General features: G+C 67.4%; 51 protein-coding genes and 4 tRNA genes. 9 read left to right on the top strand and 46 right to left on the bottom strand.

Features of this window, described 5'->3' with window-relative positions:
- Positions 1-770 precede the first annotated feature (770 nt).
- From OR600_RS09935 to OR600_RS00265, 3 genes are all read left to right on the top strand, one after another.
- The gene (locus OR600_RS09935; protein WP_135977911.1) at positions 771-974 is read left to right on the top strand and encodes a helix-turn-helix domain-containing protein; all 204 of its coding nucleotides are present in this window, start codon (positions 771-773) and stop codon (positions 972-974) included.
- A gap of 208 nt (positions 975-1,182) precedes the next feature.
- Entirely contained in the window at positions 1,183-1,800 is a 618-nt protein-coding gene (gene purN, locus OR600_RS00270; RefSeq protein WP_265590419.1) for a phosphoribosylglycinamide formyltransferase, read from the top strand.
- A 134-nt stretch (positions 1,801-1,934) separates the two neighbouring features.
- A complete protein-coding gene (locus OR600_RS00265) occupies positions 1,935-2,291 on the top strand; it encodes a hypothetical protein (protein WP_135977909.1) in 357 nt (118 codons plus the stop codon).
- A 174-nt stretch (positions 2,292-2,465) separates the two neighbouring features.
- On the opposite strand, the gene OR600_RS00260 is transcribed toward OR600_RS00265, so the two are convergent.
- From OR600_RS00260 to purE, 12 genes are all read right to left on the bottom strand, one after another.
- Positions 2,466-2,873 (bottom strand): hypothetical protein, encoded by a 408-nt coding sequence (locus OR600_RS00260; RefSeq protein ID WP_135977908.1) that lies wholly within the window; start codon positions 2,871-2,873, stop codon positions 2,466-2,468.
- Positions 2,874-2,909: 36 nt separating this feature from the next.
- Complete coding sequence (locus OR600_RS00255; protein ID WP_168354018.1) at positions 2,910-4,076, bottom strand: sensor histidine kinase; 1,167 nt, start codon at positions 4,074-4,076, stop codon at positions 2,910-2,912.
- Positions 4,077-4,090: 14 nt separating this feature from the next.
- Positions 4,091-4,786, bottom strand: coding sequence for a response regulator transcription factor (locus tag OR600_RS00250; RefSeq protein ID WP_265590418.1), 696 nt, complete (start codon positions 4,784-4,786; stop codon positions 4,091-4,093).
- Between the two features lie 65 nt (positions 4,787-4,851).
- Complete coding sequence (locus OR600_RS00245) at positions 4,852-5,205, bottom strand: hypothetical protein (RefSeq protein WP_135977905.1); 354 nt, start codon at positions 5,203-5,205, stop codon at positions 4,852-4,854.
- 42 nt (positions 5,206-5,247) lie between these two features.
- Positions 5,248-5,946, bottom strand: a complete 699-nt coding sequence (locus tag OR600_RS00240; RefSeq protein ID WP_135977904.1) for an ATP-binding cassette domain-containing protein — start codon at positions 5,944-5,946, stop codon at positions 5,248-5,250.
- A 9-nt stretch (positions 5,947-5,955) separates the two neighbouring features.
- Positions 5,956-7,050 carry a hypothetical protein gene (locus OR600_RS00235; protein WP_135977903.1) on the bottom strand — a complete coding sequence of 365 codons (1,095 nt, stop codon included), beginning with the start codon at positions 7,048-7,050 and terminating at the stop codon, positions 5,956-5,958.
- 169 nt (positions 7,051-7,219) lie between these two features.
- Positions 7,220-8,284: a phosphoribosylformylglycinamidine cyclo-ligase gene (gene purM / locus OR600_RS00230; RefSeq protein ID WP_265590417.1), complete on the bottom strand. Its 1,065-nt coding sequence runs from the start codon at positions 8,282-8,284 to the stop codon at positions 7,220-7,222.
- Positions 8,285-8,584: 300 nt separating this feature from the next.
- On the bottom strand, positions 8,585-9,616 hold the full coding sequence (locus OR600_RS00225; protein ID WP_135977901.1) for a putative endonuclease domain-containing protein: 1,032 nt from the start codon (positions 9,614-9,616) through the stop codon (positions 8,585-8,587).
- A gap of 449 nt (positions 9,617-10,065) precedes the next feature.
- A complete protein-coding gene (gene purF, locus OR600_RS00220) occupies positions 10,066-11,652 on the bottom strand; it encodes an amidophosphoribosyltransferase (protein ID WP_265590416.1) in 1,587 nt (528 codons plus the stop codon).
- A 39-nt stretch (positions 11,653-11,691) separates the two neighbouring features.
- Positions 11,692-12,501, bottom strand: a complete 810-nt coding sequence (locus OR600_RS00215) for a class B sortase (protein WP_135977899.1) — start codon at positions 12,499-12,501, stop codon at positions 11,692-11,694.
- A 10-nt stretch (positions 12,502-12,511) separates the two neighbouring features.
- Entirely contained in the window at positions 12,512-12,961 is a 450-nt protein-coding gene (locus tag OR600_RS00210) for a GatB/YqeY domain-containing protein (RefSeq protein ID WP_135977898.1), read from the bottom strand.
- Between the two features lie 41 nt (positions 12,962-13,002).
- The gene (purE, locus tag OR600_RS00205) at positions 13,003-13,434 is read right to left on the bottom strand and encodes a 5-(carboxyamino)imidazole ribonucleotide mutase (protein ID WP_135978061.1); all 432 of its coding nucleotides are present in this window, start codon (positions 13,432-13,434) and stop codon (positions 13,003-13,005) included.
- A gap of 173 nt (positions 13,435-13,607) precedes the next feature.
- Here purE and OR600_RS00200 point away from each other — a divergent pair, with 173 nt between their 5' ends.
- Positions 13,608-14,492 (top strand): bifunctional hydroxymethylpyrimidine kinase/phosphomethylpyrimidine kinase, encoded by an 885-nt coding sequence (locus tag OR600_RS00200; protein WP_204406885.1) that lies wholly within the window; start codon positions 13,608-13,610, stop codon positions 14,490-14,492.
- A gap of 116 nt (positions 14,493-14,608) precedes the next feature.
- On the opposite strand, the gene OR600_RS00195 is transcribed toward OR600_RS00200, so the two are convergent.
- The 3 genes from OR600_RS00195 to OR600_RS00185 all read right to left on the bottom strand — a co-directional run bounded on the left by OR600_RS00195 (position 14,609) and on the right by OR600_RS00185 (position 18,176).
- Positions 14,609-15,469 (bottom strand): hypothetical protein, encoded by an 861-nt coding sequence (locus OR600_RS00195; protein ID WP_135977896.1) that lies wholly within the window; start codon positions 15,467-15,469, stop codon positions 14,609-14,611.
- Positions 15,470-15,606: 137 nt separating this feature from the next.
- On the bottom strand, positions 15,607-16,284 hold the full coding sequence (locus tag OR600_RS00190) for a glycerol-3-phosphate acyltransferase (protein ID WP_204406884.1): 678 nt from the start codon (positions 16,282-16,284) through the stop codon (positions 15,607-15,609).
- A gap of 122 nt (positions 16,285-16,406) precedes the next feature.
- Positions 16,407-18,176 carry an ABC transporter ATP-binding protein gene (locus tag OR600_RS00185; protein WP_265590415.1) on the bottom strand — a complete coding sequence of 590 codons (1,770 nt, stop codon included), beginning with the start codon at positions 18,174-18,176 and terminating at the stop codon, positions 16,407-16,409.
- A gap of 432 nt (positions 18,177-18,608) precedes the next feature.
- On the opposite strand from OR600_RS00185, the gene OR600_RS00180 reads away from it, so the two are divergent.
- Positions 18,609-18,731, top strand: coding sequence for a hypothetical protein (locus tag OR600_RS00180; protein WP_255533386.1), 123 nt, complete (start codon positions 18,609-18,611; stop codon positions 18,729-18,731).
- Positions 18,732-18,877: 146 nt separating this feature from the next.
- Here OR600_RS00180 and OR600_RS00175 read toward each other — a convergent pair whose 3' ends face one another.
- From OR600_RS00175 to OR600_RS00160, 4 genes are all read right to left on the bottom strand, one after another.
- The gene (locus OR600_RS00175; RefSeq protein WP_204408247.1) at positions 18,878-19,549 is read right to left on the bottom strand and encodes an NUDIX domain-containing protein; all 672 of its coding nucleotides are present in this window, start codon (positions 19,547-19,549) and stop codon (positions 18,878-18,880) included.
- Between the two features lie 3 nt (positions 19,550-19,552).
- Positions 19,553-20,836, bottom strand: a complete 1,284-nt coding sequence (gene purD, locus OR600_RS00170) for a phosphoribosylamine--glycine ligase (RefSeq protein WP_135977895.1) — start codon at positions 20,834-20,836, stop codon at positions 19,553-19,555.
- Positions 20,837-20,926: 90 nt separating this feature from the next.
- Positions 20,927-21,865 (bottom strand): DegV family protein, encoded by a 939-nt coding sequence (locus OR600_RS00165; RefSeq protein WP_135977894.1) that lies wholly within the window; start codon positions 21,863-21,865, stop codon positions 20,927-20,929.
- Between the two features lie 39 nt (positions 21,866-21,904).
- Positions 21,905-23,191, bottom strand: coding sequence for an adenylosuccinate synthase (locus tag OR600_RS00160; protein WP_135977893.1), 1,287 nt, complete (start codon positions 23,189-23,191; stop codon positions 21,905-21,907).
- Between the two features lie 386 nt (positions 23,192-23,577).
- Between OR600_RS00160 and OR600_RS00155 the strand changes: the two genes are divergently transcribed.
- Positions 23,578-23,955 (top strand): hypothetical protein, encoded by a 378-nt coding sequence (locus OR600_RS00155; protein WP_135977892.1) that lies wholly within the window; start codon positions 23,578-23,580, stop codon positions 23,953-23,955.
- 1 nt (position 23,956) lies between these two features.
- Here the strand turns inward: OR600_RS00155 and OR600_RS00150 are convergent, their stop codons facing one another.
- From OR600_RS00150 to OR600_RS00110, 9 genes are all read right to left on the bottom strand, one after another.
- A complete protein-coding gene (locus OR600_RS00150) occupies positions 23,957-25,315 on the bottom strand; it encodes a LuxR C-terminal-related transcriptional regulator (RefSeq protein ID WP_265590414.1) in 1,359 nt (452 codons plus the stop codon).
- Between the two features lie 120 nt (positions 25,316-25,435).
- Positions 25,436-26,815: a replicative DNA helicase gene (dnaB, locus tag OR600_RS00145; protein ID WP_251173347.1), complete on the bottom strand. Its 1,380-nt coding sequence runs from the start codon at positions 26,813-26,815 to the stop codon at positions 25,436-25,438.
- A gap of 445 nt (positions 26,816-27,260) precedes the next feature.
- On the bottom strand, positions 27,261-27,797 hold the full coding sequence (gene rplI, locus OR600_RS00140) for a 50S ribosomal protein L9 (protein WP_251173346.1): 537 nt from the start codon (positions 27,795-27,797) through the stop codon (positions 27,261-27,263).
- Positions 27,798-27,845: 48 nt separating this feature from the next.
- The gene (locus tag OR600_RS00135; protein WP_135977888.1) at positions 27,846-28,865 is read right to left on the bottom strand and encodes a YybS family protein; all 1,020 of its coding nucleotides are present in this window, start codon (positions 28,863-28,865) and stop codon (positions 27,846-27,848) included.
- Positions 28,866-28,883: 18 nt separating this feature from the next.
- Positions 28,884-29,147, bottom strand: coding sequence for a 30S ribosomal protein S18 (gene rpsR, locus OR600_RS00130; RefSeq protein ID WP_135977887.1), 264 nt, complete (start codon positions 29,145-29,147; stop codon positions 28,884-28,886).
- 45 nt (positions 29,148-29,192) lie between these two features.
- A complete protein-coding gene (locus tag OR600_RS00125) occupies positions 29,193-29,753 on the bottom strand; it encodes a single-stranded DNA-binding protein (RefSeq protein ID WP_135977886.1) in 561 nt (186 codons plus the stop codon).
- A gap of 51 nt (positions 29,754-29,804) precedes the next feature.
- On the bottom strand, positions 29,805-30,101 hold the full coding sequence (gene rpsF, locus OR600_RS00120; protein WP_135977885.1) for a 30S ribosomal protein S6: 297 nt from the start codon (positions 30,099-30,101) through the stop codon (positions 29,805-29,807).
- Positions 30,102-30,385: 284 nt separating this feature from the next.
- The gene (locus OR600_RS00115; RefSeq protein WP_251173343.1) at positions 30,386-31,663 is read right to left on the bottom strand and encodes a DUF4013 domain-containing protein; all 1,278 of its coding nucleotides are present in this window, start codon (positions 31,661-31,663) and stop codon (positions 30,386-30,388) included.
- Between the two features lie 60 nt (positions 31,664-31,723).
- On the bottom strand, positions 31,724-32,749 hold the full coding sequence (locus OR600_RS00110; RefSeq protein WP_251173342.1) for a trimeric intracellular cation channel family protein: 1,026 nt from the start codon (positions 32,747-32,749) through the stop codon (positions 31,724-31,726).
- A gap of 88 nt (positions 32,750-32,837) precedes the next feature.
- Here OR600_RS00110 and OR600_RS00105 point away from each other — a divergent pair.
- Together OR600_RS00105 and OR600_RS00100 are read left to right on the top strand one after the other, a co-directional pair.
- Positions 32,838-32,928, top strand: a tRNA-Ser gene (locus OR600_RS00105).
- A gap of 45 nt (positions 32,929-32,973) precedes the next feature.
- Positions 32,974-33,064: transfer RNA gene (locus tag OR600_RS00100), tRNA-Ser, on the top strand.
- Between the two features lie 184 nt (positions 33,065-33,248).
- Here OR600_RS00100 and OR600_RS00095 read toward each other — a convergent pair.
- Positions 33,249-33,464 (bottom strand): hypothetical protein, encoded by a 216-nt coding sequence (locus tag OR600_RS00095; protein ID WP_265590413.1) that lies wholly within the window; start codon positions 33,462-33,464, stop codon positions 33,249-33,251.
- 207 nt (positions 33,465-33,671) lie between these two features.
- Between OR600_RS00095 and OR600_RS00090 the strand changes: the two genes are divergently transcribed.
- The gene (locus tag OR600_RS00090) at positions 33,672-38,468 is read left to right on the top strand and encodes a DEAD/DEAH box helicase (protein WP_265590412.1); all 4,797 of its coding nucleotides are present in this window, start codon (positions 33,672-33,674) and stop codon (positions 38,466-38,468) included.
- A gap of 112 nt (positions 38,469-38,580) precedes the next feature.
- On the opposite strand, the gene typA is transcribed toward OR600_RS00090, so the two are convergent.
- The 17 genes from typA to OR600_RS00005 all read right to left on the bottom strand — a co-directional run bounded on the left by typA (position 38,581) and on the right by OR600_RS00005 (position 57,571).
- Positions 38,581-40,419 carry a translational GTPase TypA gene (typA, locus tag OR600_RS00085; protein ID WP_135978057.1) on the bottom strand — a complete coding sequence of 613 codons (1,839 nt, stop codon included), beginning with the start codon at positions 40,417-40,419 and terminating at the stop codon, positions 38,581-38,583.
- Between the two features lie 13 nt (positions 40,420-40,432).
- Positions 40,433-40,858, bottom strand: a complete 426-nt coding sequence (locus OR600_RS00080; RefSeq protein ID WP_135977882.1) for a hypothetical protein — start codon at positions 40,856-40,858, stop codon at positions 40,433-40,435.
- Positions 40,859-41,112: 254 nt separating this feature from the next.
- Positions 41,113-41,886, bottom strand: a complete 774-nt coding sequence (locus tag OR600_RS00075) for an amino acid ABC transporter ATP-binding protein (protein WP_204406740.1) — start codon at positions 41,884-41,886, stop codon at positions 41,113-41,115.
- Positions 41,886-43,340, bottom strand: a complete 1,455-nt coding sequence (locus tag OR600_RS00070) for an ABC transporter substrate-binding protein/permease (protein WP_265590411.1) — start codon at positions 43,338-43,340, stop codon at positions 41,886-41,888. The genes OR600_RS00075 and OR600_RS00070 overlap by 1 nt, the downstream gene beginning before the upstream one ends.
- A gap of 165 nt (positions 43,341-43,505) precedes the next feature.
- Positions 43,506-44,162: an ABC transporter ATP-binding protein gene (locus OR600_RS00065; RefSeq protein ID WP_135977879.1), complete on the bottom strand. Its 657-nt coding sequence runs from the start codon at positions 44,160-44,162 to the stop codon at positions 43,506-43,508.
- Positions 44,162-46,312, bottom strand: coding sequence for a bacteriocin-associated integral membrane family protein (locus OR600_RS00060; protein WP_204406743.1), 2,151 nt, complete (start codon positions 46,310-46,312; stop codon positions 44,162-44,164). The genes OR600_RS00065 and OR600_RS00060 overlap by 1 nt, the downstream gene beginning before the upstream one ends.
- Positions 46,313-46,378: 66 nt before the next feature.
- Positions 46,379-46,756 (bottom strand): hypothetical protein, encoded by a 378-nt coding sequence (locus OR600_RS00055; protein ID WP_265590410.1) that lies wholly within the window; start codon positions 46,754-46,756, stop codon positions 46,379-46,381.
- Between the two features lie 228 nt (positions 46,757-46,984).
- Positions 46,985-47,060: transfer RNA gene (locus OR600_RS00050), tRNA-Ala, on the bottom strand.
- Between the two features lie 62 nt (positions 47,061-47,122).
- Positions 47,123-47,199: transfer RNA gene (locus OR600_RS00045), tRNA-Ile, on the bottom strand.
- Between the two features lie 74 nt (positions 47,200-47,273).
- Positions 47,274-47,798: a bifunctional nuclease family protein gene (locus OR600_RS00040; protein WP_204406745.1), complete on the bottom strand. Its 525-nt coding sequence runs from the start codon at positions 47,796-47,798 to the stop codon at positions 47,274-47,276.
- 264 nt (positions 47,799-48,062) lie between these two features.
- Positions 48,063-50,885, bottom strand: coding sequence for a DNA gyrase subunit A (gyrA, locus tag OR600_RS00035; protein ID WP_373871637.1), 2,823 nt, complete (start codon positions 50,883-50,885; stop codon positions 48,063-48,065).
- Between the two features lie 17 nt (positions 50,886-50,902).
- Positions 50,903-52,846: a DNA topoisomerase (ATP-hydrolyzing) subunit B gene (gyrB, locus tag OR600_RS00030; protein WP_135977876.1), complete on the bottom strand. Its 1,944-nt coding sequence runs from the start codon at positions 52,844-52,846 to the stop codon at positions 50,903-50,905.
- Between the two features lie 174 nt (positions 52,847-53,020).
- Positions 53,021-53,581: a hypothetical protein gene (locus OR600_RS00025; protein WP_135977875.1), complete on the bottom strand. Its 561-nt coding sequence runs from the start codon at positions 53,579-53,581 to the stop codon at positions 53,021-53,023.
- Complete coding sequence (recF, locus tag OR600_RS00020) at positions 53,574-54,668, bottom strand: DNA replication/repair protein RecF (protein WP_135977874.1); 1,095 nt, start codon at positions 54,666-54,668, stop codon at positions 53,574-53,576. The genes OR600_RS00025 and recF overlap by 8 nt, the downstream gene beginning before the upstream one ends.
- Positions 54,669-54,671: 3 nt before the next feature.
- Positions 54,672-55,775, bottom strand: coding sequence for a DNA polymerase III subunit beta (dnaN, locus tag OR600_RS00015; RefSeq protein ID WP_135977873.1), 1,104 nt, complete (start codon positions 55,773-55,775; stop codon positions 54,672-54,674).
- A gap of 39 nt (positions 55,776-55,814) precedes the next feature.
- Positions 55,815-56,000 (bottom strand): hypothetical protein, encoded by a 186-nt coding sequence (locus OR600_RS00010; protein ID WP_135977872.1) that lies wholly within the window; start codon positions 55,998-56,000, stop codon positions 55,815-55,817.
- Complete coding sequence (locus OR600_RS00005) at positions 55,997-57,571, bottom strand: chromosomal replication initiator protein DnaA (RefSeq protein WP_265590409.1); 1,575 nt, start codon at positions 57,569-57,571, stop codon at positions 55,997-55,999. The genes OR600_RS00010 and OR600_RS00005 overlap by 4 nt, the downstream gene beginning before the upstream one ends.
- Between the last annotated feature and the right edge of the window lie 100 nt (positions 57,572-57,671).

The following is a 57,671-nucleotide window of genomic DNA, read 5'->3' as shown; positions in this document are numbered from 1 at the left end:
AGCCATGGCGTGGAGCGTCAAGCGGAGCCGCGCCTTCGTGGCCGCGGGCTGGTTCTTCTCGGCCTACTTCGTGGAGCTCGGCGTCATATTCCTCGACGAGCACCTGCACCAGAACGTGGTCTTCCCCACCGAGGCCTACTACGCCGTGACCTACCCGGTGGCCCGCGTGGCCATCGCCTGCATGCTCTGGGGCTCGCTCTGGGCCTGGGTGCTCACGGCCGTGGACGCCTACTCCAGGAAGCGCCTGCTCTGGCCCGTGACGCTGTTCGCGGCGGCACAGGTGGCCTGCCTGGCGCTCCTTCCCTACGGTGCCCTGCGTCAGTTCCTCTTCTACACCTGCCGTCAGGTGTTCTGCGCCGCCATGGGCCTCTTTGCCTGGCGGGCCTGGCGGGCGGCCCCCACCGACGAGCAGCGCGCCTGGATGGGCCGGCACCGCCGGCTGCTCCTGTTCTTCATGGTGGGTGTTGCGCTCACCGTGGCCGAGGACTCCCTCGTCATCCTCGTCATGGAGCCCGCCAAGTCGGGGGGGCTGCCCCTCTACCTCTCCGAGCGCAACTTCTGCGAGAACGTGCTCATGGTGGTGCTGGCCGCGGCCCTGGACCGCATCGCCTGGAGGGAGATCTCGTTCCGCCTGACGGCCACGCCCGCGGCACCTCCCACCCCCCGCACCGGCGGTGCCCACGGCACCTGCGACCGCCGCACCGGTGGCCGAGACGGTCGCCGCGGCGCCGACGGCCGGCGACGCCTTCTCCGACCACGTGGACGAGCTCATGCCGCGCTTTGCCTCGGCCCACGGTCTCACGACCCGGGAGCGCGAGGTGCTGGGGCTCGTGTTGGAGGGACGCACCAACCAGCAGATGGCCGACGCCCTCGTGGTCTCCGTGGGCACCGTGAAGACCCACGTGCACAACATCGTGCGCAAGTGCGACGCTGAGAACCGCGCGGACCTCAAGGAGCTCTTCTGGAGCGAGTGAGGCGACGCCCCCAGCCACGCGTGACAGCGGTGCCTGGCCCATCTGTCACTTCGCCTATTGCGAAGGTTATGATTGCCGGACGGCCCGGGCCCCGGGACCGAGCGGCCCCTCGTGCCAGGAATGCCCGCGGCCGCGCACCCGGCCTCGCCCGCCACGGCGGTCCCTCTATACTGGCAGGGCAGAGGCAAACGAGACCCAGGGAGCGCCCATGACCATCAAGCTCGCCATCCTCATCAGCGGCAGTGGCACCAACCTCCAGGCCATCATCGACGCCGTAGAGGAGGGCAGTCTCGACGCCAGTATCGAGCTCGTGCTGTCCAGCCGCCCCGAGGCCTACGGCCTCAAACGCGCGGCCGAGGCGGGCATCCCCGTCATGGCCCTCTCCAAGGAGGTCTACGCCGACCCCCAGGTGGCCGACGAGGTCATCGCCTCCGAACTCAAGGCCCGTGACGTGGACTACGTGGTGCTGGCCGGCTACATGCGCAAGATCGGCCCGGCGGTGCTCGCGTGCTTCCCCAACTCGGTCATCAACCTGCACCCGGCGCTCCTGCCGAGCTTCCCGGGCGCCCACGCCATCGAGGAGGCCTACGACTACGGCGTCAAGGTCACCGGCGTGACCGTGCACGTGGCCAACGCCGAGTACGACCGCGGGCCCATCATCGCCCAACGGCCCGTGGCCGTGGAGGAGGGCTGGTCCGTCGATGACCTCGAGGCCGCCATCCACGACGTGGAGCACGAGCTCTACCCCGAGGTGCTCCGCTGGCTTGCGGCCGACCGTGTGAAGATGGACGCCCTGGGACGGGTGCACGTGGTGGCGGCCGAGTAAGGCTCAAGGCACCCGATCACCGGCCACGATCAGATACCCGCCTCTTCCCTGTCTCCATGTTTTCGATGGGTGGATGAGTTGCGTGTATCTCAACTACGCATCAAGTGCCTACACCGACCTACAAGGGGCTTTCTTTGATTAGGCTCCGCACAGCGCTCGAACTCCTCCTTGTCTGCTCTCTTTGCGGCCTTTCGGTCTGTGCGTGCGGTTCTGCGAGCGACGGTATATCAATAACTGATACAACCAACCAGCCAGGGGGCACCGTGTCCGACGAAACGGGCGAGGAGCACACCGGGGTTATCACCAGCTACTCGAACGGCTTTGGCACCTTGAGAACCGACGCAGGGGAAACCTTCGACCTGGATTTTCGCTATGCAATCCCCCTTGAGGACGACGGAAGCCTAAGGGTGGGAGAGCGTATCACCGTCTTTCTCATACCCGGTGACAGCAGCGTTGAAGGTTGGGTACTGGCGTCACATTACCCCGGATAGGGCGCAGTGAAGGACCCGCCACGACCCGGAGACGCGACGACCCGTCATCTGGTGGCAGGCGAGTAGGGTGGGCCATCTTTTCTAGCTCTAACGGCTTTTTTCGCCCGTTTTTTGGCGTTAGAAGTTGTGAGCCGGTTCTAACGACACTATTTTGGCGTTAGAAATCGGCTGTCCTTACCCCGCGCGCAGCAGCCGGATGCCACGGCCGAGCAGGGCACCTACTGCCAGGTAGACCAGCCAGACGGGGCGCCCGAGCGCGAGGGCCCAGTAGACGCCGCCCATCTCGGCCCACAGGCGGAAGGCGCAGCAGACAGTGAACAAGGCGACAGCCGCCGCGACGGTCACGGCCCCGAGGCGCCCATGCCTCCCCTCGGAAACGGTGACGAGCGCGCCTGCCACCATGCCGAGGCCCACCCACAGGAGATCCCCCAGGAACAGGAGCGCGCCGCGCCAGAGGAGGTCCGCCGAGGCCGCCGTCAGGTGCGCCTCGACCCCCGTGGCGTAGCACGCCATGCCCACGACGCCGACCGCGACGACGCACAGGCCGGGGATGACGGAACGGACGGGGCTCGCAGCTCCCATGGGGCACCTCCCGCTTCTATGGAGTATGCAACCAATCTAGCATTTAGTAAAAGGAATGGATAGGTTCGCTACGGTTCGGTCGCCTTCGACCCCGAGCGAGACCTCTCCCCCCAGAGCCGTCGCATAAGCAGCCACCACAGGAAGGCCGAGACCGCAAGACCCTCCCTCGCCACGATAGAAACGGTCGAAGGCCCGTGCCGCGGATTCGGGAGAAAGGGTCTCGCCGTCGTTCGCCACCATAACCCGAAGAGTGCTTTCTTCCGCTACCGCTGAGACCCAGACATGTGCAGATGCATGTCGTACGGCATTGGTCACGAGGTTCGTGACCATGGCCGCCAACATGCGCTCGTCGGTCTCCCCCCTGATCGTCCCGGGGTCGTCGAGGGAAACGAAGACGCCCTCCCCATCGGCGACCATATCGAGGTCCTCCAATACGTCGCACACGAGCTCCCGGGCGTCCACCGTCTCCATCACCGGCCTCAACGCGCCGGCATCGGCCCTCGAAAGGGCGAGGATGTCCTCCACCTGCCGTCTCATCGAGTCGGTGGCCCTCTCCATCACCGGAAGGCCGTCGGAGGGATCCACCACCCCAGTCGCCATTGCCTCCCGATAGCCGTCTATCACGGCTATCGGGGTCTTCAGCTCATGGGACGTGTTGGCAAAGAACTCACTGAGGCGCCGTTCATGGTCCCTGCTCGACCTCGTCAAACGATACCCGAGCACAGCGATACACCCTGCGGCCACGAACGACAGGCCGAACAGGGCGACAGCCGTATGACCGATGACCGAGAGCTGGGGCGTCACGTCCACAACCAAGGCACTGGACACCCTGTGATCAACAGCCTGTGGGTTGGGCGTCCCCTCAACGACGTAGAAGAGGGTCCTACCGTCGTTCTCGAACCGCTGTACCCCGTCACCCGGGACGATACCGGCATCTTTGATATGGGAGGTCAGCGTCGGATAGTATCCGTAGGTCTCCGTATCCCCCATTCCGGGCACCGCAAGGTCGACCCGTATGACCGGCGGCAGACCGGGGTCGGTGGATGCCGGACCCACGACCACCGCCATCAGCGCCTCCCCAGCCTGAGCCTCGACGGAGCCGCGCTCCAACGCCATATACACGACCGGGAAGGCCAAGACGCATACGAGTGCGCCAACGACGAACAACATCAGACCACGTGTCGGCCGGCGACCGATGCTCATGGGTCCCATGACGGTCACCGACCGTCCGAGAACTCGTAACCGACGCCCCGCACCGTCCGGTTGTAGGCGGTGGCCCCTGCGGCAAGCAGCTTTTTTCGCAACCGTCGGTTGGCCTCGTCGACGGCCCGCGTCTGGGTAATCCGGCCCTCCTCGAAGCCCCAGACCGCCTCCAAGAGACGGTCCCTCGACAGCGCCTCACCGGGATGCTCAAGGAAGAAGCTCAAAAGTCGCCGCTCTTGGGCAGTCAGCCCAAGCGGCTTCCCCTCCACCACGAACTGGTTTCGGGCCGGGTCGAACCCCACATTCCCAAGGGACACCGGTTGTCCGGTATCGGATTCCGGGCGGTCGTAGTCGACGCGTCGAAGCAAGGCCTTGATCCTTGCCATGAGGAGATGGGGCTTGAAGGGCTTGGCCACGTAGTCGTCGGCGCCGAGAGCCAACCCGCGACAATAATCCCCGTCATCACCGCGGGCGGTCAGGATGATCACGGGGACACTGGACCGCGCACGCACCTGACGCAGCACCTCGAAACCGTCCAGCCCCGGAAGCATGAGGTCGAGCACCACGAGATCGGGGTCGATAGCCATCAGGCCCGCGAGGAAATCCTCTCCAGTGGGGAAAAGCCGGGCGTCGAACCCGTCGTTGACGAGAAACGCACCGACAAGGTCAAGAAGCTCCGGATTGTCGTCGACTACGCAGACCGTGGACATGGCTCCCCTCGCGCCGGAAGGCCCCGGCCGCTGAACGGCCGGGGCCAAGGTCAATCAGTGTTGATTCAGTTTACAAGGAAGTATTTGTACTGGTAAACCCGATATGTACCGCGATGGCCCGAGATGCACTCCCCCACACCGGACTCGGCCCGTAGGAAGTGAGGGCCGGTTCGATCGTAGCGGACACGATAACTGATCGTCTTGTACGTCGGCTTGCAATAGCTCTTGTCATGGGACGGAGTCGTATTGCAGCTCCACATCTTGAAGGTGTCCACCACCGTATCGACAATGGCCTGCGGCTCGGCGACACCACCGGGGTCGGAGGTCTTTGCCAGAGCACCAGCGGGGGCACCCCCCATAATCAGAGCGAACATCAGCATCCCGAGAACACCCATAACCGTGAACCGACTGCGCTTCATTCTTTGCTTCCTTTCTCTGCACTCTTGATATGAAAAACGACGCTACCCAGTCCTCACCTCCCCGTATACGCGCCGGTACAGCTCCTCCGCACCCGCAGGTGTCTCCACCCGACCGTCGATGCGGATAGTTCCTTCATCGATATAGGCCAGCCTGTCAGCCAACCTGCCGAGCTGTGGGAGGAGATGGGACGAGACCAAGGCACCGGCCCCTCTCTCCACCAGCTCCCTCACGATCTCCTCGTTCCGCCTCACAGCCGATGGGTCGAGGCCGTTAAAAGGCTCGTCAAACAGGAGATAGCGCGGGCCTGCGGCGAACGCCACGGCCAAGAGAGCTTGCTGCGCCATCCCCCTCGAAAGGCGGCGTACCGGGACGTCCGCATATCCGCCCATTCCGCACCGCTCGATCCAGCCACCCACATCGACGGGCGCTCCCCAGATACGACCCACAATCTGAAGATGTTGGCGCGGGGACAGACCAGGGTACAGGGGGCTCCTATCACCTGAGACATAGAAGACGTGCCGCCCGAGCGATTTGGGGTCTTTCACCCTGTCCTCGCCCAGCGTCACCGTCGAGGCCGACCCGAGGGCCCACGCCCCTGCCAGAAAGCGCAGCAGCGTGGTCTTCCCCATGCCATTGGGCGCGACAAGCCCCAATACCTCGCCAGGGCGCACCGTGCACGACGTGTCCCTGAAGATCGGACGCCCTTTGCGGGAGATGGACAGGCCTTCCACGCTATACATGGTGACCTCCTAAATACGGTTCGTTCGCCGTAGGGCGTTTCCGACAAGCGCGAGGACCGACAGACCGGCCGCCCATCCGAACAAGACGGTCAATGCCAAGGGGAAGGCCTGCGGCGTCTCCGAGAGGGGGCCGCCGTTGAAGTAGGCGCACACACCGGCAGTCTGGGCCACATAGACATGGGACCACGGTGCCCACGGAACGCCGTCATGCCCGACGACCATAGGGAGCAGGGCGAAGACCGCCACAGCGACCACGGGGAGACGCACATCGTCCACCAAGGAGAAGGCTGCTTCCACGAGCATCCCGACGAACAGGGACAGTGCGAGGAGCACCGCAGACGCCCGGAGAAGGACATCGGCGCACCCCAATGTCTCAAGCCGGTCACCTTGCACGAACACCGCAGGATAGGCAGGGTCGCCCCATCCGTTTCGTACAGCGATGACGAGGGCGGCAAGGAGAAAGGCCGCCATGACCATGGCCCACGCGAGCAGCCCGGCGAACAACCCGGACCCGAGCGATCCGATGACCTGACAGGGGCCAAGGGCCAAGAGCCTCCCGTTGGTCCGGGAGAGAACGCCGGCAAGGGCGACCAGGCATGGGGCACCCACCCAAAGGAGCCACGGCACCTGCTCGTAGACGAACGCCAGGTATGGAAGAGCCGGAAGCTCGCCCACCGTGGTGTAGACCACCGGCTCCACCAGCCCAGCGACCCTTACGACGTTGAGGGAGTTCGCCCTCATAAAGAGCTCGTCATCCTCCCACACGCCACGCTCGACAAGGGCCAACGAGACGTTCTCGTAGTCCGCCGCCGCCTGGAAGAACGCCTTGTCATCGGTTGCCTCCCGGGCGCGACCGAGGGCCTCGAGAGCCCGTTCCTCAAGCGCCACGAGCTCGCCGTCCACACCGTCTTCCCTCCACTGTTGGAGGCGACGCGACGTCTCCATGTAGTTCTCCGCACCGTATCGCTCGAGAATGTCGGCACCACCGGTCGACGCCTCGGGATAGAGAGAGGGAAGGAGGAGAAAGAGCGCCACCAGCGCGGGAAGGACATATATCCACGGCGTCCTCATCGTCACCGTGGCGACCGTGCGAACCTGACCCATGGCCACTCCCTCCTGTCACTTAACTTAAAAGTGAGATTAAGGGAGGTTCCACGGTCGTCGATACGCAAGCAGGCCTCGGTTGTGCCTCAGAAATGCCACAGAAAAGCGGGGCCAGGTCGCATGCCCAGACCCCGCCTCTCGTTGATCGGCCGATCTCTTGAGGTGCCTCCTACGCCGTGTAGCGCACCTTGCCCTCGCCGGGCACCACGGTGCCCACGGCGAACGTCGGGAAGCCCTGCTCGGCGAAGGCCGCGGAGACCTGCTCGGCGTCCTCGGGCGCGCAGACCACGGCCATGCCCACGCCCATGTTGAAGGTCTTGAAGGCCTCGTCGGGCGTGAGGCCGGCGGCGCGGCTCACGTAGCCGATCACCGGCGGCACGTCCCAGGCCACCGAGCCGTCGGCGCCGCGCTCCACCAGGGCGTCGAGATCGGCCGGCATGGCACGGTCGAGGTTCTCGGTGATGCCGCCGCCCGTGATGTGGGCCAGGGCGTGCACGTGGGCGCCCGCCGCGAGGGCCCGCACCACGGCGCCGGAGTAGATGGCGGTGGGCGCCAGCAGAGCGTCCGCCAGCGACTCGCCTCCCAGCTCGGCGCGGGGCTCCAGCAGCCCGGCGTCGTCCATGCGGTCGGTCACGGCCGCGCGCACGAGGGAGTAGCCGTTGGAGTGGATGCCGCTCGAGGCCAGGCCGAGGATGACGTCGCCCTCGCGCACGTTGTCCTTGCCCAGCATTTTGGGCGCGTCCACCACGCCCACGCAGAAGCCGGCGAGGTCGTAGTCGTCCGCGGCCATGACGCCGGGGTGCTCGGCCATCTCGCCGCCGATGAGGGCGCAGCCGGCCTTGCGGCACCCCGCGGCGATGCCGCCCACCACCTGGGCCATCTCCTCGGCGCGGAGCTTGCCCACCGCCACGTAGTCCAGGAAGAACAGCGGCTCGGCGCCGGTGACCACCACGTCGTCGGCGCACATGGCCACGAGGTCCTCGCCCACGGTGTCGTTGCGGCCCAGACGCTGGGCCAGGGCCAGCTTGGTACCCACGCCGTCGGTGCCGCTCACGAGCACCGGGTGCTCCATGGCCTTGAACGGCGCCGCGTCGAACAGGCAGCCGAAGCCGCCCAACCCCTCCATGACGCCAGGGCGGTCCGTGGAGGCCGCGGCCCCCTTGATGGCGTCCACGGCGCGGGCGCCCTCGTCCACATCCACGCCGGCGTCGGCATAGCTCATGTGCTCGCTCATGTCTCTCCCGTCTCTCTCTGCTCCCCCAACCTTATCCCATTGGGGGACTCCTCCCCGCGAGACGGCAGGCCGTCCCATCGAGGACGGCACCACCCGCAAAAGCTTCTGCGGGCGATTTTGAGGCCCGCCGCCACCCGCAGAAGCTTCTACGGGTGGAAAAGTACCCGCAAGAGCTTCTACGGGTGGTCTGGGGCGCCGTTCCCACCCGCAGAACGTTCTACGGGTGATCCGGAGGCCTGCCGCCGCCCGCAGAAGCTTTTGCGGGCGGCACCCCCGACGGGCCGCCCCGCACCTATCCCCTCACCAGAACCTGTGGGGCCCCATGATCCGGTCATGGAGCCCACGTCGCGCCTGCGAGAGGGAATGGTCCCAAGAGAACGGGCAACCCAGGTGGCCGGCGAGGCTCTCGACGGCAAGGCCCAGTGAGACCGGGTCCGCCACCGTGAGGTTGTCCCAGGGAACGATGGAGATCCCCAGGGCGTCGGCCACGGCGCGGCGCCGGCGGTCCTTGGCGACGGCCCGCCCCTCGCTGTGGTGCATAGCACTGTCGTACTCCACCGCCCATCCCGCCTCGGGCCAGCAGAGGTCGAGGAACATCGTCCGCTGGCCCCCTATGAGCCTGCCGAGCTCCTGGGGGATGTCGACGCGGTGGTTGAGCCGGGGAAGCGGGAGACCGTAGCCGCCGAGGGGCCCCGGTGCGGAGAGCCCCACACTCAGTGCCGTCTCCATGGGCGACCGCGACCCCTCCGCCGTGATGGCAAGGGCGCGGCGCAACGTGGAGGCGCCCTGACACCGGGCAGGCAGGTTCTCGGAGAAGCCCTCCAAGACCGCCTTCCCCACAAGGGGCTCGCGTCTGCCCGGGCACTCACCCAGGTCAGGTCTCGGCACATAGGTCGAGCACAGCGTGGTCGCCACCATCGCCAAGGCGGTCACATCCAGCTCCCGGGCGCGCATGAGCAGGTAGAGGTCGGGCGGCACCACGTACAGCGGCTCTTCCGCCTCGGCGAAGGGGCCCTCCATGCGGAGCAGGGAGAACGGCCCGATGCCCTTGGGAGAAAGATGGGGACGGCAGGCGCCCGACCCATGGCGGCGTCGGTCGTCGGTGACGAGGAGGTCCGGTACGACCCGACGGTCCCGGGGCGTCTCGGCCAGCCAGTGGGCGAGGTCGAGGAGCTCCTGGAAGGCCGGCAGCCGGCAGAGCCCCTCCGCCTGTCGGGCGCCGCACGCGGCGTCACGCAGGATAGGGGCCGCCTCTTCCTTCGGGATCACGGTGAACGGGGCTCGAGAGGCGTATACGATCCAAGCACCCAGGTCGCACAGCACGGTACTCATGGGACCCACGGTACAGGACGGCCCTGACCGGGTTCCGACCGGTTTCCGACCGCATCCTGACGGTGACGGTCAGGGCGACGCCGCGGGCCATGGACGGATGGCGAGACGGGCCGACGCCCGCAGAACGATCTACGGGTCATCCGGGGGCTCATCGGCACCCGCAGAAGCATCTGTGGGTGGAAAAGTACCCGCAAGGCGTTCTATGGGTGGTTTGGGGGCCCACTGCCACCCACAAAACGTTCTGTGGGTGGTCCAGGGCGGCATCGGCACCCGCAGAACGATCTACGGGTGATCGGTGGGCTCATCGGCACCCGCAGAAGCTTCTCCGGGTGGAAAAGTACCCACGGAAGCTTCTCCGGGTGGTCTGGTAGTCCACTGCCACCCGCAGGACGTTCTCCGGGTGGTTCGAGCCCCACTGCCACCCGCAGAAGCCCCACGGGAGGTCCTCCTCAGCCCTCCTGCTCGCCGCGGCCGGAGGCACCCACGACCTCGTGGCCCCAGGCGTTCTCGGACTCCTCGCGGCACACCTCTAAGACGTCGGCCACCTCCTGCACCGACATGAGGGCCGTCGGCGACGGGTCGGCGAGGTTGGTGGGCTCGTAGCCTTCGAGGAAGCTGCCCCGGGAGAAGACCTCCGGGATGGCCACGGGGTAGTCGCCGGTGAAGCAGGCGCAGCAGTGGCCGGGCGCCGGCGGCACGGAGGCGAGCAGCCCCTCCACCGACAGGAACGCCAGGGAGTCGGCCCCGATGAACTCGCGGATCTCGTCCACCGACTTGTTGGCGCTGATGAGCTGGTCCTGGGTGTCGGTGTCGATGCCGTAGAAGCAGGGCCAGCGCACCTCCGGCGAGTTGATGCGCACGTGCACCTCGGCCGCACCGGCGTCGCGCAGCATGCGGACGATCTGAGCCATGGTGGTGCCGCGCACGATGGAGTCGTCAACGAGCACGAGACGCTTGCCGGCCACGACGTCCTTGAGGGCGTTGAGCTTGAGGCGCACGCCCATCTCACGGAGCTCCTGGGTGGGCTGGATGAAGGTGCGCGCCACGTAACGGTTCTTGATGAGGCCCTCGCCGAACGGCAGGCCGCTGGCCCGGGCGAAGCCCTCCGCGGGCGGCAGGCCGGAGTCGGGCACGCCGATCACGAGGTCTGCATCGGCCGGCGCCTCCCGGGCCAGGCGCTCGCCCATGCGGCGACGGGCCGAGTAGACCGTGCCGCCTCCCATGACGGAGTCGGGGCGGGCGAAGTAGACCTGCTCGAAGATGCAGGGGGACGGCACCGCGGAGCGGTACTCCTGCTGGCTCTCGAGACCGTCGTCGCTGATCTTGATGATCTCGCCCGGCTCGACGTCGCGCACGTAGGAGGCCCCAACGATGTCCAGAGCGCAGGTCTCGCTGGCCACGACCCAACCCTTGCCACCGGGCAGCTCGCCGAGCACGAGGGGGCGGATGCCGTCGGGGTCTCGGAAGGCGTAGATGGCGTCCTCGCGCACAAGGGCCATGGCGTAGGCACCCTCGAGCATGGCCATGGTGCTGGCGATGCCCTCGCGGATGCGGTGGGTCTCCTGGGTGAAGTAGCCGATGAGCTTGGCCGCCACCTCGGAGTCGGTGTGGGTGCGGAACGGGATGCCCATGTTGATGAGCTCCCGACGCATGGCGTCGGTGTTCACCAGGGTGCCGTTGTGCGCCAGGGCGATGATGGTGTCGTTGATGGTGGAGAGGTGCGGCTGCGCGCCCTCCCAGCCGCCACCGCCGCTCGTGCCGTAGCGCACGTGGCCGCAGGCGACCTTGCCGGGCATGGCCTTGAGGTCGGCGTCGGTGAAGACCTGGTCCACCAGGCCCTCGTCCTTGCGCACGAGCACCGTGGAGCCGTTGCCCACGGCGATGCCGGCGGACTCCTGCCCGCGGTGCTGGAGGGCCTTGAGGCCGAAGTACGTCATGCGGGCCACGTCGAGGCCCGGGGCCCAGACGCCGAAGACCCCACACTCCTCGTGCAGGGTATCGCCGTCTGCGGCCGGCACGGTGTTGACAGGATGCATCTCTCTCCTCGTCCGGAGGTCCCCCGACCCCGGCCTCCCCTAGGCCGCGGGTGTCCGGGACGCCTCGTCCACGGTCTGCTGGGGCACGCACACCACGAGGGTGCGGCCCCGGCCGTACTTGTCGTAGTTGCAGGTCACAAGGGTGAGCACACGGTCTGTGGCGTCGATGACCGCGTCGGCGTCTGGCCGGCTCGTCTCGGCGATGGACAGGTCATGGCGCAGGTAGTCGCGGAACTCCTGCTCGGTGGGCCACGACAGCGGCACCTCCATGTGGTCGGTCTCGGGCAGCACGTAGGAGTAGAGCGGCGTCAGGCGCCACGTCTGCTGCTCGGTGACCCACCACACAAGGGGGTGCTCGTCAAAGACCTGCTGGTCGTTGTAGGTGTCGATCCAGGCGAACATGGAGCTCGCCGGGTCCTGGCTGTTGATGTGGTGCCCGTAGACCATGGTCTGCTGGTCTGTGAGGTCCGGGCCCGTGTTCTGGGAGTCGATGAAGATGAGCCCTCCCAGGGAGTAGTTGCCGTCGGCGCCCGTACGCAGGTAGGTGTCGTTGGTCTCTCCCTGGTACACCGGGAAGTTCACCGGCGTGCCCGGAATCTGCACCCAGGCACAGACGTCGGGGTTCTCGGCCTTGAGGGCCGCCCAGTCCACCTTGGGCGGGGTGTCGGCGGTACCCGCCTCCACGTGGGTCTGGGCCTGGGTCACCTGGTCGGCCACGGTCTGCTCCTGGCCCATGCGGTCGAACCAGAACCACAGGGCGGCGCCGATGAGCACGACGTCGAGCACCAGCAGCAGGCAGAAGAGCACCTTGCGCCGCAAAGTCCACTTTCTCCTGGGCTTCTTGGCCACGGACGCCTCCCTAGGAGAGCTTGGACCCGGCGTAGGCCGCCGCGGCCGGCTTGTCGAAGTTGCCCTGGGTCTCGCGGGTGAGCGCACCCATGACCTTGCCCATGTCACGCTTGGTGGAGAGACCCTCCCCGGCGATGATGGCGTCGATGCGGGCCCGGAGCTCGTCACCCTCGAGCTGGGCGGGCAGCAGGCCCTTGAGGACCTCGCCCTGCTCGCGGAGCATGGCGAGGCGCTCCTCGTGGCCGGCGGCGCCCGCGCGCTCGATGGCCTCCTCTTCCTCCTTCGTGACCTTCTGCAGCTTCTTGACGGCGGCGGTGAGGTCGGCCTCGGTGACGTCGCGGCGCTCGTCCACCTCGATCTGCTTCATGGCCTGGTTGACCTGGCGCAGAATGGAGAGGCGGTTCTTGTCCTTGGCGCGCATGGCGTCCTTGATCTGGTCGAGCAGCTGACTCTTGTCCACAGGGTGCCCCCTAGATGATGGTTTGATGGTTGGGCGAGGTGTCAGCCCTCGGCCATGGAGGCCTTCAGACCCTCTACAGCCTCGCGGTACCCGCCCATGGTAGCACCCAGGATCTGGGTGGCGAAAATGGCGGCGTTCTTTGCACCGTTGATGGCCACACAGGCCACGGGCACGCCGCCGGGCATCTGCACCATGGAGAGCAGCGAGTCCAGGCCACCGAGGTCGCTCGTGCGGATGGGCACGCCCACCACGGGCAGGGGCGTGAAGGCGGCCACGACGCCGCCGAGGTGCGCCGCCTTGCCGGCGGCGGCGACGATGACCTTGAGGCCGCGGTCCGCCGCGGTGGAGGCCCACTCGTGGACCTTGGCAGGGTTGCGGTGGGCGCTGGCCACCACGAGCTCCCAGGGCACGCCCAACTCGTCGAGCTGCGTGCAGCATGCCTCCATGACCGGCCTGTCCGACTCGGAACCCATGATGATGCCCACCAGCGGCTGTGCCACGGCGTCTCCCCTCTCCCGCCCCGTGCCCGGGGCCCGTCCTGACGAGACAAAGATAACACCTGAACGAGGGATAAATCCGCGGCCCGCGAGGGGTAGCATCGTGCGGGTACGTCGGTCCATAAGTCCACGTCTGAAAGAAGGAACCCATGACCTGCGTTGCGAGCCCCAAGGACGTCTACCTCTACGAGCGCGAGGGCGCCTACATCCCCCGGGTGGGGGCCGTGCACGACCTGTGCGGCTACGGCAAGTGCTCCCTCGGCGTCGCCATCCCCGTGCTCTCCGCCGCCGGCTGCGACGTGTGCCCCGTGCCCACGTCGCTCTTCTCGGCCCACACGCTCTACCCTGAGTTCTACATGCTCGACACCACCGACATGCTGTCGCCCTACCTGGACGCCTGGCAGGAGGAGGGCGTGGAGCTCGACGCCGTGTACTCCGGCTTCCTGGGCGCCCCCGAGCAGGTGGCCTCCATCCAGCGCCTCTACCGGGAGCACCCCGGCGCCCTGCGCGTGGTGGACCCCGTCATGGGCGACGGCGGCAAGATCTACCCCACCTACACCCCCGAGCTCTGCGAGGCCATGAAGGGGCTCGTGGAGGGCGCCGACATCCTCACCCCCAACCTCACCGAGGCCGCCATCCTCACCGGCATCGAGTACCGAGGCCAGGACGTGGACGAGGCCTTCGTGGAGGAGAACGTGGAGGCGCTGCTGGCCATGGGCGCCAAGACCGTGGTGGTCAAGGGCGTGGACCACGGCGACGGACAGATCCGCAACTACGTGGCCGGCAGCGGCATCGAGGCCCTGGAGGTCTCCGGCGAGAAGCTGCCCTTCATGCTCCACGGCACGGGCGACCTGTTCTGCTCGAGCCTCCTGGCCGCCGTCATGTGCGGCCGATCCCTCGGCGACGCCGTGGACTTCGCGGGCAGGTTCGTCCACGACGCCATGGTGGTCACCCAGGACCAGCCCGAGCACGCCATGCGCGGCGTGAGCTTCGAGTCCAGGCTCGGCGAGGTGGCGAAGCTGCTGGAGGCCTAAGGCCCCAGGGACGACAACCGCTTGCGACACGGGGGGGGCGGCCTGCGGACACCGCGGACCGCCCCCTGGGTACCGGGGATGTGGCAGGCAGGGAGCCCAACCAGGGTGACAGGGCGTCAGGCCGCCGGCTGCGATCCCCCGGCCGCCTTGGTCGGCACGGACGCCGACGTGCCGCCGGCCGTGGCGTCGGCGTCCGGGGAGTCTGCGCCCAGGAAGTCCAGCGGCGAGGAGCTGATCTTCTCGCGCAGGCGTTCCATGGTGGGGCCGTCGATGCCGGTGATGGTGCAGAAGATGTTGAAGCCACCCGACTTTGACGTGGCCTTGGTGAAGATGAACGTCATGAAGTTCTTCACCGGCGTCGTGGGCTGCAAGAAGCCGAAGAGCTGGGCGTTCTCGATCTTGCCGTCTCCACCGTCGTGGACGTCGATGTGGTAGATCACGGTGTTGATGTTGGGGTTGAGCAGCGCGTTGGTGGCGAAGGCCGTGGCCTGGATGTAGCCGCCCGACATGGCCTCCATCTCGTTGGCGCTGGTGACGTCCACCACGGTGACCTCCACGCGGCCGGTGGCCTCGTCGGCCTCCTGCACGGAGAAGTCCTCGGGGAACTGCGTGAAGCCGTTGCCCCACTCCACGCCACCCTGGAGGGCGGAGGCCACGGACTGCGGCGTTACGCTGGCGGTGAGGTTGGCGGTGGAGGAGCGGCGCATGACGCCGTAGCCCACCTGGGCGCCCACGATGGCGATGAGCAGCACGACGACGAACGCCACGGCGGTGCGGGCGATGACGGCGCCCACGTTGGAACCGGAGGGGTCCTTGCCGGAGAGGGGGTCGACCTCGAGGCCCACACCCTTGCGACGGCGGCGGCGATGCTCCTTCTCGGCGGTGGCGGTGTTGGAGTGGCCGGTCTCGTCGACCGTGGCGAACAGGGCCTCGACCTCGTCGTCGGTCAGCCACTTGCTCCGCTTCTCACGCGCCATCGAGTCTCCCACCCGGTCGTGCCATCGATGATCGGCCCCGTCCATGACCAGCCCATTGTAGGCAACCGGGCCCACGGCGCCTGTGCGGGTCGTTCAATCCCCGCAACTCCCATAGGGAGGGGCGGTGAGAGGGGCGGTCACGAGTGCCGACGCCCCAACACCTTCTGGGAGAGGGAGGCCCGGGGCGTGCCCCCTTCCTTGATGCCGCGGATGGCAGGAGCGTGCGCGGCCGCCATGAGGGCGAAAAGCACCGTGGCGCAGCCGAGCATGGTCCACGCGCTCACATAGGCGGAGAGGCTCGCCGTGGGAACCACGAGGAGCTGCAGGAGGCAGAAGAGCTCATAGACGCCGGTGATGGTCACGGCACCCCAGCAGAGGTAGCCGCCGAACACCACGGCGGCAAGACCCGCAAGGCAGGAGACCACACCCGCCGCCGGCCACGCCAGGATGATGGCGGCGCAGGTGGTGGAGACGCCCTTGCCGCCGCGGAAGCGGTGCCACGCGGGGAAGTTGTGGCCGAGGGTGGCACCGACACCGGCGAGGGAGGCGGACAGCGGGAGGAGGATGTCGAGAAAGTGCCAGCAGATGAGCGTGGCCACGAGCACCTTGAGGCAGTCGCCGACGAGGACGACCGCGGCCCAGCCCCGACCGAGCTCGTGGCCGATGTTGGCCATACCGGGGTTGCCGTCCCCCACCTCGAACGCGCTCCTGTGGACCACGAGCCGGCACACGACGTCGGCCGTGAGGAACATGCCGCACACGTACCCGATGGCGATGCACGCGAGGAAGAACCATATCCACACTGTCGCGATCACGGGCCCTCCTTGAGCTCGGGGCGTAGGGATGCCTTTAGAAGGTTACCCGTTGGGGACTGTCAAATCTTTCAGAAACCGGCCAACGATACATCGAAATCAGTCGATGGTAGCGGAAAGCGGCCCTATCCCCGGTCCCCCTCGAACTGCATGCGGTAGTAGCGTGCGTAGGTGCCGCCGCGGGCCAGCAGCTCGTCATGGGTTCCCACCTCGGCCACACGGCCGCCGTCCACCGTGACGATGACGTCGGCGTCCTTGATGGTGGAGAGGCGGTGGGCGATCACGAGGGTGGTGCGACCCTCGGCCAGGCGCGCCAGCGACTCCTGGACGGCGTGCTCGCTCTCGTTGTCGAGGGCGCTCGTGGCCTCGTCGAGCACGAGGATCTGGGGGTCCTTGAGGAACACCCGGGCGATGGCGATGCGCTGCTTCTGGCCGCCGGAGAGGTGACCGCCGCGCTCGCCCACCTCGGTCTCGTAGCCGTCGGGCAGGCCGCAGACGAAGTCGTGGATGTTGGCCTTGCGGGCGGCCTCCACGACCTCCTCGAACGTGGCGTCGGGGCGGCCGTAGGAGATGTTATCGGCGATGGTGCCGTTGAACAGGTAGACGTCCTGCTGCACGAGGCCGACGGCCCGGTGCAGGCTGCCCAGCTGCACGTCGCGCACGTCCTGGCCGTCGATGGTCACCGACCCGCGGTCCACGTCGTAGAAACGCGGGAGCAGGGCGCAGGTGGTGGACTTGCCACCACCCGAGGGGCCCACGAGGGCATAGGTGCGACCCGGCTCGATGTCGAGGTCGAAGCCCTGGAGCACGGCCTTGTGGGTGTCCTGGACGTCGTCGCCGTAGGAGAACCAGACGTCGCTGTAGCGCACGTGGCCGCGGGTGACCTCGAGGGGTTTGGCGTGGGGCGCGTCGGCGATGTCGGGCTTGGTGGTGAGCACCTCGTCGAAGCGCTTGAAGCCGGCGCGGGCCTTCTGGAACATCTCGGTGAAGTCGATGAGAGTCTGGAGCGGCGTGGTGAACAGGCTTACGTAGAGGGCGTAGGTGGCGAGGTCCGTCACGGTCATGGAGCCGGCCGCCACGAGATAGCCGCCAAAGACGATGATGATGGTGTAGAGGGCGCCGGTGAGCAGGGCTGCGGCGGCCTGATAGCTGCCCATGGCGCGGTACATGGCCTCCTTTGATCCCAGGTAGGCGTCGTTGGAGCGGCCGAACTTGGCACGCTCCAGGTCCTCGTTGGCAAAGGACTTCACCACGCGGGCGCCGCCGAGGGAGTCCTCCAGCTGGCTGTTGACGTCGGAGATACGCTCGCGGTTCTCGGTGAATATGCGCTTCATGCGGCGGTTCACGCGCAGGCACCAGTAGCCGAGCACCGCGGTGACCACGGCCATGGCAAGGGCAAGCTGCCAGTTGATGAGGAACATGACCACGAAGGCGCCCACGACCTCGATGGTGCACACGATGATGGCCTCGGGCAGGTGGTGGGCCGCCTCGGCTATGTCGAAGAGGTCCGAGACCAGGCGACTCATGAGGTCGCCGGTGTTGTGGCGGTCGAAGTACGAGAACGAGAAGCGCTCGTACTGGTCGAAGAGGTCGCGGCGCATGGCGCTTTCCATGCGGGCGCCCATGATGTGGCCCCAGCAGCTCACGAAGTAGCGGCAGCCGTAGCGCACGGCGTACATGAACACGAGGCCCAGGCAGATCCACCAAAGGTTGGAGAGGATGGCCTCGGAGCCGTCGGAAAAGAGGCCGTCGGCCAGGCCGCGGAGGATGACGGGGAAGGCGAGCTCTGTGCCGGCCTGCACGATGGCACAGGCAGTGTCGCCCCAGAAGAGGGCCCAGTGGGGGCGGTAGTACTCGAGGAACGAGCGGAACAGGGTGGGACGGTGCGAAGACACGGGCGGCTCCTCGGGTACGGAAAACGACGGACCGTAGAGACTCTACCCCTCGCGGGCGCGCGAGGTGCGCGGGGCGGGACTTGCGGCGCGGGGTGCGACTGGGGCGTGGGAGGGTCTGGTCAACACGGCGATGTCGGTGGCGGTGGAATGACCCGATGGCGTCATGGACCATTCACTTGATTCAATATCTCTATCATAGTGAGTAAAATATTGACTTTTTTACGCTTACGTGAATATATCTACCTTTTACCGACACATTTTACTCTTATCAGTAAGACACTCTTAGAGGGACGTACAGTGGTCATAGGCCCATTGGTAGAGGCAGTTCCATTCAAACATCAGATACGCGATTCCTAAAAGGAAATATCAGTGGATCGCAACTCGTTACTAGCGTTCACTACGGCTAACCGATTACGAAGATGGGATTATGCCATGGATCCTCTGATCGTCGCCAAGCTCGCCGGGGTTGCCATCGGGGTCGTCCTGCTCGTCCGTGGGGCCTACTGCCTCCTCGTCGTGGGGGTCAGCGCCGCCGACGAGATCAAGAAGGGCTGAGCGGCACCGATTGACCCCGCCATGTGATAGAACCCTCCGTCCCCTTTGACACAGGCAACGGGGCTGACGCACATCCGCGTCAGCCCCGTTTTGGGACAGAAGTGCCCGACCGTTGGGACAAAAGTGTCCGGGTGATGGGACAGGGGTCAGCCGAGGCGGCGGCCGATGGCGTCCAGGGCCAAGGCTCCCACCACGGTCTTGGCGTCCTCCACACGGCCGTCCAGCACGGCGTCGACGAACTCCTCCGTGTCCACGAGGTCCACGTTGAGGAACTCGTCGGCATCGGGGTCGGACCCGACGAACGTGAGGCCCGTGGCCATGTAGATGTGGATGAGCTCGTCGGAGAAGCCGCAGCTCGTGACGATAGACGTGAGCAAGGCGAGCTTCTCGGCCTCGAAGCCGGTCTCCTCGAGTAGCTCGCGGCGGGCGCAGTGCTCCGGATCCTCGCCGGGGTCGAGCTTGCCGGCGGGCAGCTCCACGGTCACCCGGTCGAGGGCGGTGCGATATTGGCGCACAAGACAGACACGACCGTCGTCGGTGAGGGCCACGAGGGCCACGGCCCCCGGGTGTCGCACCACGTCGCGGCGGGCGGGGCGCCCGTCGGGCAGAGTCACCCGCAGCGTGTCGACGTCGAATATCCTGCCTTCCCAGGCCTTCTCCTCGGAGTCGATGGCCTCGCAGAGGCCGCGGTCGCGCGGGTCGTCTCCCCCACCCACGAACTCCCTCCGACAAGGCGTCCCCGACGCGTGGTCACAGCCGTCGGAGGCCTCCTCCGCAGGCTCCTCCACCACGGCCACGTCCTCGGTCTGCTCGTCCACGTCCTAAACCTCCCAAGCCTCGCGGCCCCGCAGGGCCTTGGCGCCGATGTCGCGGCGCAGGGTCTTGCCCTCGAACCCGATCCTATCGCAGGCGGCGTACGCGGCGTCGCGCGCCCCCTCGAAGGTGGGGGCCACGGCGGTCACGTCGAGCACGCGGCCACCGGCGGTGACCAGGGTGCCGTCGTCTGCGAGGGCGGTGCCGGCATGGTACACCGTGACGCCGGGCACCTCCTCGGCCTCCTCGATACCCGTGATGGGCTTTCCCTTCTCATAAGAACCGGGATAGCCTTCCGAGACGAGCACCACCGACACGGCCCAGTCGTCGTCCCAGGAGGCCATGGCGGCGTCCAGCGTGCCGGTGGCCGCCGCGTAGAGGAACCGCAGCAGGTCGCCCTTGAAGCGCGGCACGATCACTTGGGTCTCGGGGTCGCCGAACCGCGCGTTGAACTCGAGCACCTTGGGCCCCTCGGGCGTGAGCATGAAGCCGCCGTAGATGACCCCTCGGTACGGGATGCCCATGGCCGCCAAGGTGCGGACCACCTTCTCGTTGGCGGTCTCCATGGCCGCCTGCTCCTGCGGCGTCACAAAGGGCACCGGCGAGTAGACGCCCATGCCGCCCGTGTTGGGGCCGAGGTCGCCCTCCAGGGCGCGCTTGTGGTCCTGGGCGCAGGCCAGGGGCACCACGGTGGTGCCGTCGGTCACCGAGAGGAGCGAGCACTCCGGGCCGGTGAGCATCTCCTCGACCACCACGCACGACCCGGCCTCTCCGAAGGCACCCGAGAAGCACGAGCGCACGGCCTCGGCGGCCTCCTCCACGGTCTGGGCCACCACCACACCCTTGCCGGCGGCCAGGCCGTCGGCCTTCACCACGAGCGGGGCGCCCTGCTCCTCGACGTAGGCCAGGGCAGGGGCCTCCTCGGTGAACGAGGCATAGGCAGCCGTGGGCACGCCGGCGCGCTCCATGACCCGCTTGGCAAAGAGCTTGGACCCCTCCAGCTGCGCAGCCTCGGCGCCGGGGCCGAAGACCGGCACGCCGGCGTCGCGGCAGGCGTCGGCCACACCGGCCACGAGCGGCGCCTCAGGGCCAATGACCACGAGGTCGACGCCGTTGTCCGTGGCGAAGCGGGCCACGGCGGCCGGGCTGTTCTCGTCGATGGGGGCGACGTCGGCGCCCGCCATGCCGCCGTTGCCGGGGGCCGCCCACACGCGGCCGCACTCCGGCGATGCCTGGATGGCCTTGAGCAGCGCGTGCTCGCGGCCGCCGGCACCCAAAAGCAGAACGTCCATGGTCTGTGTCCTCTCTCTTCTCTCTCGTGGGCGCCGCGGCGGTGCCGGGCGCAAAAGGGGCGGCCCCGCTCCCCCGCGGGACCGCCCGGATCAGAGCCCGACCTCCTCGAGCTCCCCCTCGTGGAAGTAGCCGGCCCCCTCGTCGAGGTCGCCGCCCACGAGGTAGCGAGCCGGCGCGTAGGCGATGCCCACGGACCCCAGCCCCAGCTGGCAGGCCACGGCGCCCGACACGTTGGCCACCGAGGTGCGGCGGCTGATGAACTCGTTGGTGTCCAGAGGCTTCTCGAGCACCGAGAGGCTCCTGGGGTAGCCCACGCAGATCTCAACGTAGCGCAGGGACCCGTCGCGCTGGGCGTCGAGGCTCATGAGGCGCGCGATGCGGCCGGCGAGCATGCGCTGGTCCGCGGCACGGCCCACCGTGACCAGGCGTCCCTGCTCGTCGAGGGTGACGAGCCCGTAGGCCCCCATCCAACCCTCCATGACGCGTCGGAGGCGTCTGATGGGCGCGCGGTGGCCCGGGCGCGGGAAGAGCCGGGCGCCGGGCGGGGCGATGAGCAGCAGCGTCACATGGCGCACGAGGCGGGCGGCGTGGTCCACGGCCTCCTCGAAGCCCATGCCGACCTCGCGGCCGTGGACGATGTCCGCCACGACGATGCCCTCGGCCGCCGACAGCGTCTTGGAGTCGATCACGGCCACCTGGCCGCGCTTGTTGGCGGCGCGGGCGGCGGCCACGGCGTTGTCGTAGGTCTGGGACAGCGCCGAGGAGGCCGTCACACACAGGATCTGGGTCACGCCGGAGTCGAGCAGACCGTCGAAGACCTCGGTGAACTCCGATGGGGACGGCTGCGAGGTGCGCACGGACGACGGCTTGGTGGCGAGTGTCACATAGGTGTCGGCGGGATGCACCTCCAGCACGTCGCGGGAGTCGCCGGCCCGCGTGCGCAGGTGCATGGGCACCAGCCGCACGTCGTGCTCGTCGCACCACTCCAGCGGGAGGTCTGACAGCGTGTCTGTCACGATGGCGAACAAACGGTCCCCCTTTCCGGAGCGGGGTCGTGGGCTGTTTGCCTAGTTCCAGTGGCGGTTGATGGTCTGCTCACGGTCGGGGCCGACAGCGATGATGGAGACGCGCACGCCGGAGAGGCGCTCGATGAGGTCGATGTAGTCCTTGGCCTCGCGGGGCAGCTCGGTGTAGCTGCGCACGTTCGAGATGTCGCACTTCCAGCCGGGGAGCTCGATGTAGACGGGCTTGGCGTCGTAGAACAGCGACTGGTGCTCGGGGACCGTGGTGTAGCGCACGCCGTCCACGTCGTAGGCGATGCAGACCTTGATGGTGTCGAGGCAGCCGAGTACGTCGAGCTTGGTCACGGCGAGGTCGGTGAGGCCGTTGACGCGGGCGGCGTAGTTGACGATGACGGCGTCGTACCAGCCGCAACGGCGCTTGCGACCCGTAGTCACGCCGTACTCGTGGCCGGTCTCGCAGAGGAGCTCGCCGATCTCGTCGCCCTGGGGCAGCTCCGTGGGGAACGGGCCCGAACCCACGCGGGTGAGGTAGGCCTTTGCGATACCGAGCACGCGGTCCACGTGCTTGGGGCCCACGCCCGAGCCGGTGATGGCGCCGCCGGCCGTGCAGTTGGAGCTCGTGACGAAGGGATAGGTGCCGAAGTCGATGTCGAGCATGGTGGCCTGGGAGCCCTCGAACAGGATGTTCTTACCCTCGTCGATGCACTCGTTGAGGAAACGCGAGCTCTCGATGATGTAGGGGCGCAGGCGCTCGGCATAGGGCAGGTAGGTCTCGCAGATCTGGTCCACGGTGTAGCCGGGCATGTCGTAGATCTTCTCGAGGATGGGGTTCTTCTCGAGCAGGGCGCACTCGAGCTTCTGGCGGAAGATCTTCTCGTCGAGCATGTCCTGCATGCGCAGGCCGATGCGGGCGGCCTTGTCGGAGTAGCACGGGCCCACGCCGCGGCGCGTGGTGCCGATGAGGTTCTTGCCGAGGCGCCGCTCGTTGGCGCCGTCGAGGTCCTTGTGGTAGGGCATCACGATATGCGCGTTGCCGCTGATCTTGAGGTTGTCGTAGGAGACGCCCTGGGCGTCCAGGGTGGCGAACTCCTCGAGCACCACCGAGGGATCGACGATGCAGCCGTTGCCGATGACGGGCACCACGCCGTCGTACATGACGCCGGACGGGATCTGGTGAAGGCCGAACTTGTGGCCGTTGGCCATCACGGTGTGACCCGCGTTGGCGCCGCCCTGGCAGCGGCAGACCACGTCGTATTCACCGGAGATGAGGTCGGTCACCTTGCCCTTGCCCTCATCGCCCCACTGGGTACCCACAAGAATCGTCGAGGCCATACGCTCTCTCCCCTAACAGACAGTGGCGCCGCTTCCCCCGCGGCGCGGGAACCCCTCCAGTATAGATAAGACCGGGGCGCCGGCAGGGCGCCGGCTGGGGCGGGAGGGAGCCGCCGCCCCCTCGAAGCGCCCGCTTCGGCCATTTGGTACTTTTCGATTACAAAACTCATCTAAACCACCAAACAACCCGCCGTTTGGTGGTTTTCGGTCCCCTTGTTCGCGAAAAAGTACCAAACGGCGAGAAGGGCCAGACCGACGTCGCCGGGCGGGGACCAAGACACCCGAGCCGCACCGTCATAAACGCGGGAAGATACGGGGTGCATAGAGACACGGGCGGCCCCGCGGTCCACGATGCCAGCATGCATGACAACCGTTGAAGGAGGTCTATGGAAACCGTCCCTCCTAACCGCGAGATGCGCGCTGTGGCGCTGGCGGGCGCCGTCGGGGTCGCCTGCTGGCTCCTCGCCGTGCGCTCGGGCCACCCCGACCAGGTATGGCCCGTCGTCGCGTTACCCGCCCTCACATGGGTCTATATGCGGTTTCCCGAGGGGTTCTGGCGGGGAGGGGAGCAACCGGGCACGATGCTCACCGTCGCGTCGCTCGCGTTCGGGGCGGCGACGCTCTTCCTTTTCACCCGCTACATCCCGATATGGCAGGGTCCGCGACCGGCATTTCTCACCGTGCCCGTCTGGTTCTGGTGGTTTGCCGCGGGCGTCGGTGTGGTGAGGGGATGGGTGGCCTACCTGCGAGACAAAGTCTCTTGAGCTACGAAAGGGGTAGGTGTGCGTCCGACGCCAGGGCGTCCGCAACGAGTTTTCGGAGCTCGGTAACCGAGTGCACGCCCATCCGCGCGTACCCACGCCGCTGCAGCCTGTTCACCGTGCCGAGGGAATAGTGGATGGACTCGGCGATCTGCGGCCCCGTCTTTCCGGCGACGATGGCCAGGAGGACCGCCGCCTCCAACGCGCTGCACCCTCGATACCTCAGATAGTGATCCAGGCGCTCCTCCTGACCCACCTCCATTGGCGCCGGCGAGAAGCACCCCACAACCGCCGGCAGAAAGGCCACTGCCACAGGAAGCGCAAACGCGAGAAGGCGGGCCGCCAGCGCCGGGGTCAGGTCAAGCGGCAGCTGGGCGGCAAGACCCGCAACCGCACAGGCCCAGGCAAAGGATGTGGTTGTAACCCAGCCCACCAACGACCCCACGAGCAAAACCGCCAGGCCATAGGGGTCCTCGAGGACAGCCGGCAGGATGATACCGCGCCGCGGGACAAACCCGACCAAAAGAACGACCGATGCGGCAAGCAGCGGCATCTCAAGAGAGAAGCCCATATCAGCGGTAGCGCCAGCCGCAAGGCAGCAGCCGCCGGCTATGCCAAGGCACAGGCTTCGTCCCCTGCGGTAGGTGCCGGCAGAAGACCCTTCTCCACCCCCAACGGCCGGACCGTACAGTCTCCTCAGCGACCCGATTCCATCCAGCTCGAGCTTTTCGTATACATGGCTGAGGACCACACGAACGGTCCCTTCGCGAATACCGAGGGCCCCCGCCACTGCCGCCGGAGTCTCCCCGACAGCCACAAGGTCGGCAACCTGCTCCTCACGCGGACTCAAACGCCCCTTTGGAACACTTGATACGATCCCCCTCTCCTCGGCCCTCGTGACAGCGGGCGCCCCGGTGCGCCCCTCTGCGAGGGCATAGGAGAAAACCGCGATCGAACCGATGCTCGAGAGGTACACGACGGCCGACGGGATGTCGGCCGCGAGAACCAATCCGGAGACGATGCCGGCGATGCTGGGAAGGACGAAGCTTTGGACGTCGAGACCACGGAGGTAAAAGAGCACGGCAAGCAGACACTGCACGAGGGCGCACGGCACCGGAGGCCATAGAACAGCGTCGACGATCACCCAATCTTCCGGCGGAACCCATCGGGCGGAAACCATCAACAAGGCCAGGGCCACCGCCCAGATAAGGCCGTCGGCGACACCGTCCCCGAAGCCCCCTTCCGACCTGGACAGGACGAACCAAAGCACCCCGGACCAAGCGGCCGCGAGAGGGGCGGATGGGCACAGCAGCGCCAAGGCCGCCAACACCACCCATCTCAAAGCACGGCCGTCAGCGCCCACGGCGCCCCTCCCCGTCGAATGCATCACTAAACATATTTCTATAATGATAACATTGCGGTGGGACAGAAGTGCCCGACCATTGGGACAAAAGTGTCCGGGTGGAGGGACGGAGCGGCGGTGCTAGGCGTCGTGGTTGCGGTCCAGCTGCATGAAGCGCGTGGACTCCTTGAGGAAGACCATCTCGATGGTGCCCACGGGACCCGAGCGGTTCTTGGCCACGATGAACTCGGTGATGCCCTCGTCGGGACGGTCGGCCCGCTCGGCCTCCTCGGGGGTGGAGGAGCGGTCGAGCAGGATGACGATGTCGGCGTCCTGCTCGATGGAGCCGGACTCGCGCAGGTCGGAGAGCTGCGGGCGCTTGCCGGTGCGGTTCTCGGACGTACGGTTGAGCTGCGACAGGGCTACCACAGGCACGCGGAGGTCCTTGGCCATGATCTTGATGCCACGGCTCATCTCGGAGACCTCCGTGGCGCGGGAGTCCGAGCGCTTGGAGGGCGGCGGGCTCACGAGCTGCAGGTAGTCGAGGATGATTACAGCTTTCTCCTTGTTGCGGAGCATGCGGCGGGCCTTGGCCCTCACCTCGGTGACCGTGGTGCCGGGGGTGTCGTCGATGAGGATGTCCAGCTGGGAGAGGCGCGCGGAGGCGTCCATGAGGTTGGTCCAATCCTCGCCGGCGATCCTGGCGGAGCGGATCTTCTGGAGCGGCACCTGCGAGTACGCGGACAGCAGGCGCTGCGCGATCTCTGTCGAGCTCATCTCCAGGGAGAAGAACGCCACGGTGGCGCCGGCCTCGGCCGCCTGCACGGCCAGGTTGAGGGCGAACGACGTCTTGCCCACACCGGGACGGGCGCCCACGACCACCATCTGGCCCTCGCGCATGCCAAGGAGCATGTCGTCCAGGCGCTGAAAGCCCGTGCGCACGCCGGCGATCTCCTCACCGCTCTCGGCCTGGGCCTGGAGCTCGGCGTAGAGGGCCTGCATGGCGTCCTGCATGGAGATGTAGTTGGAGCGCACGTCGCGGTCGGTCACGGAGAGGATCATGCGCTCGGCGGAGTCCACGACCTCCTTGGTGTCCTCCGGGGCGTCGAAGGCCAGGCTCGTGATCTGGGCCGAGGCCGTGATGATCTGGCGCAGGGTGGCGTCGCGCCGGAGTATCTCGGCGTGGTGGCGCCAGGAGGAGAGCGAGAAGGTGTTGGCCGCAAGCTCCGCCAGGTAGGCGGGCCCGCCTACGCTCTCGAGCTTCTTGGCGCTCTGGAGACGGTCGGCCACGCTCAGGGGGTCGATGGGCAGCGAGTTGTCGAACATGTCGCGCAGGGTCTGGTAGACCACCTGGTTGCGCGGCAGGTAGAAGTCGTTGTCCTCGAGCTCGACGAGGCACTCCTGCAGGACGTCCTGGGACAGCATCATGGCCGAGAGCACGGACTTCTCGGCCTCGACGTCCTGGGGCATGGCGGGGGGCGCGGCGCCGAACGTGGGCGCCGGCACGGTGGCGATGGCCATGGGCTCCTCTCGGCTCACAACGGGTGCGGCACCGGTATCCTAGCCCATCGGGACCGGTAAGAGGTTAGACTGATTATGGGAAATCGGGCGTTCCGCCTTATCATCACCCCGATGTTTCCAAGGAGAGGCCCCCGTGCTGGACCTTCGCCGGTTTTAAACGTTTTCAACAAACTTTGCGGGCGCCCCCATGACAGTTGTCAACATTGGTAGAACCTCTGTTCGTATTCACACAGAACCATGGGCCCTACCAGCGGTTCTTTCATTGCTCAGCACAAAGTTGCAGGTAGATAGCACTGTTTTGGTAAACCACAGGAAAGAGGGGGCCGTCCGTCGACCTTGACGGACAGCCCCCTCTTATGATCGCGCAGGTAAAAGCCGGTGGAATGCCACGGGTGGACGAAAAGCCGTTGTTGAAAGCGGGCTACTCGCCGTACCCGGGAACCCCTTAGGCCTCCTCGGACTCCGTGGCCTCGGAGGCGTCCTCGGCGACAATCTCCTCGTCGGCGGGAACGTCCTCGTCGCCCTCGGGCAGGTCCTCGGGGGCACCCACCTGGACGCCGATGGTGGCGAAGATGGTGCGGTAGATGCCCACGACGACCTCGTGAAGGCCGGCGGTCTTGATGGGTTTGTTGATCTCGATGCGCTTGCGGTCGATCTCGATGCCGTACTGCTCCTTGAGGGCGTCGCCCACCATGGCATTGGTGACCGAGCCGAAGAGCTGGCCCTCGTCGCCGATCTTCACATCGATGACGACGACCTTGCCGTCGAGCTGATCGCGAAGGGCCTCGGCATCGGCGATGCGCTTGGCCTCACGGATGGCGATGTTGTTGCGACGCTGCTCGAGCTGCTTGATGTTGCCCGGGGTGGCGGGCTGGGCGATGCCGTTGGGGAACAGGTAGTTCTCGGCATATCCCTGGGCGACGTCGATGATGTCGCCCTCTCCGCCCTTGCCCCGAAGCTCACCCAGAAGGATGACTTTCATGGGACTCTCCTTTTCTGACGCCGGCGCCAGGGCCGGCACTTCCTTTTCCTACTCCCCCTGTGCCCCGGAACGGCCGTCCCCTGCCCGCATGTGGCGGAAGTCGGCCCAGAAGTCCACGAGGCCCAGGAGGCTCACGACGAAGAACGTGACCTCGAGGTCGATCGCCACCACCAGCACCAGGGTGCGGAGGAGGCAGCCCACGCCGTGGCGGTTGAACCACCAGGTGAGCACCGCGTAGCCGTCCATGAGGAAGACGAACCTCACGGCGAGCACGCAGGTGAGGCCGATGGCCCGGGCCACCTGCGCGCCGGCCCCGAAGACGCCGCCGAAGGCGAACAGGGCGACGCCCGCGATGAGGACCACGACCGACCACAGGGGCGAGTCGAAGGCCACGGGCCGCCACGACACCTTGCCCGCAGACGGACCGCGGGCCAGGAAACCGCCGTAGTGGCCGGCCAGGACGTTCATGCCCGCCAGGACGAAGTAGCCGAACGGCCAGAGGAGGCCGAGGAGCCACGAGAATGACCTGAGCTGGGCGGCGACGTCGAGGCCGTAGGTCGAGGCGGCCTCGTCCACCGCGGACGAGATCGCCTGGGTGAGGACCGCCGCGCCGTCGAGGCCCGCGAGGGCCGCGAACCCGAAGTCGATGGCGATATAGGCCGCACAGGCCACGGCTGCCACCGCGTAGTCCGTGGTAACGGTGGCCCGGCGGCCGGCGGCCAGGGAGCCGACGACCCACGCGAGCGCGCAGTCGACGACACCCTTCACCAGGACGGCGGCCGCACCCTGGACCCACAGGAGGCCGAGGACCAACCCGACGGCGCACGCGAGGGCCACGAGGGCCTTGCGCGGCCGCGAGAGGCCGTTGACCTGGGCGAAGGAGACGCCGTACGCGACCATGGCCACCCCGATGACGGAGAGGCCCGTGACCGCCACCGAGCCGAGCCCGGCCCAGAGCAGCGCGGTCACCAGGCTGCGGGAGTCACCCTGACGGTTGCCCCCGTACCTGACGATCGATGTCTCCTTCTCGGGCGCCTCGTCGCGCCCGTCCCTGCCGCCGGGACCCACTGCCGAGGTCTCCGGGTGCTAGTCGCGACGACGGCCGCCGCGGTTGGAGACCACGGGAACCGTGTAGGGCAGGAGCGCCATGATGCGGGCGCGCTTGATGGCGTTGGCGATGTCGTGCTGGTGCTGCGTGCAGGCGCCGGTGACGCGACGGGGCTTGATCTTGCCGCGGTCGGTCATGTACTTGCGAAGGAGCTGGGTGTCCTTGTAGTCGATGAACTCGACATCCTCCTTGCAGAACTGGCAATACTTGCGACGCGGCTGACGCTGATACTCAGTGGCCATGTCTTAGGTACCTTTCATTGCGGCGGCCGCGGGGCCGCCGGGAAGTTAGAACGGGATGTCGGCCTCGTAGGTCTCGCCCATAGGGGGCTGGGCCTGCGTTGCCGGGGCCGGGGTCTCCGGCGTGGCGGCCGCCCAGTTGGGCTGCGCCGCCTGCTGGGGGGCGTAGGGCTCGCGGACCTGCGGGGCCTGCTGAGCCTGGGCCTGATAGGACCCCTGGCCTCCCTGGGGGTAACCCCCCTGCCCGTAGCCACCGGGGTTGCCCTGGCCGTCGCCGCGCTGCCCCATGAACTCGATGTCGTCCACGACGACCTCTATCTTGGAGCGGTTCTTCTGCGTGTCGCGGTCGACCCACTGGCTCCAGCGGAGTCGGCCCTCGACGGCGACCTTGGTCCCCTTGGTGAGGAAACGGGAGATGGACTGGGCGCGGTTGCCGAACATGACGCAATCGATGTAGTTGGGGCGGTCCTCCCACTGGTCGGTCTGGGGGTTGCGCCACCGATCGTTGACGGCCACGCCGATGTGCAGGATGCTCGTCCCGCTCTGCGCGGCACGAAGCTCGGCATCACGGGTGAGGTTGCCGGTGATGATGACTCGATTGATGCTCATGGACGTTCACGCCCCTCTCATCCGGCAGGCTCCGCCTGCCTCCTTCAAGGCTTACTCCTCGTGGTCGGGACGACGCACGATCATGTGACGCTTGATGGCATCGGTGATGCGGCACACACGGTCGAGCTCGGCGATCTGGTCGGGGTCTGCCTGGAAGTTGATGAGGGTGTAGTCGCCCTCGGTCAGCTTGTCGATCTCGTAGGCGAGCTTGCGCTTGCCCCAGTTGTCGACGTTGTCGATCACGCCGCCGTTCTCGGTGATGGCGGTGTCGATGCGCTTCATGGCGCCGGCACGCGTCTCGTCGTTGATGGTGGGGTCGACGATGAACAGGATCTCATAGGCCTTCATGGTTTCACCTCCTCTGGGCTGATGGCCCCGGGTCGTGAAGGTCTGCGCCCGGGGCAGGAAAGGTTCGGCGAAAGATAGTAGCACACGCCGGGCCTTTCCTCGGCAAACACACACCAGTGTCTCGCCGCGGCGTCCCTGGGGCCAGCGTAGCGGTCGCCTCCGACCGGTTCCCGACCGGCTTTCGACCGGGCCCCGACCGCCGCGGTCAAGGTCCCGGCATGGGAGAGGGGCCGTCCCCGCGTGGGAGGCAGCCCCTCTCGAGAAGGTCCTCGCTGAGGACCGGCCTACTCGGCGTCCTCGTCGTCGTGCTTGATGAGCGGGGTGACCACGGAGCCGCCGTCCTGGGCGACCTCCTCGGCGGCGGCCACGGAGGAGTCGGCGTAGTTGTACTCGGGGGAGTTGGCCGACGCCGTGGCGGCCACGCCGTAGGTGTCGGCGGGGGTGGGCGGGGTCACGCCGCTGTCGGGGGAAGTGGCGGGGCGCACCGTGGGGTCGTCCTCGTACTCCATGTGGTCGACGGCCTGGTCGTCGGGGTCGAGCCTGCCGCTCTTGTCGGCGATGGCGTCCGCGGCGTCCCAGACATCCTCGTTGGTGGGCGCGGTGACGTTCTCGTTTGCCTTGTAGTCCATGGGTAGGGCCTCCTTGGGTCGGTCGTTGGGGGCTTGGTACCCACTATCGGGAGGCAGGGCACCGCCCGGGACCGGATTCACAGGAGAAACGGGCGTCGCCGGGCCGCCGACCACAGGCACCGGGTCGGAGGGGTCGCCCCAAGCCGGGACATCGAACTGTCGCATCCAGATGGCGGCGGCGGTGACCGCGAGCATGGCGAACACGATCTCGACGGCGACGGTCACGTAGGTGGCCAGCACGACGAGGGGCAGCCACGCCGAGAGGAGCGGGCCGACGGTCTGGAGGAGCCAGTACAGGGCGTAGGCGTCGCCGTCACCCCAGGTGGCCAAGGCCGCGACCTGGGCGATCGCGGGGAACGCGGCGGCAAAGAGACAGAGTCCCACGGCAATGCCGATGACCACCTCGACGACGGTGCCGAGGAGATCGATGCCCAGGACCCGGACGAGGCCCGAGAAGTCGTGGCTCACCATGGTCCACACCTTGGAAAAGCCGTAGCCCGGCCCGATCCTGCCGTAGATGACGGCGCGCAGGGCCGCCACCATGATGAACACGCCGCAGACCCACTGGCCCACGAAGAGGACGAGGTTCATGAAGGAGGAGACTCCGGAACCCATGGGCGAGAACGCGGCCTTGAGCACATACACGACGGCGGCCAGCAGCGCGCCCCAGCCGAGGTAGACCACGAAGGCCGTCCAGCCTGCCTTGAAGCAGCCGCCCACGTCCACCCGGGTCTGCTTGGGGGCGGCGTCCACGCCCCAGGCCGTGAGACGGGCCCAGGCGAAGATGTAGCCCATCATGGCGATGGGGCCCGCGATGGGCACGAACATGCAGAGGGCGAGGACGAGGACGGGCTTCCACCAGCCCTTGTCCTGGGTGAGCATCGCCCAGGCGCGGGACAGGTAGTGGCCGTTGCCGAACGCGGTGTCAGCCATGGAGACCCCTTCATCGAGAGCTGCGCGGTTGAAACGAGGGTACCCCAAACCGGGCCGTCCTCAGGCGCCCTTCCCGTCGGTCCCGCCATCGGAGGGGCCGTCCCCCTCGCCGCGACGGTGCTCCAGGCGGTCCATGGTCTCCGGCGTGCCGAAGATGGCCTCGGCCGATCCGGTGGCCTGACCGGCGTCGGCCAGGCGCTCCTCGGCGGCGAGCTCCTCCTTGATCTCTGCCTTGAGCTCGTCTTTCAGCTGGGCGCGCTCCTGCTCCTCCACCCGCTTGTGGCGGGCCTGCTCGGCCACGGTGAGCGGCCGTGTGGGCTCCTGGGACCCCCGCACGCCGTGGCCGTAGCGGCTGGCGCGGTAGGGGATGTGGTAGCTCACGTCGCCGGGCTGCCGCGCCTTGAGGCGCCGGGTGTAGTCGATGACCCGCGGCGTGAGGTCCACCTGGGAGGGCGTCTGGATGTTGTAGCGGAGGCTCGCCCAGCGCAGGAGGCAGCACACGGCCACGCAGGCCACCACAGCCACGCCCTTGACGAGCCCCATGTAGACCAGGCCGTAGTACGCGGCACCCGAGAGCAGGGCGCAGCAGGCGTAGAGGTTGCCCGGGCGGAAGATCTGCGGGACGTCGCCCAGGAAGATGTCGCGGAGCATGCCGCCGCCCACGCCCGTGAGCACGCCCATGAGCAGGCAGGCCACAAAGGTGAGGCCGGCCACCACAGCCTTGTCGGTGCCCGTGGCGGTGTAGATGCCCACCGAGAGGATGTCCACGACGGCGGTGATGCGGTCGATGCGGCGGAAGAGGCCAGAGAAGAAGAAGGCCACCATACCGGCCACGGCGGCCACGGGGATGGCCCAGGGGGAGTCGAGCATGAAGACGGTGCCGCGCTGCATGATCATGTCGCGGATGAGGCCGCCGCCGAGGCCGCAGAGCATGCCGAGGCCTGCGGCGCCGAAGAGGTCGAGCTTGCGCTCGGTGGCGGTGAGCCCGCCGAAGGCCGCGCCCACCACCACGGCGGCCATGTCGATCCACTGGGGCATGGCGAGCACCGAGAACTGGGGGTTCAACGACGTGAAGAACGACTCCATGGACGGCTCCCCGGCTCGAGGTGTGGACTCACGATTTTGCTGTGGCACATGAGCGCGTTGTGTTATTCTAGCCGTTGCAATCGCATCTGGAGAGTTGTCCGAGCGGCTGAAGGAGCACGATTGGAAATCGTGTAGGCGGTAACCCCGTCTCCCGGGTTCAAATCCCGGACTCTCCGCCAGATTCCTAACGCGGCGTCCCACGGGGCGCCGCGCACCCTATATACGGAGGGGTGGCAGAGTGGTTGATTGCGGCGGTCTCGAAAACCGTTTACGTGCTCCGCACGTACGAGGGTTCGAATCCCTCCTCCTCCGCCATTGAAAGCCGGAAGGCCCGGGGCACCCCGGGCCTTCTCCTTTTTCGGCTGCCTGTCACGTCTGTCGGGCCCGTTTGCCGTCGCCCCGCGGCGCCGCCAGCGGGAGGCCATGCCAAAGGCCTCTTTGGCATGGCCGGAGACCCCCGACCGGGGCCGCCCATGGGCCGGGACCCCGGACAGGGCCGTCACCCGCGGTGGGCGAGGGCGTCACGCACCCAGAGAACGGCGACCACGGCCCAGGGGAGCCACATCTCGCCCCATGTCACCAGGAGGCCGCCGGGTGGGAACGAGTAGTACATCCCCTGGTATGGGATGACCCACTCCCACCGGAGCCAGAAGCACACCGCCCAGAGGAGCGTCAGGTACGTGGCGGGGTTCTTGATGAATGACCGGACAAACATGTTTACATCGATCTACGGACTTCCATATCTCTCCTTTCGTTTATTAGAACCACGTCATTAAAATGGCAGCACAATTGCATCGAAAGATATGATGGTCCCCTAATTCTATAAACGGTCGATAAACTCCCTTGAACGGTATCTGTCGTACTTTTCGAGAAATGATTCACCACCATGGCCCACCGCACACCCGAAGGATCGCCCGCCCCCATGGGCCGCTTCACCGCGGCCGTGCGCTCGTGGTTCCTCGCCGAGTTCGAGACCCCCACACCGGTGCAGGCCGAGGCCTGGGACGCCATCCAGGACGGCGAGAACGTGCTGGCCATCGCCCCCACAGGCTCCGGCAAGACGCTGGCGGCGTTCCTCGCCGCCATAGACCGCCTGGTGGCCGACCCTCCCTCACCCGCGGAGCCCGGCGTGCGGATCCTCTACGTCTCACCCATGAAGGCGCTGGCGGCCGATGTGGAGAGGAACCTGCGCCGGCCCCTCTCCGCCATCGCCGACGAGGCCGCGGCGGCGGGCCTCGACATCGCCGCCCCCACCACGGCCATGCGCACCGGCGACACCACCCCGGCCGAGCGCCGGCGCATCGCGAGCAGGCCGCCCCAGATCCTCATCACCACGCCGGAGTCGCTCTACCTCATGCTCACCTCCAAGGCGGCCCGGGTGCTGGAACGCGTGGAGACCGTGATCGTGGACGAGGTCCACTCCCTCGCCGACTCCAAGCGCGGCGCCCACCTGGCCCTCTCCCTGGAGCGGCTCGACTGCCTGCTGGAGCGCCCCGCCCAGCGCGTGGGCCTCTCGGCCACGGTGCGGCCGCCCGGTCGCGTGGCGCGCTTCCTGGGCGGCAGCCGCCCCGTACGGGTGGTGGGCGCCGGCGCCGCGCCCGACATGGACCTCTCCGTGCGCGTGCCCGTGCCCGACATGGTCCGGGTGGCCGCCCTCTCCACCCGGGCGGCCGAGCGGGGCTCCGCGGTGCCGCCGGCCGATGCCTGGAAGACCGACCGCACCATGGCGGCGGCCATGGCTGCCGGGAAGAACAGCAACATCAAGGCCTCCAAGCCTTTGCCCCGAGAGAGCCGCGTCGGCTCGCGCTCGGTGTGGCCGCACCTGGAGGCGAGAATCCTCGACCTGGTGGAGGCGCACTCCTCCACCATCGTCTTCGTCAACAGCCGCGGCCTCTGCGAGCGCCTGTGCGCCCGGCTGAACGAGCTCCACGCCCAGCGCCACGGCCTGGCCCCCGCCGCCCCCTCGGGTCCCGAGAGGGCGTTCCACTCGGCCATGGGCTCGACCGAGACCCACACGCAGCCGCTGCCCGAGGACTTCGCCCCCGTGGCCGAGGCCCACCACGGCTCGGTGTCCAAGGAGCGCCGCGCCGAGGTGGAGGCTCGGCTCAAGTCGGGCGGGCTCCGCTGCGTGGTGGCCACGTCCAGCCTCGAGCTGGGCATAGACATGGGCTCCGTGGACCTCGTGGTGCAGGTGGCGCCGCCCCTCTCGGTGGCCGGCGGCCTGCAGCGCGTGGGCCGCGCCAATCACTCCGTGGGCGGCCGGTCCCGGGCCGTCATGTTCCCGCGCACCCGCCTGGAGCTCGTGGACTGCGCCGTGGCGGCCGAGGCCATGGGGGCCGGGGCCATCGAGGAGACGCGCTTGGTGGAGAACCCCCTCGACGTCCTGGCCCAGCAGACCGTGGCCGCCGTGGCCGAGCGCCCCTGGAAGGCCGACGAGTGGTTCTCCCGCGTGACCATGGCCGAGAACTACCGCGACCTGCCCCGGGCGGCGTTCGACGCGGTGCTCGCCATGCTGGCCGGGGACTTTGGCGCCGAGGGGCTCGGGGCCTTCTCGCCGCGCCTGGCCTGGGACCGCGAGACCGGCGAGCTCACGGCGCTGCCCAACAGCCGCAACCTGGCCGTGTCGGGCGCAGGCACCATCCCCGACCGCGGCCTCTACCCGGTGTTCGTGGAGGGTGAGCGCACAGGCAGGGAGCGGCGGCGCGTGGGCGAGCTCGACGAGGAGATGGTCCACGAGAGCCGTGTGGGAGACGTCATCACCCTGGGCACGAGCACCTGGCGCATCAAGCGCATCCACGACGACCGCGTGCTCGTGGAGCGCACCGGGGCCCGGGCGTCGCGCCTGCCCTTCTGGCACGGCGAGGGCGCGGGCCGGCCCTTCGAGGACGGCCTGGCCAAGGGCGAGTTCCTCGACGCCGCAGCGGCCGGCACCCACCGGAACCGCCCCGACGGGGCGCTCGCCGTGCGCCTGGCCGCGGCGGGCCTCACGGACGAGGCCACCGACAACCTCTGCGCCCTCCTGTCGCAGCAGCGAGCCTCCACCGGGGCCGTGCCGGGGGCGTCGCACCTGGTCATGGAGTACGTGGACGACGACGGGGGCGACCTCCGCCTCATCCTCCACTCGCCCTTCGGCCGGTCCGTGCACGCTCCTTGGGCCCTGGCCGTGGCCGACCGCGTGCGGCGGCGCTACGGGTTCGACCCGGAGGTCATGGCCGCGGACGACGGCATCGTCCTGCGCATGCAGCCCGCAGACGAGCTACCGGGGCCGGAGCTCTTCATGTTCGACGGCGACGTCCTCGCCCAGACCGTGCGCTCCTGCGTGGCCGACACCGCGCTCTTCTCCGCACGGTTCCGCGAGTGCGCCGCCCGCGCCCTCCTCATGCGCCCCGCGGGCTTTGGCAAGCGGGCGCCCCTCTGGCTCCAGCGTGTGCAAGGGGGCCAGCTCCTCGAGGCGGCCCGGCGCACCGAGGGCTTCCCCATCCTCCTGGAGGCCATGCGCGAGTGCCTGCGCGACGTCTACGACCTGCCGGCCCTGGAGGAGGTGCAGCGGCGCCTGCGCAGCCGGCGCACGTCCGTGACCGTGGCCCATACGGCCACGCCGTCGCCCTTTGCCGCCAACCTGCTCTTTGGCTACGTCATGGAACACCTCTACGACGACGACCGCCCCCACGCCGAGAAGGCCGCCGACCTGCTCTCCGTGGACCCGTCGCTCCTGGCCGAGCTCGTCGGCGGCGACGACCTGGCCTCCCTCGTGCCGTCCGAGGTGGCCGCCGAGGTGGAGGCCGAGCTCCAGTGGCTCGCACCCGGCACCCAGGCCGCCTCCGAGGACGACGTCGAGCGCATGCTGCGCCGCCTGGGCCCGCTGTCGGACGGCGAGGTGGCCGAACGCTGCGACGAGCCGTCCCGCGCCGTGAGGTGGCTCACGGCCCTCGCCGACCGCCGGCGCGTGTTCCGCGCCGTGGTGGCCGGCGAGGTGCGCTGGGTAGCCGCGCCCGACGCCGCCGTGCTGGCCGACGCCCTCGGGGTGGCCGTGCCCGCCTGGGCCGCGGCGGAGCGGGAGGTGTTCGCGGGTTTTTCCGGTGCCGAGGCCTCCGTCGTCGAGAGGCACCCGCTGGACGGCCTCATGGCGCGCTTCGCCGCCTGCCACGGCCCCTTCTCGGCGGGCGAGGTCGCCCGCTCCCTGGGGTGCGGGCCGGCCGTGGCTGCGGAGTCCATGGCGCGGCTCACCCGCGACGGCACATTGCTGGAGGCGCCCTTTGGCCACGATGACGACGGTGGCCCCCGCACCGCCGTGGAGGCCTCGGTCTTCCGGCGCATGCGCGCCCGGGCCCGGGAGCGGGCCGTGGGCGCGGCGGCCCCCGTGGACGGCGCCACCTACACGGCCTCGCTCCTCGGGCGCCAGCAGGTGCCCCACGCGGGCGGAGAGGCCGGCGACCCCGTGGACCTGCTCGCCGACGCCGTCGCGCTCTTTGAGGGCGTCTTCCTGCCGCCGGAGGTGTGGGAGGGCACCGTCTTCCCGGACCGCGTGCCCGGCTACCGGCCCGCCATGCTCGACGAGCTCCTGGCCTCGGGCGACGTGGTGTGGCAGGGCAGGCTGGCGCCTGCGTCCAAGGACGGCGGGCAGCGCCGGCTGGCGGCGTTCTGGCCCACCGACTCCCCCTTCGCCCCGCTGCCGGCCCCCGGCGCCGGTACCGCACCGGCGCGCCCGGAGGCGGCGGATGACGGGGGCGAGGGTCCCAGGGCGCGGGTGTGGGACATGCTGGCCCGGGAGGGCGCCGCGCCCTTCGCCGTGGTGGACGCGCGCTGCGGCGAGGCCGCGGGAGGTGCGGCGGCCGTGGCGGAGACGCTCGAGGCCCTGCTCTGGGACGGCGTCTGCCTCGTCGACTCGTTCGACGCCGCGCGGTCCAAGGCGCGCGGCCAGGTCCCGGCCCCGAGACGCCGGTCGCACAGCCGCTACCGGGGGCACGCCGCCCGGCGCGCGGCCCGGGCCCTCTCCGAGGTCCCGGCCGTGTCCCCCGCCGCGGCGACATCGGGGCGCTGGTCCCTCGCCTGCCCGAGCGACGCCTCCGACACCGAGCGGGCCTGCGCCCTCGCGGAGTCGTTGCTCGACCGCTACGGCGTGGCCTGCCCCGCCACGGCCGAGGCGGCGGGGGTCCCCGGCGGCCTCTCCCAGGTCTACCCCGTGCTCAAGGCCATGGAGGAGGCCGGGTCGCTGCTGCGCGGCGCCTTCGTGGAGGGGCTCGGCCCCCTGCAGTTCGCCGCCGTCGACACCGTGGAGGCGCTCCGCGAGGCACGCGACTGCGCAGGGGACGGCGAGGGTCCCGCGGCCGCCCGCGACCTGCGCGTGCTCTGCTCGGCCGACCCGGGGCAGCCCCTGGGAGCGGTCCTCCCCTGGCCCGACGGCACCGAGCTCCCCAAGCGCTCCGCGGACTCCTGGACGGTCTTCCTCGGTGGGATGCCCGTGCTTTGGGCGGCGCCCCGCCTCAAGACCGTGGCGCTCTTTGGCTGCGAGGACGCCTGGGGCGGCGCCGTGGCCGCCGTGCTCGACGCCATGGAGGACCGGGCGCGGGCCCAGGGCCGGTCCTGGGCCCTGGAGCGGATCGAGGTGCGGTCCGTGAACGGCAGGGCCGTCCGCGAGGGCCCCCTGGCACCGGTGCTCGCGGGGCTTGGGTTCGTCCCCACCCCCGACGGCATGCGGTTCTACCCGAAGCCGTACTGACGGGCGCCCCGCGGCGCCCGGGCCCGGGCCTGGCCGACGTTCTACGTGAAACGCAAAACGCCCGGGTCTGGGATCCCAGACCCGGGCGCTCGCGGCCGACGGGGGCGAACGGCTACTTGGAAACCTTGCCCCTGCGCACGTTGTCCTTCTTGCGCTCGATGGCGTTGAGGATGCGCTTGCGCATGCGGATGTTCTTGGGCGTCACCTCGACGAGCTCGTCGTCCATGATGTACTCGAGGGCCTCCTCGAGGGTGAAGGTCTTGGGCGGCGTGAGCTGCACGGCGATGTCGGCGGTGGAGCTGCGCTGGTTGCCCAGGCTCTTGGTGCGGGCGATGTTGACCACCATGTCGCCGGGCTTGGAGCGCTCGCCGACGAGCATGCCCTCGTAGCACTCCTCGCCGGGGCCCACGAACATGGTGCCGCGCTCCTGCAGGGTACCCAGGGCGTAGCCCACGGACTTCTCGGTGCTCATGGAGATCATGGCGCCGTTGTTGCGGACGCCCAGCTCGCCGGCGTAGGGGCCGTACTCGGAGAACGTGTGATAGAAGACGCCCTCGCCGTGGGTGGCGTTGAGGATGCGGTTCTTGAGGCCCATGATGCCGCGCGTGGGGATCTTGAACTCCAGGTGCGTGTGGGTCTCGCCGGCCTGCATGCTCGACATGGTGCCGCCGGACTCGCCGAAGGCCTCGATGACCTTGCCGGAGAACTCGTTGGGGCACTCCACCACGGCGAGCTCCACGGGCTCCAGCCGGTGGCCGTGCTCGTCCTCCTTGAAGAGCACACGGGGGCGGCCCACCTGGAACTCGAAGCCCTCGCGGCGCATGGCCTCCATGAGGACGGAGAGGTGCAGGATGCCGCGGCCGGCCACCTCCACGCCGGTCTTGTCGCCCAGCTCCTCGATGCGCATGGTCACGTTGTTCTCGGCCTCGCGCATGAGGCGCTCCTTGAGCTGGCGGGCGCCCACGATGTCGCCGTCGCGGCCCACGAGGGGGCTCGTGGAGGCCTCGAAGACCACGGAGAGGGTGGGCGGGTCGATCTCGATGGGCTCCAGCTCCACGGGGTTCTCGGGGTCGGTGTAGACGTCGCCGATGTCGGTGCGGTCGATGCCCACCACGGCGCCGATGTCGCCGGCGCGGATCTCGTCGCACTCGGTGCGGCCGAGGTAGTCGAAGGTGAAGAGCTGCTTGGCCTGGGCCATGGCGCGGCTGCCGTCGTTCTTGACCACGAGGATCTGCTCGCCGGCGTGGATGGTGCCGGAGTAGACGCGGCCGATGCCGATGCGCCCCACGTAGCTGGAGTGGTCGATGGTGACGCACTGCATGGCCAGAGGGCCGTCGGGGTCGCAGTCGGGGGCGGGCAGGCAGTCCACGACCATGTCCAACAGGGGGTACATGTCGTCGTTGCCGTCGTCCGGGGAGAGGCGGGCGAAGCCGTTGACGGCGCTCGCGTAGACCACGTGCTCCATGGCGAACTCGAGCTGCCCGTCGGTGGCGCCGAGGTCCATCATGAGGTCGAGGGAGTCGTTGACCACGGCCTCAGGGCGGGCGCCCGGGCGGTCGATCTTGTTGACCACGATCATGATGGCGAGGCCGGCGTCGATGGCGTGGCGCAGCACGAAGCGCGTCTGGGGCATGGGGCCCTCGAAGGCGTCCACGAGGAGCAGGGCGGAGTCGGCCATACGGAGCACGCGCTCCACCTCGCCGCCGAAGTCGGCGTGGCCCGGGGTGTCGATGACGTTGATCTTGACGCCCTTGTACTCGATGGAGATGTTCTTGGCCAGGATGGTGATGCCGCGCTCGCGCTCCTGGTCGTTGGAGTCGAGGACACGGTCCTCCACCTGCTGGTTTGCCCTGAAGGCGTCGGTGGCCCGCAGCAGCTTGTCGACGAGAGTGGTCTTGCCATGGTCGACGTGGGCGATGATGGCGACGTTTCTCAGGTTCTCTTGCAGCATGGAGCTCTCTTTCTTATAACAGCGGTTCTGTCTCCCCCGCCGGGGCCGGGTCGCTCCAGCGGAGGGCGCTGCCCGAACCCACCCCGTCGAGCAGGAGGAAGGCCGAGTAGTCGACGTCGTTGCCCTTGTCCCCAAACTCCGTGACGAGCGCGTCGGAGAAGCCCGACCCCGTGTCGACGGCGCCGGCGTAGGCGATGGCGTAGCACACGGGCCTGGAGAAGCCGGGCTCCTTGAGGGTGCCACCCGCGAGGCGGCGCACCCAGTCGTGGGCGGCCTCGAGGCACATGTCGGCCCCGTCGTCGTCGAAGGCGCAGGTCACACGCATGGAGTTCCCGTCGAGCGCGGTGGCCACGACGCCGAGGTCGGCGCTCTCGGCCAACCGGTCGAGGCATTCGCCGATGAGGTTGCACGACAGCTCGTCGAGCTCGGGGCTGATCATGGGGACCTCCTCTGCGGCATGGCGGTGGCGACTGTACAACGCTACACCCAAAGGGCCGCCTTCATGGAGTCACCACTCCGAGAGCCGAGGGCGCGCCCCTGTCGGCGCCTGCCATCAGACAAGAAACAGGCAACGTGACAGATGGGCCAGGCACCTCTGTCACGTGTCGCACCATGGGGACGGGGGCCTGCATCGGTGGATGCGGACCCCCGTCCCAGTTGCTTTCGATGATGCCCGGAGCACGGGACCCTACGTCAGAGGACCTTGCCCAGGAACTCCTTCAGACGCTCGCTCGGCGGGTTCTCCGAGAAGAGCTCCTCCGGGGAGCCCTGGGCCTCGATGAGGCCGCCTTCGGTGAAGATCACGCGGTCGCTCACCTCGCGGGCGAAGCCCATCTCGTGGGTGACCACGATCATGGTGTCGCCCTCGGCAGCCAGGCGGCGCATGATGTCGAGGACGTCCTTGACCATCTCGGGGTCCAAGGCGCTCGTGGCCTCGTCGAACAGCAGCACGTCGGGCTTCATGGCCAGGGCCCGGGCGATGGCCACACGCTGCTTCTGACCGCCGGAAAGCGACCGGGGCATGGCGTCGGCCTTCTCCGCAAGACCCACGATGTCCAGGAGCTTGCGCGCCGTGGCCTCGGCGTCCTCCTTGGAGACCCCGAGGTTGTGCATGGGGGCGAAGGTGACGTTCTCGAGCACGCTCATGTGCGGGAACAGGTTGAAGTTCTGAAACACCATGCCGATGCGGCAGCGCACGGCGTCGATGTCCACGGAGGGGTCGGTGAGGTCGATGCCCTCGAAGCTCACCGTGCCGCTTGTGGGCTCCTCCAGGCGGTTGAGGCAGCGCAGCAGCGTGGACTTGCCGCCACCGGACGGGCCGATGATGGTGATGACCTCGCCACGCTTGACGTCGAGGTCGATGCCCTTGAGCACCTCGTTCTTGCCGAACGACTTGTGCAGGTCGCGCACGCTGATGATGACGTCGTCAGCAGATTGGACGTCGGTGGGGGCGGTCTTATCGCTCATTATTCGGAAAACCTCCTCGTGGCCCAGTTGGCAAGCATGGTGAGCAGCGAGATCGTGACCAGGTAGAACAGGGCCACGATGAAGAGCACCTCACTGACGCGCAGGTTGGCCGCGTAGATCTGCTGGGCCTGGTAGAGCAGCTCACCAAAGCCGATGGCCAGAAGGATCGAGGAGTCCTTGACCATGATGATGAGCTGGTTGATGAGGGAAGGCGTGGCGATCTTGGCCGCCTGGGGCAAAACGATGGAGCGCAGGGCAAGGCCCGCAGAGCAACCCAGGCTTCGGGCGGCCTCGGTCTGGCCGGTGTCGACGGACTGAATGGCGCCGCGCACGATCTCGGTGATATAGGCGCCGGCGTTGAGGGCCAAGGCCAGGGCGCCCACGGCAAAGACCGACAACTTGACGCCCACGACCTGAGGCAGCGCGAAGTAGAAGAAGAAGGCCCAGATGAGCAGCGGCGTGCCGCGGAAGAGCCACACGTAGAACGAGGCGAGCCCGCGAAGGATGCGGTTATGGGCGATCTTGAACAGGCCGAAGATGATGCCCAGGACCAAAGCGCCGGCAAAGGCCACCACGGTCACCAGCAGCGTGTTCTTGACGCCGGTGAGAAGCGCGGGCGCGCTCTGCTGGAGAAGGCCCACAAAGCTCGGCTGCTCGGCCTTGACGGCGTTGTTGCCCAGGTACTTCTCCATGATCTGGTCGTAGGTACCGTTGGCCTTGAGCTTGGCGAGGCCCTCGTTGAACGCCTGGAGAAGGTCTTGGTTCTTGCCCTTGGCCACCACGGCTCCATAGGAGTTGCCGGCCTCCTTCTCGGTGACCGCCTTCATGCCGTTGCCCTGCTCGATACCATAGGCCACGATGGGGTAGTCGTCGAACATGGCGTCGGCCTGACCGGCCTGAAGCATCTGCACCATGGTGGAGGTCTGGTCAACGGAGATGGTCTTGAAGCCGTACTTCTCGGCGATGGACTTGGCAAAGGCCTCGCCCTCGGTGCCGGTCTTTACCGCCACGGTCTTGCCGGAGAGGTCCTGGTAGCCGGTGATGTCGCTCGACTCGGGCACCGCCATGAGCACGCCGGAGTCGAAATAGGGGTCTGAGAAGTCGTAGGTCTGCTTGCGCTCGTCGGTGATGGAGGCACCGGCGATGGTCATGTCGGAGTTTCCCGACTGGGTGGCCACCATGGCGGCGTTGAAGCCCAACGACTCGATCTTGACGTCGAAGCCCTCCTCCTTTGCGATGGCCCGGATGAGGTCCATGTCGATGCCCACGAGCTCGCCGTTACTGTCGCGATACTCGAACGGCGCAAAGGTGGTGTCGGTGGTAACGGTGAAGGTCTTGCCCTTCACCGAGTCAGCGTCGGCCAAGGTCGGCGCTGGAAAGGCGAGAAGCACGGCAAGGCAGAGGGCCCCGAGCACAGGCAGTATGCCGCACAGGCGGCGTTTATTCTCGTTCATCCACACACTCCAAGGACTGGCGATAAACTGTAAGCTTATATTATAAACAAGGGGAACAGGGCTACACAGAATCCTGCGTCCTGTTCACAGGGATGTAAGACGCACCCCTTGTCCCAGTCAACGTATCCTCTTCCAGTTATCCTAACAGCCCTTGGCCAAAGACCGTCACCCCAAAGAGACCGTGACGTCGCAGGCGCGGGCCACCGCGGGGTCATGGGTGACCACCAGCACGGCCCTTCCGTCGTCGGCCATGGAGCGAAGCAGGGAGACCACGCCGTCTCTGTTCGCCGCGTCAAGAGAGCCGGTGGGCTCGTCTGCCAACAGGATCTTGCCCGGTTTGAGCATGACGCGCGCCAAGGCGACCCTCTGCTGTTCGCCGCCGGACAAGGCGCATACCTTGGTGGTCGCCACCCGCTCCAACCTCACCGCTTCCAGTGCGCTTTGAATGGCCCTTTGCTTCTCGGCCTTGACCTTTTTCACATAGCGGAGGGCCATCATGAGGTTTTTCTCGACGGTCTCCGTCTCCACGAGGGCAAACGATTGGAACAAATAGTTGATATTGTCGCGGACAAACTGCGTGGCACGGCGCGTCCTCGGGCGCGGGGCCGACTGCCCCATCAACTGGACCGACCCCTCGTCGGCGCTCTCAAGCAGCCCCACGATATCGAGCAGTGTGGACTTCCCGCAGCCCGAAGGACCGCACACCGCAACCATGGACCCGCATCCAACCTGCAGGTTGACGCCCTTGAGCACATGGTGGTCTCCAAACGACTTGGTCACGCCCGCAAGCGAAACGGCGGGCGTGTGTGCCTGATGCTTCATCAGACCTCCTTTATCAGGGCCTCTGAGCGGACCCGCTCCAACGTCCCAAGGGCCAGAAAAAAGACGGCGCAGTCCACTGCTAGAGCTACCGCGAGGCAGACGAATGCGACGGGTCCCACGCCAAACAACAGGGACACCAGCAGCGACGCGGCAACCACGGCCGCCACCGCGACCACCGTCGTTCCGTAGCGAGCAAGCCACCCCCATCCCAACAGGCGCTCAACGCAGTAGCGCCGTCCCGATCCCAAAACCAAGAGACGGGCAATCAAGACGCTGGCAAACCCGTCGAGCACGAGCACTGCCGCAAGAAGCGCGAGCATCGACCCGACTGCGGCGCCCATGGCCGAAAGCAGCTCCCCATAGGCATGGGCCAACGTGTCGATGCGGATGTGGTTTTCGGAAAACCCGTTTTGGGCCAGCCACGCCTCAAGCTCGTCGGCTCGCTCACGGGTAATGGGCATGAGAATTGAGGCATCGGGCCCCATCACGGCGACCGCGCTCTTATCTACGATGGTCGCGTTTGCATCGGTGACGATATTGAACACGGGGTCATGGACCATGTTGGCCTGGTCTGGCTGCACCCTTTTGTTGTAGGAGAAGAAGTCGCGGCCGCCTTGGTAGGTCACTACCTCGATGGAGCCATTCCACTGCTCCTTCTCGCTCTGATACTCGGAGTCGAACAGCCACTTAAAATAATCGACAACATGCCTGCGCTCGTCGTTGCCCATGGTCGACGGCACCGCCACCACGCGGCCGTGCTCCCCCTCCGAAACCGTAAGGCTGCTTCCGTCTTCGGAGAGCACGTTCTCCCGCTTGAGATAGTTCGAGTTGACGTTCATAACGGTACAAGCCGCAAGGTCGGGCGACGCAATGCCTGCCTGCACCTGCTCTTGGGGGGCGTTGGCATTGACGTAAACGGCCCCATACTCGTCGTTGAGCATCTTATATAGATCTTCATATTTATTTCCATAGGAATGATCTCCCGACGAGAGGCTCTCCACCTCCTCATTGGTGAGCCGTGAATCAGCCAACACATAGAGGTCGTTTCCTTTCTCACCCCACACGGCTTCCAGCCTCCACTGCTGCCATATGTCGCTCAGGGAGGAAGAAACTGCCACAAAAGAGATCACAATCATGACGGCGAACGCCATTTTCACCCCATACCCGATAAAAAGCGGCCCCTTGAGGGACACGCCGCCCTTGACGGACGTGACCGGCGAGACCCCTCGAGAGACCAAGGTCGCGGCGATGGACCCCACGACAAGCGTGAGAATCGCAAGGCCAAGCTGAACGCCCACGAGCACTGCGGGAAACGTCGTTCCAAGCGGTTTGACCACAAGCACAATGACAACGTCCTCTACCGCCGCAGAGAGCAGCTGGGACCCGAAGGCCACCTTCACGATGTCCCAAACCACGGCCCCAGTAGACCAACCAAGCATTTTTTGGACGCCAATGCGGGGAGCGCGTGAGACAGCAGCCGAGGCAATCGTGAGCACATAGGCAGCGAGGGCAAGCACCGAGATCACACCGGCTATCACGAGCAGAAGGCCAATTCCCCTAACGCTTTTGGTCCCCACGTTGAGCAATGCGTCGGGGGACTGCCCGAAGACGCCGGCCAAGCTCTGGAGCACAACCTGGGTGTCATAGGTTTTTGTGGACACAATGCGATAGATGCCGTTGACAGACGGCATCGAATCCATCGCAGCGGTCACCGGCCGCACCACAAGGGGGTCGCCGCCGCCAAAGTCGTGGAGAACACCCACCTGCCGATCGTCCCCCGTCTCATAGCTGGCCAAAAACCCGTCGGGGGACTGGGGAACCCGGCCGCTCTCCAAACGCAGCTGGTCGACTGGAAAGGTGTCCCACTGAAAGCAGCCTACCAAACTGCGGGTGGTGCGGCCTTGGTCATCGAGGCCGTCGTACACACGAAAGATCGAGACGTCGTTAGCCTGAGACACGGCCGAGACCCCCGCAAACACCTCATCGGGGCCACTCGCGCAATCTCTGACTTGAATCGTCACAGTACTGGCACCGCTTCCAATGGCATCCATCCGCAGTGCATCGAGATGGTTCCAGAGCGCAATCAGCGACACCGAGGCAAACGCCATGAGAAGCGCTGCAGACACCAAGGATGCAAGATTTCTTCTCACGGTGGACTCCTTTTTAAGAAAAAAGTGCCGCCGGACGAGATTTGCCGGCGGCACCTGAAAGGGCTCTTACCAGATGTCGTAATAGGCGTTATAGGTAGGCGCTGCCCACCAAAGATCGGCGTAGGAGGTGCGTCCCGGTGCCACGGCCATTGAGCAAGCTGATTTACCAGTTGCCGTGACCATAGAGGAGTGCCAATGAGACGAGCTGGTGAGGTTTGACCATCCATGCAAGATGGGAATGGAACCATAGTCCCAAGAGGCACCGTACTTAACCCTGACGACGGTGCGAGGCATGATCGTGTTCTCGCTGAGCACAATCTTTCCGTCGTGGCCGTCGAGGTCCTGAGCCAGCGCCGGCGTGCAGACAAGGAAACCTGCCAGCAGTGCGGCCAGGCAGAAGGCAGCTGCCCCAGTCTTCTTCTTGGAGCTCACGTGGTTACGCATCACAACCCCCCTACCGTCGGCGAGAGGGCATCTGTCCCTCTCTTTGACGAAAGACGATACACTGGGATACCAGTGGCATCCCATCATAATTCGATTTTAAATCGAATTTCCGAAAGACCCGGCAGTCCCTCGTTGTCGGCACAATCAGTCACACAGGGCAAAACGCCGACCCGCCAGACGCCGCAAACAAAAAAAGCCCGAGGAGCAAGCCTCGGGCGATATGTCAAATGGTGGAGACGATGGGTCTCGAACCCACGACCTCAGGCTTGCAAAGCCCGCGCTCTCCCAGCTGAGCTACGTCCCCATATATCAATAATCGCCCCAGCGGCGACTCGGCTCACGCTGGGGCGATTATTATCAAAAAAGTGGTGGGCCCAACAAGGTTCGAACTTGTGACCTCCCGGTTATCAGCCGGACGCTCTGACCAACTGAGCTATGGGCCCAACGCAAGAAATGATGCTATGCCTTCCAACCCGCCCCGTCAACCCACGTCGGAGGATTTTTTCTCCGAGGTGCCTCAGGGACGGCCGCTGCCGGCACCCGTGGTGAAGTCCTCGGGCGAGAGCGTGGAGATGAACTTGTCGAACTCCTGGATGTCCAGGCGGTCCTGCTCGCGCTTGACCGCGTCGAAATCCGGGTAGCTCGCCGTGTTCATGACCGACTCCGCCACGAAGATGGGGCTCTTGCTGCGCACGGCCAGCGCGATGGCGTCGCTGGGACGGGCGTCCAGGGAGAGATGGCAGCCGGACTGCGTGGTGAGGTTGACCTCCGCGAAGAACGTGGTGCCCTCCACCTTGGTGATTGCCACCGACGTGATGGTGGCCCCGAGGCCGGTGATGGCCTGCCCGAGCAGGTCGTGGGTCATGGGGCGGTCCGTCCCCGGATGCTCCACGCCCATGCCGATGGCCGTGGCCTCGACGGAGCCGATGCGGATGGGAAGGGGCTCAACCCGGCTGTTGGACCGAGGTTTGAGCACCACCAAGGAGGCCACAGGACCGCCGCCGATGACCACCGTCTCTATGTCGACCCTAATCATCGTCATGGCTCGCCTCCTTTGTCTCTCGCGTGCTCTTCTTGAAAGTCGCCTGTGCTCCCGTGTTCCGTACGTACCCATCCGAACGAGAAAACCGTGGCGGCACCGTGGACCGCATTGGATGGTTAGCATAGCCGAAGTCCCATCCGAGGGCGTCGGTGACGGCCCTCGATTCGCCAGCCGGAATCCGGGGACCATCGGGGACGCGAGGGGCCCGGCCGCACCGTGGCGCGACCGGGCCCCTCATGGAGGTCAACCCTCGGGACGGGCCGGCTAGTCGTCGAGCAGCGACTCGTCGTAGCTCTCCTCGCCGCCCACATCGAGGGGCTCGTCGTCGGCGCCCTCCGCCTCGACGCCGAGGGCGAGGGAGCTCTGCCCCTCGTCGACCTTGGGGGCGTCCTTGGCCTTGGGCTTGCCGGCCACCATGCGAGCCACGCTCGTGACCCTGTCGCCGTCGGCCACGTTCATGACCTTGACGCCCTGGGTGGAGCGGCCCAGGCGGCTGATCTCGGCCGTCTTCACGCGGATGACCGTGCCGTCCGTGCTCATGATCATGAGCTCGTGCTGCGGGCCCACCACCTTCACGGCGGCGAGGTCGCCCTTCTTGGCGGTCATCTGGATGGTGAAGACGCCTTGGCCGCCGCGGTTGTGCTCGGTGTACTCCGAGACGGGCGTACGCTTGCCGTAGCCCTTCTCGGTGATCACGAAGAGGTCGCCCTTGCCGTTGGAGACCTCCATGCCCAGCATGAGCGCGTCGCCCTTGAGGGTGATTCCCTTGACGCCGGCGGTGTCGCGGCCCATGGGGCGAACGTCGCCTTCGTCGAACACGATGGTCTTGCCGTCAGACGAGGTGAGGATGATCTTCTCGCCGGGCTTCACGCGACGCACGGTGACCAGCTGGTCGCCGGCGCGGAGCTTGATGGCGATTATGCCGTCGCGGCGCGTGCGGTCGTAGGCGGAGAGCGCCGTCTTCTTCACGTTGCCCCTGGCGGTGGCGAACATGAGGTACTCGTCGGCCGGGAAGCCGCTCGTGGTGAAGACCGAGGTGGCGTGCTCGCCGTCGGCGAGGTCGAGCAGGTTCACCAGCGCGTTGCCCTTGGCCTGGCGGCCGCCCACCGGCAGCTCGTGGACCTTGAGGCGGTACACCTTGCCGAGGTTGGTGAAGAAGAGGATGTAGTCGTGGGTGCTGGCCACGAACAGCTCCTCCACGAAGTCGTTGTCCTTGAGGGTGACGCCCTGGACGCCCTTGCCGCCGCGCTTCTGGGAGCGGTAGTCGGCCACGGGGGTGCGCTTGATGTAGCCGGCGTGGGTGATGGTGATGACCATGTCCTCGTCGGCGATGAGGTCCTCCACGTCCAGCGTGATGGGGGCGTTGGAGATGGTGGTGCGGCGCGGGCGGCCGTACTTGGCCTTGATCTCGCCCATCTCGTCCTTGATGACGCCCATGAGCTTGGTGCGGTCGGCCAGCAGGCCCTCGAGGTAGGCGATCTCCTCCTTGAGGCGCTCGATCTCGGCCACGAGCTTCTCGCGCTCCAGGCCGGTGAGACGCTTGAGGCGCATCTCGAGGATGGCGTTGGACTGGATCTCGTCCAGACCGAACCGGTCGAGGAAGCGCTCTCGCACCTCGGCGTCGGAGTAGGAGCTCCGGATGATGTGCACGACCTCGTCGATGTTGTCCACAGCCACGAGCAGGCCCTCGCGGACGTGCAGCTCCCTCCTGGCCTTCTTGAGGCGGTACTGGGTGCGGCGGGTCACGACGTCGACCTGGTGGTCGATGTAGTGGCCGATCATCTCGCGCAGCGTGAGGGTCTTGGGCACGCCGTCCACCAGGGCGATGTTGATGGCGCCGAAGGTGGTCTGGAGCTGGGTGTGCTTGTAGAGGTTGTTGAGCACGACCTCGGGCACCACGTTGGTCTTGAGGTCGATGACGAGACGCATGCCCTTGCGGTTGGTCTCGTCGCGCATGTCGGAGATGCCCTCGATCGTCTTGTCGTTGACGAGCTTGGCAATCTTCTCCTGGAGCAAGCCCTTGTTGACCTGGTAGGGGATCTCGGTGATGACGATGCGTTGGCGGTTGCCCTTGATCTTCTCCACATGGGCCTTGGCGCGCACGCAGATGGAGCCGCGGCCGGTCTCGTAGGAGTCGCGGATGCCCTTGGTACCCATGATGACGGCACCCGTGGGGAAGTCGGGGCCCGGCATGACGGTCATGAGCTCGTCGACCGTGACGTCGGGGTCGTCGATCATCATGCACACGGCGTCGATGGCCTCGCCCAGGTTGTGGGGGGCGATGTTGGTGGCCATGCCCACGGCGATGCCCGACGAGCCGTTGACCAGCAGGTTGGGGAAGCGGCTGGGCAGCACGGCGGGCTCCATGATGGACTCGTCGTAGTTGGGCTGCCAGTCCACCGTGTCGTCGTTGAGGTCGCGCAGGAGCTCCATGGCGGGCTTTGCCAGGCGGCTCTCGGTGTAGCGCATGGCGGCGGCGGGGTCGCCGTCCACGGAGCCGAAGTTGCCGTGGCCGTCGATCAGGGGCACCGACATGGAGAAGTCCTGGGCCAGGCGCACCATGGCGTCGTAGACCGCGAAGTCTCCGTGGGGGTGGTACTTGCCGATGACCTCGCCGACGGTCCAGGCGCTCTTCTTGTGGGGCTTGGTGGGGAGCACGCCGGAGTCGAGCATGGCGTACAGGATGCGGCGATGCACCGGCTTGAGGCCGTCGCGCACGTCGGGGAGGGCGCGGGCCACGATGACCGACATGGAGTACTCGATGAAGCTCGTCTGCATCTCGCTGGAGAGGCCGATGGGCTTCAGGGTGCCGCCGTGGATGTCGGTGAGGTCGAGGCGGGTGCCGCCCTCGTCGGAGAGCAGGCCCGTCGTGGAGTCCAGCTCGATGGAGTCGGGGCCGATGCCGGCCCCGTCGCCGTCCTCCTCGTAGGTCATCTCGATGTCGTCGTCGGCGTCGGGGTCGACGTCGCCGTCGGGGCCCACGGCGCCCTCCAGGACCTCGTCGTTCTCAAAGAGATCGCCCTCGTTGACGCCGGAGTCGAGCTCGTCGTCGAACCCGCCGTCACCGGGTCGCTTGTCGTCTGCCACAGGTCAAACCTCTCTGTCTAGATGTCAAGGAAGCGGGCGTCTTTGGCGCGGCGCTGGATGAACTCGCGGCGCTTCTCCACCTGGGTGCCCATGAGGTCGGACACGGTGCGCTCCGCCGCCGCGGCGTCGTCGATGCCCACCTGGAGCAGGATGCGGTTCTTGGGCTCCATGGTGGTCTCCCACAGCTGCTCGGGGTCCATCTCGCCGAGGCCCTTGTAGCGCTGGACGGTGTACTTGCCCTTCTCCAGGCCCTTGACCTCGAGGGCGAGCTCCTCGTCGGTGTAGATGTACTTGCCCTTGCGCGCGCGGCTGCCCTTGGGCTTGAGCTGGAACAGGGGCGGCTGCGCGATGAAGATGTGGCCGGCGTCGATCATGGGGCGCATGTAGCGGTAGAAGAACGTGAGCAGCAGGATGCGGATGTGGGCGCCGTCGACGTCGGCGTCGGTCATGATCACGATCTTGTGGTAGCGCGCCTTGGAGATGTCGAACTCGTCGCCCACACCGGTACCGATGGCCGTGATGAGGCTCTGGATGGTCTCCGCCGAGAGGGCGCGGCTGGGTCCCACACGCTCCACGTTGAGGATCTTGCCGCGCAGCGGCAGGATGGCCTGGGTGGAGCGGTCGCGGGCCATCTTGGCCGAGCCGCCTGCGGAGTCGCCCTCGACGATGAAGAGCTCGGTCATCGCCGGGTCCCTCACCGAGCAGTCCGCCAGCTTGCCGGGGAGCGAGGCGCTCTCGAGCAGGCCCTTGCGGCGCGTGGCCTCGCGGGCCTTGCGGGCGGCCTGGCGGGCCTTGGCGGCGGAGGACGCCTTGTTGACGATGGCGCGGGCCTGCTTGGGGTGCTCCTCGAGGTACTCGGCGAAGCCCTGGGCCACGGTCTTCTGCACGAGGGGCTTCATGTAGGAGCTGCCGAGCTTGGCCTTGGTCTGGCCCTCGAACTGCGGGTCGCCCAGCTTGACCGACACCACGGCGCAGAGGCCCTCGCGGACGTCGGAGCCCTCGAGGTTCTTGTCCTTGTCCTTGAGGATGTTGGCCTTGCGGGCGTAGTCGTTGATCACGCGGGTGAGGGCCGTGCGGAAGCCCTCGAGGTGCATGCCGCCCTCGGGGGTGTAGATGTTGTTGGCGAAGCTCATGACGTTCTCGCCGTAGCCCGAGTTCCACTGCAGGGCCACCTCGACCTCGCCCATCTTGGCTGGGTCGTCGGTGTCGGCGGCGCCCTCCATGTAGATGGGGGTCTTGATGTCGCCCACGAGTTCCTTGCCGTCGTTCAGGAACTTGACGAAGTCGATGATGCCGCCGGAGTAGCAGAACTCGTCCACGCGGGGGGTGAGCTCGCGCTCGTCGGTGAGCACGATCTTGAGGTTGCGGTTGAGGAACGCCATCTCCTGCATGCGGTCGCGCAGGGTTTCGTAGTTGAACACGCAGGTCTCGAAGATCTCGTCGTCGGGCCAGAAGGTGACGGTGGTGCCGGTGCCCTTGGCCTTGCCCACGACCTTCATCTTCTCGGTGGTCCTGCCGCGGGAGAAGGCCATCTCGTAGATGTTGCCGTCGCGCTTGACCTGCACCACGACCTTCTTGGACAGGGCGTTGACCACGGAGATGCCCACGCCGTGGAGGCCGCCCGACACCTTGTAGGCGTTGTTGTCGAACTTGCCGCCGGCGTGGAGCACCGTGAGGACCACCTCGAGGGTGGGGATCTTGCGCTGGGGGTGCTTGTCGGTGGGGATGCCTCGGCCGTTGTCCACCACGGTGACGGAGTTGTCCGGGTGGATGGTCACGAGAATCTTGGTGCAGAAGCCCGCGAGGGCCTCGTCCACGGAGTTGTCGACCACCTCATAGACCAGGTGGTGGAGGCCGGAAGCGCTGGTGGACCCGATGTACATGCCGGGACGCTTGCGTACGGCCTCGAGGCCCTCGAGGATCTTGATCTCGGAGCCGTCGTATTCCTGCTTCTTTGCCACGGGAGTCCTCTCTTGGGAAGGGACTTGAGCCTAACTTATCCAGTCTATCGTTTTTTTGGCCGTCGATATAGGGGGCAAATGGCCCCCACGGCCACCACGACGGCCCTGGGACGCCTTTGGGGCACCGCAAGGTACCCGGATACCGGGACAGGGGGCAACGGGGTCTGAAACCGCCTACCCGCGCCCCCGTGGGCGGGGTGCGCGGGCGCGGCGCAGGCAGGCCTCCATGGCAGAGCGCGCCTGATGGGCCACGGAGTCGGGCAACCCGGCGCAGGTCTCCTCCACGAGGGCGGCGTCGGCGGCCGAGAGGGGCGGCAGCGGGGGCACCGGGGCCACGGACGGCGCGGCGACGCGGGCCGGGTCGGCCTTGGGTGTGCCCACCTTGCGGGAGAGCTGGAACACCACGCGGCTCACGGGGAAACCGCTCCAGCGGAGACGCTGCTCGTAGAGGCCGTGGTCGGTCTGGAAGTCCTGGATGAGGGGCGAGGAGTCCAGGTAGACGTGGAGCACGGGGTCGGCCCCCTCCACCTCCTCCACATAGAGGCCGCGGGTGTGGCGGCGACCGGAGTCGCCGGCGATGCGGTTCCACACGCAGCCGGCCTTCTCGGTGCCCCGGGCGCCGAACGCCAGGGTGTCCACGCAGGCACCCACGAGGTCGCCGGCCCGCACGGCCTCGCAGCGGCGCTCCACGGCGCCGCGGCCCGGCGCCCGGCCGCCGCCGTTCCTGTCAGGCATGCTCTCCATAGGGCACCACCTCGGCTCCCGCCAACGTCTCGCTGTCAAAGTACCCCAGGTGGGTGGTGGTGACCACCGTCTGGATGCCGGTGTCCACGTACGACGACACCGCCGAGCGCCGGGTGCCGTCGAGCTCGCTCATCACGTCGTCGAGCAGAAGCACCGGGCGCTCACCCAGGCGCTCCTCGGCGAACCGCACCTGGGCGAGCTTCCAGGCCAGCACCGCCGTGCGCTGCTGGCCCTGGCTGCCGAACGTGCGGAGCGGCCTGCCCTCGAGGGAGAAGTCCACGTCGTCGCGGTGCGGCCCCACGCCGGTGGCGCCCCGTCGCAGGTCGTCGGCGCGCCCGGCGGCCAGCGCGGCGGCCATGGCGGCGGCCATGGCGTCGCGGCCCATGCCCTCCTCCACGCCGGGCACGGTGCAACGGTAGGCCACCTCCAGGCGCTCCCCTCCCGCGATGTCGCCGTAGACCTCCTGAACGAGGGGCGCGAGCCTCCGCACGAGCCCCATGCGGTGGTAGAGGAGCGTAGCGCCGCCCAGGGCCACCGAGGCGTCCCAGGCGTCGAGCACCGACAGGTCGCAGGCAGGGTCCTTGAGCAGGCGGTTGCGCTGCTCGACGGAGCGCGCGTAGGCGCGGCACACCCGGGAGAAGCCCGCGTTGGCCTGGCTGCCAAAGCCGTCCACCTCGCCGCGGCGCCCCTTGGCCGGCCCCTTCACGAGGTCGAGGTCGTCGGGGGTGAACAGCACCGAGAGCAGGGTACCCGGCACGGCCGACGGTCGGACCGCCTTGCCGTTTCTCGTGAAACGTCGCGAGGACACGGTAGCGATGCAGGCGACGTCCACCACCCGCCCATCGCCCTCGAGCCGGAGCTCCGCCCGACCGGCCTCGCAGCCCTGGCGCACGAGGTCCGCGGGCGACGGGCGGCGGAACGAGGTCCCGGCCGTGAGCAGCTGCAGCACCTCCACGGTGTTGGTCTTGCCGCTGGCGTTGGGGCCCACGAGCACGGTCATGGCCGGGGAGAATCCGACCTCGAGCTCGTGGGCGCACCGCCAGTCGGACAGCGTGGCGCGGACCAGGGCAAGACCCATGGACTAGAGCCTCGTGGGCATGATGAGCTGCAGGTAGTTGGGCGTGCCGAACGACTTGAACACCGCGGGCTGCATCTCGCCCTGGAGCTCGAGCAGCACCTTCTCGCGGTCGCTCACGGCGCTCAGGCAGTCCGAGACGTAGCGGTGGTTGAGGCCGATGGCCACGGAGGAACCCTCCACGGGCACCTCCACCTGCTCGGACGCGTCGCCCACGTCGGAGTCCATGGCGCTCATGGTCACGAGGTCGCCGTCGGCGTCGATGTCGAACCGCACACGCGGGTTCTGCGCCGCCACGAGCGACACGCGGCGCAGACCCTCGGAGGCCTCCTCCACCGGGAGCTCGAGCGACGTGGAGCAGCTCTTGGGCAGGAGCTGGCGGTAGTCGGGGAACGTGCCCTCGATGCGGCGGGAGACGTAGACCGTGTCGCCGAAGGAGAACACCGCCTGGGACGCGGCAGCGCCGATGAGCACGGGGGCGTCCGCGTCGGCGATGGACAGGGCGTCGTGGAAGGCGCTGCCGGTCACGATCATGGAGAAGGGCTCGGTGAGGGTCGAGGTCTCCAGGGTGGTGTCGCAGACGGCCAGGCGGTAGGAGTCCGTGGCCACGAGGCGCACGAGGTTCTCGTCCACCGTGAGGTAGATGCCGCCGAGGATGGGCTTGGAGAGGTCGCGGGACACCACGCGGTACACGCGGTCGACCATGGTGGCCAGCACGCCGGCGGGCAGCTCCACGGACCGCTCGGCCTCCACGGCCGGAAACTCGGGGAAGTCCTTGGGGTCGAGGGTGTTGAGGTTGAACTTGGAGCGCTGGCACGAGAGGCGCACGGAGTTGCCCTCGGAGTCGAAGGTCACGGGCGCGTCCGGCAGGCTCTTCACGATGCCGGCGATCATCTTGCCCGAGACCACCGTGGTCCCGCCATCCTCGACGTTGGCGGGGATACGGTGCTTGAGGGATATATCGAGGTCGGTGGCCTGGAACTCCAGGGTCCCCTCCCCGGCGGTGATCTTGATGCCGGTGAGGATGGGCAGGGTCGAGGACGCGGCGGTGCCCTTGATCACCACGGAAAGGGCTTTCTGCAGGGCCGTCTGGCTTACGGTGAATCTCATTACTAACCCTTTCTTTAGAAAGAAGAATACATGGTGGTATCAGTAGGACGTGTCGAAATGTTCAAGACCGTCGACGGTGCAGGTGGGCGGGTGTGAACAGAACATCTGTAGCTGTTCACAACCGGGGGTGAAATCGACAGCCGGGATGCCTGTCGAAAACCCCGTCGACAGCGGGGCGCCGGTTTTGAACGGCTTTCTCGACGTTTTGAACGCGGTCATGTTCACGAACCTCCCAGGCGGTCGCGCAGGCGCATGACCTGGTCGTGGAAGAGGCGGTCCTGGTCCATACGGTCCTCCACCCAGGCGATGGAGTGCTTGACCGTGGCGTGGCTACGCCCGCCGAACTTGCGGCCGATCTCCTGGAGCGTGGAGTCGGTGAGCTCGCGGGCGAGGTAGATGGCCACGTGTCTGGGCTGGGCGATCTCCTTGTTGCGCTTGTTGCTCACGAGGTCCTGGCGGCTCACGGAGAACTGCGACTGCACCATCTGCTGGATGTCGTCGATGGAGATGAGCACGCCGTCGGCGGGCCAGACCTCGGCGGCCGCGGCCACGATGTCGGCGGGCTCGATGGACTTGCCCTCGGCCGCCAGGGCCGCCGAGGTGAACAGGCACTTTTGCACGAAGCCGCGGATGGAGCGGATGTTGCCGCCGGCGCGCTCGGCCATGAGGGAGAGGTCGTCGGAGGTGAGGTCGCCGGCCGCCTCGGGGCCGTCGCCGCCCTTCATGCGCTGGTGGAAGGTGTCGATGAGCACCCGTTTGAACTCGAGGGACGGGGACTGCACCGCCACGGGGAGGCCCTGCAGCATGCGGCTCGTGAAGCGCTCGTCCATGCCGATCTCGGCCGGCGGGACGTCGGCCGCCAGCACGATCTGCTTGCCGTGCTCGATGAGGTGGTTGAACGTCTCGAAGAAGAACGTCATGGTCCCCTGTGCGTTGGCGATGTGCTGGATGTCGTCGAGGATGAGGACGTCGATGTCCTTGTAGTTGCGGGAGAGGTTCTCCTTGACGGAGCGGTCCTTGCCGTTCATGGCGGCCACGTAGTCGTCGCGGAAGTCGCTGGCCACGCGGTAGACGCACTGGCGCTCCGGGTCGTTGGTGGCGATGTAGTTCTGGATGGCGCGGAGCAGGTGGGTCTTGCCCAGGCCCGAGCTGCCGTGGATGAACAGCGGGTTGTAGGCCGTGGAGCCGTTGGCCACCTGCTTGGCGGCCTGGAGGGCGAAGCGGTTCTCGTCGGCCTCGACGAAGGTGTCGAAGGTGAGGCTGGCGTCGCCCTCGCCGCAGAGCTCCACGAGGGGGTTGGCGGCGCGGCCCGCAGGTTGGGGCCCGGCGTCCTGCCCGGAGGGGGCGGCCGGCTCCTGTGAGGGGGAGCCCTTGCCGTACAGGGCGAGGTAGTCCTCGTAGGTCATGGTGTTGGGGTCGCCCGCGGTGGAGACCGGTCGCGGCTGGGTCCCGGGCACCGGGGCCTGGGCGGCGGGTGCCGGCTGGGATGGCGGGGCGGTCAGGGCGGCGGGTGCCGGGGTCGGGGCGGCGACCTCGCGCGACGGCGCGGAGAAGGCCACCGTCACCGGCTCGAAGGCAGCGCTGCTCAGCGCCTCCTCCAGGCGGGGGCGCTCGCGCTCGAGCACGCGGCTGGCAAAGCCGGAGGGAGCGCCCACCGTGAGGGTGCCGCCCGAGAAGTCCTGGGGGTCGCACGACGCCATCATGCGCACGAGCTGCTCGGGGGCGTCGGTGCCGGCCAGGAGGTCGGTGGCGTCGTCCCAGAGCAGGCGGGCGTCCGATTGCATCGATTGGTCCATGGGGTCTCCTCGTGCGGGAAACAGTGGGAGAACCATTATAGGGGCATGGACGGCGACGCCGGGCCCGTTGTCGAAAACTCGTCGACGGCTGCATCGCTCA

The sequence above is a fragment of the Granulimonas faecalis genome (assembly GCF_022834715.1).
GTDB classification, from domain to species: domain Bacteria; phylum Actinomycetota; class Coriobacteriia; order Coriobacteriales; family Atopobiaceae; genus Granulimonas; species Granulimonas faecalis.
Note: the sequence above shows the minus strand (reverse complement) of the source record. Positions and strands in the feature narration are given on the sequence as shown.

Bases quoted from the DNA above. Each gene is read 5' to 3' on its own strand.
- OR600_RS09935 (WP_135977911.1), top strand. From the start codon at position 771: ATGCCGCGCTTTGCCTCGGCCCACGGTCTCACGACCCGGGAGCGCGAG.
- purN (WP_265590419.1), top strand. From the start codon at position 1,183: ATGACCATCAAGCTCGCCATCCTCATCAGCGGCAGTGGCACCAACCTC.
- OR600_RS00260 (WP_135977908.1), bottom strand. From the start codon at position 2,873: ATGGGAGCTGCGAGCCCCGTCCGTTCCGTCATCCCCGGCCTGTGCGTC.
- OR600_RS00255 (WP_168354018.1), bottom strand. From the start codon at position 4,076: ATGAGCATCGGTCGCCGGCCGACACGTGGTCTGATGTTGTTCGTCGTT.
- OR600_RS00250 (WP_265590418.1), bottom strand. From the start codon at position 4,786: ATGTCCACGGTCTGCGTAGTCGACGACAATCCGGAGCTTCTTGACCTT.
- OR600_RS00245 (WP_135977905.1), bottom strand. From the start codon at position 5,205: ATGAAGCGCAGTCGGTTCACGGTTATGGGTGTTCTCGGGATGCTGATG.
- OR600_RS00240 (WP_135977904.1), bottom strand. From the start codon at position 5,946: ATGTATAGCGTGGAAGGCCTGTCCATCTCCCGCAAAGGGCGTCCGATC.
- OR600_RS00235 (WP_135977903.1), bottom strand. From the start codon at position 7,050: ATGGGTCAGGTTCGCACGGTCGCCACGGTGACGATGAGGACGCCGTGG.
- purM (WP_265590417.1), bottom strand. From the start codon at position 8,284: ATGAGCGAGCACATGAGCTATGCCGACGCCGGCGTGGATGTGGACGAG.
- OR600_RS00225 (WP_135977901.1), bottom strand. From the start codon at position 9,616: ATGAGTACCGTGCTGTGCGACCTGGGTGCTTGGATCGTATACGCCTCT.
- purF (WP_265590416.1), bottom strand. From the start codon at position 11,652: ATGCATCCTGTCAACACCGTGCCGGCCGCAGACGGCGATACCCTGCAC.
- purE (WP_135978061.1), bottom strand. From the start codon at position 13,434: ATGGGTTCCGAGTCGGACAGGCCGGTCATGGAGGCATGCTGCACGCAG.
- OR600_RS00200 (WP_204406885.1), top strand. From the start codon at position 13,608: ATGACCTGCGTTGCGAGCCCCAAGGACGTCTACCTCTACGAGCGCGAG.
- OR600_RS00195 (WP_135977896.1), bottom strand. From the start codon at position 15,469: ATGGCGCGTGAGAAGCGGAGCAAGTGGCTGACCGACGACGAGGTCGAG.
- OR600_RS00180 (WP_255533386.1), top strand. From the start codon at position 18,609: ATGGATCCTCTGATCGTCGCCAAGCTCGCCGGGGTTGCCATCGGGGTC.
- purD (WP_135977895.1), bottom strand. From the start codon at position 20,836: ATGGACGTTCTGCTTTTGGGTGCCGGCGGCCGCGAGCACGCGCTGCTC.
- OR600_RS00160 (WP_135977893.1), bottom strand. From the start codon at position 23,191: ATGGCCTCGACGATTCTTGTGGGTACCCAGTGGGGCGATGAGGGCAAG.
- OR600_RS00155 (WP_135977892.1), top strand. From the start codon at position 23,578: ATGGAAACCGTCCCTCCTAACCGCGAGATGCGCGCTGTGGCGCTGGCG.
- dnaB (WP_251173347.1), bottom strand. From the start codon at position 26,815: ATGGCCATCGCCACCGTGCCGGCGCCCACGTTCGGCGCCGCGCCCCCC.
- rplI (WP_251173346.1), bottom strand. From the start codon at position 27,797: ATGAAAGTCATCCTTCTGGGTGAGCTTCGGGGCAAGGGCGGAGAGGGC.
- rpsR (WP_135977887.1), bottom strand. From the start codon at position 29,147: ATGGCCACTGAGTATCAGCGTCAGCCGCGTCGCAAGTATTGCCAGTTC.
- OR600_RS00125 (WP_135977886.1), bottom strand. From the start codon at position 29,753: ATGAGCATCAATCGAGTCATCATCACCGGCAACCTCACCCGTGATGCC.
- rpsF (WP_135977885.1), bottom strand. From the start codon at position 30,101: ATGAAGGCCTATGAGATCCTGTTCATCGTCGACCCCACCATCAACGAC.
- OR600_RS00115 (WP_251173343.1), bottom strand. From the start codon at position 31,663: ATGGCTGACACCGCGTTCGGCAACGGCCACTACCTGTCCCGCGCCTGG.
- OR600_RS00110 (WP_251173342.1), bottom strand. From the start codon at position 32,749: ATGGAGTCGTTCTTCACGTCGTTGAACCCCCAGTTCTCGGTGCTCGCC.
- OR600_RS00095 (WP_265590413.1), bottom strand. From the start codon at position 33,464: ATGTTTGTCCGGTCATTCATCAAGAACCCCGCCACGTACCTGACGCTC.
- OR600_RS00090 (WP_265590412.1), top strand. From the start codon at position 33,672: ATGGGCCGCTTCACCGCGGCCGTGCGCTCGTGGTTCCTCGCCGAGTTC.
- typA (WP_135978057.1), bottom strand. From the start codon at position 40,419: ATGCTGCAAGAGAACCTGAGAAACGTCGCCATCATCGCCCACGTCGAC.
- OR600_RS00080 (WP_135977882.1), bottom strand. From the start codon at position 40,858: ATGATCAGCCCCGAGCTCGACGAGCTGTCGTGCAACCTCATCGGCGAA.
- OR600_RS00075 (WP_204406740.1), bottom strand. From the start codon at position 41,886: ATGAGCGATAAGACCGCCCCCACCGACGTCCAATCTGCTGACGACGTC.
- OR600_RS00070 (WP_265590411.1), bottom strand. From the start codon at position 43,340: ATGAACGAGAATAAACGCCGCCTGTGCGGCATACTGCCTGTGCTCGGG.
- OR600_RS00065 (WP_135977879.1), bottom strand. From the start codon at position 44,162: ATGAAGCATCAGGCACACACGCCCGCCGTTTCGCTTGCGGGCGTGACC.
- OR600_RS00055 (WP_265590410.1), bottom strand. From the start codon at position 46,756: ATGCGTAACCACGTGAGCTCCAAGAAGAAGACTGGGGCAGCTGCCTTC.
- OR600_RS00040 (WP_204406745.1), bottom strand. From the start codon at position 47,798: ATGACGATGATTAGGGTCGACATAGAGACGGTGGTCATCGGCGGCGGT.
- OR600_RS00025 (WP_135977875.1), bottom strand. From the start codon at position 53,581: ATGCCTGACAGGAACGGCGGCGGCCGGGCGCCGGGCCGCGGCGCCGTG.
- recF (WP_135977874.1), bottom strand. From the start codon at position 54,668: ATGGGTCTTGCCCTGGTCCGCGCCACGCTGTCCGACTGGCGGTGCGCC.
- dnaN (WP_135977873.1), bottom strand. From the start codon at position 55,775: ATGAGATTCACCGTAAGCCAGACGGCCCTGCAGAAAGCCCTTTCCGTG.
- OR600_RS00005 (WP_265590409.1), bottom strand. From the start codon at position 57,571: ATGGACCAATCGATGCAATCGGACGCCCGCCTGCTCTGGGACGACGCC.